Source organism: Mucilaginibacter terrenus (assembly GCF_003432065.1).
In the GTDB taxonomy this organism is placed as follows: domain Bacteria; phylum Bacteroidota; class Bacteroidia; order Sphingobacteriales; family Sphingobacteriaceae; genus Mucilaginibacter; species Mucilaginibacter terrenus.
This window is the reverse complement of sequence record NZ_QWDE01000001.1, coordinates 1,729,616-1,787,286: the sequence shown is the minus strand read 5'-3', so window position 1 is coordinate 1,787,286 and position 57,671 is coordinate 1,729,616. Positions and strand designations below refer to the sequence as shown.

Annotated in this window: 52 protein-coding genes and 1 pseudogene (2 of these 53 running past the window's edge); 26 read left to right on the top strand and 27 right to left on the bottom strand. The window is 45.0% G+C overall.

The window, feature by feature from the left end:
* Nucleotides 1–433, bottom strand: the start of a protein-coding gene (queA, locus tag DYU05_RS07890; RefSeq protein ID WP_117382407.1) for a tRNA preQ1(34) S-adenosylmethionine ribosyltransferase-isomerase QueA. It extends 617 nt beyond the left edge of the window; the window shows 433 of its 1,050 coding nt (coding positions 1–433); the start codon lies at nt 431–433; the stop codon falls past the left edge of the window.
* A 210-nt stretch (nt 434–643) separates the two neighbouring features.
* Here queA and DYU05_RS07885 point away from each other — a divergent pair, with 210 nt between their 5' ends.
* Complete coding sequence (locus DYU05_RS07885) at nt 644–1,891, top strand: ABC transporter permease (RefSeq protein WP_117382406.1); 1,248 nt, start codon at nt 644–646, stop codon at nt 1,889–1,891.
* Between the two features lie 14 nt (nt 1,892–1,905).
* On the opposite strand, the gene DYU05_RS07880 is transcribed toward DYU05_RS07885, so the two are convergent.
* The gene (locus tag DYU05_RS07880; RefSeq protein WP_117382405.1) at nt 1,906–5,154 is read right to left on the bottom strand and encodes a PAS domain S-box protein; all 3,249 of its coding nucleotides are present in this window, start codon (nt 5,152–5,154) and stop codon (nt 1,906–1,908) included.
* 133 nt (nt 5,155–5,287) lie between these two features.
* On the opposite strand from DYU05_RS07880, the gene DYU05_RS07875 reads away from it, so the two are divergent.
* The 3 genes from DYU05_RS07875 to DYU05_RS07865 all read left to right on the top strand — a co-directional run bounded on the left by DYU05_RS07875 (nt 5,288) and on the right by DYU05_RS07865 (nt 9,323).
* A complete protein-coding gene (locus DYU05_RS07875; protein WP_117382404.1) occupies nt 5,288–6,574 on the top strand; it encodes a citrate synthase in 1,287 nt (428 codons plus the stop codon).
* Nucleotides 6,575–6,642: 68 nt separating this feature from the next.
* On the top strand, nt 6,643–8,538 hold the full coding sequence (locus DYU05_RS07870; protein WP_117382403.1) for a RecQ family ATP-dependent DNA helicase: 1,896 nt from the start codon (nt 6,643–6,645) through the stop codon (nt 8,536–8,538).
* Between the two features lie 167 nt (nt 8,539–8,705).
* Nucleotides 8,706–9,323 carry a GIN domain-containing protein gene (locus tag DYU05_RS07865; RefSeq protein WP_117382402.1) on the top strand — a complete coding sequence of 206 codons (618 nt, stop codon included), beginning with the start codon at nt 8,706–8,708 and terminating at the stop codon, nt 9,321–9,323.
* 379 nt (nt 9,324–9,702) lie between these two features.
* On the opposite strand, the gene DYU05_RS07860 is transcribed toward DYU05_RS07865, so the two are convergent.
* Nucleotides 9,703–10,098: a hypothetical protein gene (locus DYU05_RS07860; RefSeq protein WP_117382401.1), complete on the bottom strand. Its 396-nt coding sequence runs from the start codon at nt 10,096–10,098 to the stop codon at nt 9,703–9,705.
* 169 nt (nt 10,099–10,267) lie between these two features.
* A complete protein-coding gene (locus DYU05_RS07855) occupies nt 10,268–11,398 on the bottom strand; it encodes an endonuclease/exonuclease/phosphatase family protein (RefSeq protein WP_117382400.1) in 1,131 nt (376 codons plus the stop codon).
* Nucleotides 11,399–12,153: 755 nt separating this feature from the next.
* On the opposite strand from DYU05_RS07855, the gene DYU05_RS07850 reads away from it, so the two are divergent.
* Entirely contained in the window at nt 12,154–12,759 is a 606-nt protein-coding gene (locus DYU05_RS07850) for a GIN domain-containing protein (RefSeq protein ID WP_117382399.1), read from the top strand.
* A gap of 115 nt (nt 12,760–12,874) precedes the next feature.
* Here DYU05_RS07850 and DYU05_RS07845 read toward each other — a convergent pair whose 3' ends face one another.
* Nucleotides 12,875–13,975, bottom strand: a complete 1,101-nt coding sequence (locus DYU05_RS07845) for a carboxypeptidase-like regulatory domain-containing protein (RefSeq protein WP_117382398.1) — start codon at nt 13,973–13,975, stop codon at nt 12,875–12,877.
* Nucleotides 13,976–14,128: 153 nt separating this feature from the next.
* Here DYU05_RS07845 and DYU05_RS07840 point away from each other — a divergent pair, with 153 nt between their 5' ends.
* The 6 genes from DYU05_RS07840 (at nt 14,129) to DYU05_RS07815 (ending at nt 20,665) form a co-directional block, all read left to right on the top strand.
* On the top strand, nt 14,129–14,854 hold the full coding sequence (locus DYU05_RS07840; RefSeq protein ID WP_117382397.1) for a head GIN domain-containing protein: 726 nt from the start codon (nt 14,129–14,131) through the stop codon (nt 14,852–14,854).
* A gap of 81 nt (nt 14,855–14,935) precedes the next feature.
* Nucleotides 14,936–15,928: a c-type cytochrome gene (locus tag DYU05_RS07835; protein WP_117382396.1), complete on the top strand. Its 993-nt coding sequence runs from the start codon at nt 14,936–14,938 to the stop codon at nt 15,926–15,928.
* A gap of 84 nt (nt 15,929–16,012) precedes the next feature.
* Nucleotides 16,013–17,365: a trigger factor gene (tig, locus tag DYU05_RS07830; protein WP_117382395.1), complete on the top strand. Its 1,353-nt coding sequence runs from the start codon at nt 16,013–16,015 to the stop codon at nt 17,363–17,365.
* A 268-nt stretch (nt 17,366–17,633) separates the two neighbouring features.
* Nucleotides 17,634–18,338: an ATP-dependent Clp endopeptidase proteolytic subunit ClpP gene (clpP, locus tag DYU05_RS07825; RefSeq protein WP_117382394.1), complete on the top strand. Its 705-nt coding sequence runs from the start codon at nt 17,634–17,636 to the stop codon at nt 18,336–18,338.
* A 90-nt stretch (nt 18,339–18,428) separates the two neighbouring features.
* On the top strand, nt 18,429–19,667 hold the full coding sequence (gene clpX / locus DYU05_RS07820; RefSeq protein WP_117382393.1) for an ATP-dependent Clp protease ATP-binding subunit ClpX: 1,239 nt from the start codon (nt 18,429–18,431) through the stop codon (nt 19,665–19,667).
* A gap of 140 nt (nt 19,668–19,807) precedes the next feature.
* Nucleotides 19,808–20,665, top strand: coding sequence for an AMP nucleosidase (locus DYU05_RS07815; protein ID WP_117382392.1), 858 nt, complete (start codon nt 19,808–19,810; stop codon nt 20,663–20,665).
* Nucleotides 20,666–20,857: 192 nt separating this feature from the next.
* On the opposite strand, the gene DYU05_RS07810 is transcribed toward DYU05_RS07815, so the two are convergent.
* A complete protein-coding gene (locus tag DYU05_RS07810) occupies nt 20,858–26,698 on the bottom strand; it encodes an alpha-2-macroglobulin family protein (RefSeq protein ID WP_117382391.1) in 5,841 nt (1,946 codons plus the stop codon).
* 171 nt (nt 26,699–26,869) lie between these two features.
* Here DYU05_RS07810 and DYU05_RS07805 point away from each other — a divergent pair, with 171 nt between their 5' ends.
* Nucleotides 26,870–28,231 (top strand): pyridoxal-phosphate dependent enzyme, encoded by a 1,362-nt coding sequence (locus tag DYU05_RS07805; RefSeq protein ID WP_117382390.1) that lies wholly within the window; start codon nt 26,870–26,872, stop codon nt 28,229–28,231.
* Between the two features lie 150 nt (nt 28,232–28,381).
* Here DYU05_RS07805 and DYU05_RS07800 read toward each other — a convergent pair whose 3' ends face one another.
* The 4 genes from DYU05_RS07800 to DYU05_RS07785 form a co-directional block, all read right to left on the bottom strand.
* Nucleotides 28,382–28,753, bottom strand: a complete 372-nt coding sequence (locus DYU05_RS07800; protein WP_117382389.1) for a DMT family protein — start codon at nt 28,751–28,753, stop codon at nt 28,382–28,384.
* 56 nt (nt 28,754–28,809) lie between these two features.
* Nucleotides 28,810–30,366, bottom strand: a complete 1,557-nt coding sequence (locus DYU05_RS07795) for an ArnT family glycosyltransferase (RefSeq protein WP_117382388.1) — start codon at nt 30,364–30,366, stop codon at nt 28,810–28,812.
* Nucleotides 30,367–30,511: 145 nt separating this feature from the next.
* Nucleotides 30,512–31,819, bottom strand: a complete 1,308-nt coding sequence (gene murA / locus DYU05_RS07790; protein WP_117382387.1) for a UDP-N-acetylglucosamine 1-carboxyvinyltransferase — start codon at nt 31,817–31,819, stop codon at nt 30,512–30,514.
* A 142-nt stretch (nt 31,820–31,961) separates the two neighbouring features.
* The gene (locus tag DYU05_RS07785) at nt 31,962–32,714 is read right to left on the bottom strand and encodes a DUF4290 domain-containing protein (protein WP_117382386.1); all 753 of its coding nucleotides are present in this window, start codon (nt 32,712–32,714) and stop codon (nt 31,962–31,964) included.
* A 195-nt stretch (nt 32,715–32,909) separates the two neighbouring features.
* Here DYU05_RS07785 and DYU05_RS07780 point away from each other — a divergent pair, with 195 nt between their 5' ends.
* The gene (locus tag DYU05_RS07780) at nt 32,910–34,007 is read left to right on the top strand and encodes a mandelate racemase/muconate lactonizing enzyme family protein (protein ID WP_117382385.1); all 1,098 of its coding nucleotides are present in this window, start codon (nt 32,910–32,912) and stop codon (nt 34,005–34,007) included.
* Nucleotides 34,008–34,138: 131 nt separating this feature from the next.
* Here DYU05_RS07780 and DYU05_RS07775 read toward each other — a convergent pair whose 3' ends face one another.
* The 3 genes from DYU05_RS07775 to DYU05_RS07765 all read right to left on the bottom strand — a co-directional run bounded on the left by DYU05_RS07775 (nt 34,139) and on the right by DYU05_RS07765 (nt 36,907).
* Complete coding sequence (locus DYU05_RS07775; protein WP_117382384.1) at nt 34,139–35,509, bottom strand: dipeptidase; 1,371 nt, start codon at nt 35,507–35,509, stop codon at nt 34,139–34,141.
* Between the two features lie 119 nt (nt 35,510–35,628).
* Nucleotides 35,629–35,958 (bottom strand): YbjQ family protein, encoded by a 330-nt coding sequence (locus tag DYU05_RS07770; RefSeq protein ID WP_117382383.1) that lies wholly within the window; start codon nt 35,956–35,958, stop codon nt 35,629–35,631.
* A gap of 28 nt (nt 35,959–35,986) precedes the next feature.
* Entirely contained in the window at nt 35,987–36,907 is a 921-nt protein-coding gene (locus DYU05_RS07765) for an alpha/beta fold hydrolase (protein ID WP_117382382.1), read from the bottom strand.
* A gap of 75 nt (nt 36,908–36,982) precedes the next feature.
* Here DYU05_RS07765 and DYU05_RS07760 point away from each other — a divergent pair, with 75 nt between their 5' ends.
* Genes DYU05_RS07760 through DYU05_RS07740 form a run of 5 tightly spaced genes read left to right on the top strand, consistent with a single transcriptional unit; the run spans nt 36,983 to nt 39,542 of the window.
* The gene (locus DYU05_RS07760) at nt 36,983–37,765 is read left to right on the top strand and encodes a Rossmann-like and DUF2520 domain-containing protein (RefSeq protein ID WP_117382381.1); all 783 of its coding nucleotides are present in this window, start codon (nt 36,983–36,985) and stop codon (nt 37,763–37,765) included.
* A 19-nt stretch (nt 37,766–37,784) separates the two neighbouring features.
* Nucleotides 37,785–38,117, top strand: coding sequence for a 2Fe-2S iron-sulfur cluster-binding protein (locus DYU05_RS07755; protein ID WP_117382380.1), 333 nt, complete (start codon nt 37,785–37,787; stop codon nt 38,115–38,117).
* Between the two features lie 42 nt (nt 38,118–38,159).
* Nucleotides 38,160–38,402 carry a Fe-S cluster assembly protein IscX gene (gene iscX, locus DYU05_RS07750; RefSeq protein WP_117382379.1) on the top strand — a complete coding sequence of 81 codons (243 nt, stop codon included), beginning with the start codon at nt 38,160–38,162 and terminating at the stop codon, nt 38,400–38,402.
* 2 nt (nt 38,403–38,404) lie between these two features.
* The gene (locus DYU05_RS07745; protein WP_117382378.1) at nt 38,405–38,926 is read left to right on the top strand and encodes a KdsC family phosphatase; all 522 of its coding nucleotides are present in this window, start codon (nt 38,405–38,407) and stop codon (nt 38,924–38,926) included.
* 43 nt (nt 38,927–38,969) lie between these two features.
* Complete coding sequence (locus DYU05_RS07740; protein ID WP_117382377.1) at nt 38,970–39,542, top strand: Maf family protein; 573 nt, start codon at nt 38,970–38,972, stop codon at nt 39,540–39,542.
* Nucleotides 39,543–39,625: 83 nt separating this feature from the next.
* Here the strand turns inward: DYU05_RS07740 and DYU05_RS07735 are convergent, their stop codons facing one another.
* Nucleotides 39,626–41,605 carry a M1 family metallopeptidase gene (locus tag DYU05_RS07735; protein WP_117382376.1) on the bottom strand — a complete coding sequence of 660 codons (1,980 nt, stop codon included), beginning with the start codon at nt 41,603–41,605 and terminating at the stop codon, nt 39,626–39,628.
* Nucleotides 41,606–41,709: 104 nt separating this feature from the next.
* Here DYU05_RS07735 and DYU05_RS07730 point away from each other — a divergent pair, with 104 nt between their 5' ends.
* The 5 genes from DYU05_RS07730 (at nt 41,710) to DYU05_RS07710 (ending at nt 45,186) form a co-directional block, all read left to right on the top strand.
* On the top strand, nt 41,710–42,459 hold the full coding sequence (locus DYU05_RS07730; RefSeq protein WP_117382375.1) for a prolipoprotein diacylglyceryl transferase: 750 nt from the start codon (nt 41,710–41,712) through the stop codon (nt 42,457–42,459).
* Complete coding sequence (locus DYU05_RS07725; protein WP_117382374.1) at nt 42,452–43,849, top strand: radical SAM protein; 1,398 nt, start codon at nt 42,452–42,454, stop codon at nt 43,847–43,849. Before DYU05_RS07730 ends, DYU05_RS07725 begins: the two co-directional genes overlap by 8 nt.
* Before the next feature lie 2 nt (nt 43,850–43,851).
* Nucleotides 43,852–44,133 carry a hypothetical protein gene (locus DYU05_RS07720; RefSeq protein WP_117382373.1) on the top strand — a complete coding sequence of 94 codons (282 nt, stop codon included), beginning with the start codon at nt 43,852–43,854 and terminating at the stop codon, nt 44,131–44,133.
* 3 nt (nt 44,134–44,136) lie between these two features.
* Nucleotides 44,137–44,409: a hypothetical protein gene (locus DYU05_RS07715; protein ID WP_117382372.1), complete on the top strand. Its 273-nt coding sequence runs from the start codon at nt 44,137–44,139 to the stop codon at nt 44,407–44,409.
* A gap of 66 nt (nt 44,410–44,475) precedes the next feature.
* Nucleotides 44,476–45,186, top strand: a complete 711-nt coding sequence (locus tag DYU05_RS07710; RefSeq protein WP_117382371.1) for a carboxypeptidase-like regulatory domain-containing protein — start codon at nt 44,476–44,478, stop codon at nt 45,184–45,186.
* Here DYU05_RS07710 and DYU05_RS07705 read toward each other — a convergent pair.
* The 3 genes from DYU05_RS07705 to DYU05_RS07695 form a co-directional block, all read right to left on the bottom strand.
* Nucleotides 45,183–46,136, bottom strand: coding sequence for a Ppx/GppA phosphatase family protein (locus DYU05_RS07705; protein WP_117382370.1), 954 nt, complete (start codon nt 46,134–46,136; stop codon nt 45,183–45,185). The genes DYU05_RS07710 and DYU05_RS07705 overlap by 4 nt on opposite strands.
* Before the next feature lie 69 nt (nt 46,137–46,205).
* On the bottom strand, nt 46,206–47,462 hold the full coding sequence (locus DYU05_RS07700; RefSeq protein ID WP_117382369.1) for an ABC transporter permease: 1,257 nt from the start codon (nt 47,460–47,462) through the stop codon (nt 46,206–46,208).
* 3 nt (nt 47,463–47,465) lie between these two features.
* The gene (locus DYU05_RS07695; protein ID WP_117382368.1) at nt 47,466–48,368 is read right to left on the bottom strand and encodes an ABC transporter ATP-binding protein; all 903 of its coding nucleotides are present in this window, start codon (nt 48,366–48,368) and stop codon (nt 47,466–47,468) included.
* Between the two features lie 240 nt (nt 48,369–48,608).
* On the opposite strand from DYU05_RS07695, the gene DYU05_RS07690 reads away from it, so the two are divergent.
* Nucleotides 48,609–49,064: a hypothetical protein gene (locus DYU05_RS07690; protein WP_117382367.1), complete on the top strand. Its 456-nt coding sequence runs from the start codon at nt 48,609–48,611 to the stop codon at nt 49,062–49,064.
* A 69-nt stretch (nt 49,065–49,133) separates the two neighbouring features.
* On the opposite strand, the gene dnaJ is transcribed toward DYU05_RS07690, so the two are convergent.
* From dnaJ to DYU05_RS07665, 5 genes are all read right to left on the bottom strand, one after another.
* Nucleotides 49,134–50,300, bottom strand: coding sequence for a molecular chaperone DnaJ (gene dnaJ / locus DYU05_RS07685; RefSeq protein ID WP_117382366.1), 1,167 nt, complete (start codon nt 50,298–50,300; stop codon nt 49,134–49,136).
* A gap of 161 nt (nt 50,301–50,461) precedes the next feature.
* A complete protein-coding gene (locus DYU05_RS07680; protein WP_235853971.1) occupies nt 50,462–51,049 on the bottom strand; it encodes a nucleotide exchange factor GrpE in 588 nt (195 codons plus the stop codon).
* Between the two features lie 156 nt (nt 51,050–51,205).
* Nucleotides 51,206–51,889 (bottom strand): cell division ATP-binding protein FtsE, encoded by a 684-nt coding sequence (locus DYU05_RS07675; RefSeq protein WP_117382365.1) that lies wholly within the window; start codon nt 51,887–51,889, stop codon nt 51,206–51,208.
* 7 nt (nt 51,890–51,896) lie between these two features.
* Nucleotides 51,897–52,100 (bottom strand): fructose-6-phosphate aldolase, encoded by a 204-nt coding sequence (locus DYU05_RS07670; RefSeq protein ID WP_117382364.1) that lies wholly within the window; start codon nt 52,098–52,100, stop codon nt 51,897–51,899.
* A gap of 100 nt (nt 52,101–52,200) precedes the next feature.
* Nucleotides 52,201–53,226 (bottom strand): acyl-CoA reductase, encoded by a 1,026-nt coding sequence (locus DYU05_RS07665; RefSeq protein WP_117382363.1) that lies wholly within the window; start codon nt 53,224–53,226, stop codon nt 52,201–52,203.
* A 101-nt stretch (nt 53,227–53,327) separates the two neighbouring features.
* Between DYU05_RS07665 and DYU05_RS07660 the strand changes: the two genes are divergently transcribed.
* Complete coding sequence (locus DYU05_RS07660) at nt 53,328–53,681, top strand: 4Fe-4S dicluster domain-containing protein (RefSeq protein ID WP_117382362.1); 354 nt, start codon at nt 53,328–53,330, stop codon at nt 53,679–53,681.
* 106 nt (nt 53,682–53,787) lie between these two features.
* Nucleotides 53,788–54,549, top strand: a complete 762-nt coding sequence (locus DYU05_RS07655) for a C40 family peptidase (RefSeq protein WP_117382361.1) — start codon at nt 53,788–53,790, stop codon at nt 54,547–54,549.
* Here the strand turns inward: DYU05_RS07655 and DYU05_RS07650 are convergent.
* The 5 genes and pseudogenes from DYU05_RS07650 to DYU05_RS07635 all read right to left on the bottom strand — a co-directional run.
* On the bottom strand, nt 54,546–55,448 hold the full coding sequence (locus DYU05_RS07650; RefSeq protein ID WP_117382360.1) for a WD40 repeat domain-containing protein: 903 nt from the start codon (nt 55,446–55,448) through the stop codon (nt 54,546–54,548). The genes DYU05_RS07655 and DYU05_RS07650 overlap by 4 nt on opposite strands.
* A 5-nt stretch (nt 55,449–55,453) precedes the next feature.
* A complete protein-coding gene (hisIE, locus tag DYU05_RS07645; RefSeq protein WP_262511252.1) occupies nt 55,454–56,080 on the bottom strand; it encodes a bifunctional phosphoribosyl-AMP cyclohydrolase/phosphoribosyl-ATP diphosphatase HisIE in 627 nt (208 codons plus the stop codon).
* 16 nt (nt 56,081–56,096) lie between these two features.
* The gene (hisF, locus tag DYU05_RS07640) at nt 56,097–56,891 is read right to left on the bottom strand and encodes an imidazole glycerol phosphate synthase subunit HisF (RefSeq protein WP_235853999.1); all 795 of its coding nucleotides are present in this window, start codon (nt 56,889–56,891) and stop codon (nt 56,097–56,099) included.
* A pseudogene (locus DYU05_RS21320) lies at nt 56,889–57,233 on the bottom strand (endonuclease domain-containing protein); the annotation flags it as partial. The pseudogene DYU05_RS21320 and the gene hisF, both read right to left, overlap by 3 nt.
* Nucleotides 57,234–57,293: 60 nt before the next feature.
* A protein-coding gene (locus tag DYU05_RS07635; RefSeq protein WP_117382357.1) for a 1-(5-phosphoribosyl)-5-[(5-phosphoribosylamino)methylideneamino]imidazole-4-carboxamide isomerase crosses the window boundary here: on the bottom strand, nt 57,294–57,671 show its 3' portion. The gene runs 372 nt beyond the window's last position; 378 of the gene's 750 nt are visible here — the last part of the coding sequence; its start codon lies beyond the right edge, outside the window — the gene reads right to left on this strand; it ends in the stop codon at nt 57,294–57,296.

The following is a 57,671-nucleotide window of genomic DNA, read 5'->3' as shown; positions in this document are numbered from 1 at the left end:
GGAACTCTTCGTCGGTACCATCAAAAAGGAAACGGATGGTACGGCCACGTGATGTTGTGTTGTCAACAACCTCAGCAATCAGCAAGTCGTCGTCACCAAAATATAGTTTATTGCCTACGCGTATTTTACGTGCCGGATCAACCAATACGTCCCAAAGGCGCAGTTCTTTGTTCAATTCGCGCAGCAGGAATACCTCGATGGTTGCACCGGTCTTTTCCTTATTGCCGTACATACGGGCCGGAAATACCTTTGTGTTGTTCAGGATCATAACGTCCTTATCATCAAAGTAGTCCAGTATATCCTTAAATATTTTATGCTCAATCTTACCAGAATCGCGGTGTAAGACCATCAGGCGCGACTCATCACGCGTGTCAGATGGCGTATGCGCAATAAGTGATTCGGGTAAATTGAATTTAAATTGGGATAATTTCATGTTTTATATACGAATTTTCAGGGCGCAAATGTACGGATATTTTGTTAAATTAACCGATTTTTTAACGTTTCGTTTTGAGATAAGGAAAAATCTTTTAAGAAGATAGCAGGACAAGTAATTTATAAAAGAAGAAAACCTTCATCAACTGTAACTTAATTTAGTGCACGCAGTCTAACCCAAAGCAGGCTGCAAACAACAGCACCAACCGCCATGATTATTTTAAAACTTATTCGCGAAAGTTTCCTGTTTGCTTATGATGCACTTATACAAAATAAGCTGCGTACGTTGCTCTCGCTGCTGGGTGTAACCATAGGTATTTTCACCATTATAGCGGTGTTTTCGGCTGTGGATACGCTGCGTAACAACCTGCAAAAGAGTGTTAACAAACTGGGCAGCAATAGCATTTACATACAAAAATGGCCATGGGTAGGCGAGGATAACTTTCCCTGGTGGAAATACATGCAGCGCCCGGTACCAAAACTGCGCGATTTTGAGCAGCTACAGCGGCGCAGCCAAACCGCTAAAGCAATATCTTACGAGATTGGTATTGATAACCGCACGGTTAAATACCTAAGCAACACGGTAGACGGTGCACAGATTGATGCCGCATCTCAGGATCATGATAAAACATGGAACTTTGATTTTTCTGATGGAAGGTATTTTACCGATATAGAATCGCGCACGGGGGCGCCGGTTTGCATTATAGGTGCAGATATTGCCAGTAACCTTTTCCCTGACGGAACCGGTGTAGGCAAGCAGATAAAGATTATGGGCCGCAAGGTGACCATTATAGGCGTGTTCACCAAAGAAGGCAAAGATATGCTTGGCATTACCAACGATAGCCGCATACTGCTTCCGCTTAACTTCGCAAAGAACATTATTGATATACAAAACGAAAAGTATAACCCCGAAATTGATGTAAGGGGTAAGGATGGACTAAGCGACCTTGAGGTTGAAAGCGAGGTACGCGGATTGATGCGGTCTATACGCAGCATACGCCCGGGGGCAGAGGATAATTTCTCGTTAAACAAATCAACCATACTATCTAACCAACTGGACGAGTTGTTTGGGATCGTGAATATTGCAGGTCTTATTATCGGCGGATTCTCCATCCTGGTAGGTGGTTTTGGCATAGCCAACATCATGTTCGTGTCGGTAAAGGAGCGTACCAACATTATTGGTATACAAAAATCCCTTGGCGCTAAAAATTACTTTATCCTGCTACAGTTCCTGATTGAGTCTGTTGTTCTTTGCCTGCTCGGTGGGCTTATAGGCCTGTTGCTGGTTTACCTGGGCACATTTGCTGTAACGGCTATTGCTGATATTACCGTAGTGCTGGACATTGGTAACATCATCTTTGGCCTGAGTATCTCGGTAGCAATTGGTATCATTTCCGGTATCGTTCCGGCATGGTTTGCGTCGCGGTTAGATCCTGTAGAGGCTATCCGTACCAATTAATAATCCTCCGGTACTTACACCAGGTTAAAGTGCCTGGATACCTTCTGGAACAAAACGTCGGGAACGAACGGTTTGGTCAGGAAGTCGCACATACCGTGTTCTAATGCCTTGGCGTTGGTTTCGGGCATTGCATCAGCAGTAAACGCAATTATCGGCAGGGCAGGGTATAATTCTTTGATGATGGAACTCGCCTCAAAGCCGTCCATTACAGGCATCTGCAGGTCCATTATCACCAGGTCATAGCTTTTGTTCTTAACGCGCTCTACAGCTAACGCGCCATTTAGCGCGTCGTCTACGTTGGCCTTCCATTTCTTAAGGAACTTGGCCGCGATCATAATGTTCATCTTATTATCGTCAACAACCAATATGTTCATCCCGGATAAATCTGCAGGCAAAGCAGGGTCTTTCACGATAAGTGGTTGCGGGGATGCAACAGGTGCAACCTCAAACAGTATCTGGAAACTGAACTGCGTGCCCTTACCCAGGTCGCTGATTACACGGATGCTGCTGTTATAAAGTTCTACCAGGCGTTTAGTTATTGCCAGGCCAAGGCCGGTGCCTCCGTATTCGTTATTAATTACCTGCTGCTCCTGTATAAAAGGATCAAATATAACCGTAAGATTTTCTGCGGCAATGCCAATGCCGGTATCACTCACCTTAAATTTGATCAGTACCTCTTTATCATTCACCTGCTCATTTTCAAGGGCTATAGTTACTTTGCCCTTTTTAGTAAACTTAACGGCATTATTTACCAGGTTTAATAGTATCTGGCCCAACCGTACCTGGTCGCCCATAATGTATTCCGGTATGTTACTGTCCACCAGCAGCTCAATTTCCAGGTGCTTTTCTACAGCTTTAGCATAAAACGTTTGCCTTATGTTTTGCGCCAGGTGATGAATGTTAAAGGGCGCTTTGTTAAGCACCAGCTTGCCGGCCTCTATCTTGTTATAGTCGAGAATGTCGTTGATAATGGCCAGCAGGTTTTCGCCGGAGAACTTCAATGTGTTAAGGTACTCTAACTGTTCAGGGCGTGGGTTTTCAGAAAGCAACAGGTTGGTGGTGCCTATAACAGCATTCATCGGTGTGCGTATCTCATGGCTCATGATGCTCAGGAACTCCGATTTGAAATGCGAGGACCGTTCTGCCTGCTCTTTTGCAATAATAAGCTCCTGCCGTGCCTTTTGCTGAAGGGTAATATCCTCGCCTATGCTGGTGGTACCTGTAAGGTTTCCGTCTTCATCGTAGGTGATGGTGTTTTGCCAACTTATTGTACGTGTTTCGCCGTTACGGCAAATAACCGGGTTTACATGGTGTGCTTTTACCGTGTTTTTGGCAAACCACCCCTTCATCGAGTCGCGCAAGCCTTCCGGTACAAAGTTTTCCATCCAGTTCATACCCAGGATGTCGTTTTGGTGATAACCCAGCAGGTTAGCCAGGTACTTATTACAAGAGATGATGTTGCCCTGGGCGTCAAGCGACACGGCTGCCAGCTTAATGGTCTCGAGTACCAGCCGGTACTTGTTCTCGGTAGTCTTGTGGTTTATTTCGGCCTGTTTACGCTGGGTAATATCCTGTAAGGTGCCAATGATCTTGCGAACAGATCCATCCTCGCGATAGAGCAATTTGCCCGAGATAACGCTGATGTGCTTAACGTTGCCTTTTGGCGTTATAATGCGGTATTCGTAAGAGGTGCCTACCGTTTCCGGATTGTGGAAAAGGTATTTGATAATGTACTTATCATCAGGATGAACATACTTCAGCAGCATTTTGCCAAAGCGTGAGGCAGGCATGGTGTTCATTTCCACTTCATAAATGGAGTTCACTTCATCGCTCCAGCTGAGCATGTTTGATGTACTATCCCATTTCCAGTTGCCTATTTTAGCAATAGCCTGTGCTTCCAGCAATTCCTTCTGACTTAGTTTAACGGCTTTGTCGGCCAGGCGGGCTTCAGTTACATCCTGTATAATACCTACAACTCGCTCCATCAAGCCATCTTCGCCACGTTGTATGTCACCTCTTATAACCTTTAAATATTTAAGCTTGCCGTTAGGCGACAAGAATTTGTGTTGTACGTTATCCTCCGTCCCAACGTTTATGTTCTGCAGCCAATGCTTAACCCGGTCTTTATCGTCGGGGTGAACGAGTGTGAGATAGTATTCAAACTTGGTCATTCCCTCCGGAATTTCCTCAATCTCCAGAATTTTGAACAGATTGTCAGACCAGTGATTTTCCCTGGTAGCACTATCGTACCACCAGTTGCCCATCTTAGCAATGGTTTGTGCCTGCTGCAATAGTCTTTCGCTTTCCAGCAGGGCGTCGGCACGCTGCTTTTGCGCAGTAATGTCCGTAACAGACACTGATATACGGTGGAGGTATTCGCCGTTTACATCAAACACCGGAGACGCCTTGCCCGTGAACCATTTTCCCTGGCCATATACAGACGGAAAATCAATCGATTGTGCTATCCTGTTTTCTTTAACAGCATTGAAAACAGCTATTAATGGTTTTGCCTGTTCGGCACCCATCTGCTCGAACAGTGGCTTATTCAGAAATTGTTCGCGCGTGATGTATGCCGGGCTGTTGGCCCCAAACCAGGCGTTTAAACAAATGCTATCCTCGTCAAGCTCAAAAATCGTGTCGTTAACAGAGCTTATAACAGCATGTAGCTGAGTACGGCTGCGCCGGAGTTTCTCGTCATTTTGCAGTAACGATTTGTTGAGTTCCACAACTTCATTAACAGCTTTCTTAAACTGCATCTGATAATTTATCATTACGAAGAAGGAAATGTATGCGATAACCGTAAATACCAACAGTAGCACCACCAGCACGCTGCCAGAGATATAAAGCGTTGGGGCGGTAAAGTATGCTGTTAAAACAGCCCCCAGGTTAAGCGTGCTGAGCGTTATAAATTCCCATCGTTTCTTACAGAAAATGGTAAGCGATATAAAAATAGTTATGGAACTAAAAAGATACACATGCTCAAACCCGTTTACCCCCAGTAATATGCAGTTGTTAATAGCAAGGTAGGACAGGATGGTAGCATAAGTTAAGTATCTATATACCTGCTTATAGCCGGTAAAAGAAACAGCAAAGGCAATGGCGCTTAAACAGCTGTTTACTGCGCGTAGCCAGATTGGGTCATAAGAGTTGTAATAACATAGGTAATGCAGCGACGGGCTTGCGATAAGCAAGCCTAACAGCAATAGCCTGTCAATAGTATGATCGTTTTCAATAAGGAGAAGGGGCCTATCCTTAAAGGACATATCTTTTTTGTTTTAGCGAAACAATATCGGGCAATTTACGCTTTATTAGCGCAAGAATTTTACAAACCGTACAATATCTTAAAGCCGATTTATACGCATATTTACTACATTTGTTGCAAATACTATCTTTTCTATGTCCAATACTGCACAACTAACAATTGGTGATAAAACATACGAACTGCCTGTAATAGAAGGCACTGAAGGCGAGAAGGCGCTGGATATTTCCAAGCTGCGCGATCAAAGCGGGTATGTAACCCTTGATATTGGTTACAAGAACACCGGCGCCACAAAAAGTGCTATCACCTTTCTGGACGGAGAGGTAGGTGTACTAAAATACAGGGGTTACTCTATAGAGCAGCTTGCCGAAAACTCCACCTTTACAGAAGTAGCTTACCTGCTTATATACGGTGAATTGCCTACGGCCGACCAGCTGAAGAGCTTTGAACACCAGATAAGCTGCCATACCCTTGTGCACGAGGATATGAAGAAGTTTTTTGATGGATTCCCTTCAGGCTCGCACCCGATGGGTCAGCTTTCATCATTGATAGGGGCACTTGCAGCCTTCAACCCGGATTCGCTTAAACAGGGCCTTACGGCAGATGAAGTGAACTTGGAAATTATTAAGCTGATCGCTAAAATGAGCACAATTGTTTCCTGGATATACAAGAAATCCCTTGGCCACCCGGTGATCTATCCGCGGAATAAATATGATTACGTTACCAATTTCCTGCACATGACCTTTGGTCAGCGTACGGAAGATATAGAGATTGACCCGGTAGTTGTTGATGCGATGAATAAGCTGCTTATCCTGCATGCCGATCATGAGCAGAACTGTTCTACGTCAACTGTGCGCATTGTTGGCTCGTCAGATGCTAATCTTTACGCTTCAATATCAGCAGGTATTTCTGCATTATGGGGTCCGCTGCATGGCGGTGCAAACCAGGCTGTAGTAGAAATGCTGCAGAAAATAAAGGCTGACGGCGGCGACGTAGATAAGTGGGTTGCAAAAGCTAAAGACAAGAACGACCCGTTTCGTTTGATGGGTTTTGGGCACCGCGTTTACAAGAACTTCGACCCGCGTGCTAAGATCATTAAAAAAGCATGTGACGATATCCTGGATAAACTGCACATTAAGGACGAAACGCTGGATATAGCTAAAAAGCTGGAAGAAGTGGCCCTTAGCGATCCATATTTTGTAGAGCGCAAGCTTTACCCTAACGTTGATTTTTACTCAGGTATCATTTATACAGCTTTAGGTTTCCCTACCGAAATGTTCACCGTGCTGTTTGCCCTTGGCCGTTTGCCGGGATGGATAGCCCAGTGGAAAGAAATGAAAACCAACAAGGAGCCCATCGGTCGTCCGCGCCAGATATACGTAGGCGCTGTTGACCGGGAATATACCGACATTAGCACCAGGTAAGCTTTACCTTTTTAAACGAATGGAACGAATATAAAAGCCCGCATGCCGGGCTTTTTCTATGCAAGCCAATGACGCCACGCGAACTGTTAAAGCAATTTTGGGGACACGATAACTTCCGGCCAATGCAGGAGGAAATTATCACCTCCGTGCTGAACGGTAAAGATGTGCTCGCGCTGCTGCCAACTGGTGGTGGAAAGTCGGTTTGTTTCCAGATACCCGCATTGGCTAAGGAGGGTATCTGCATTGTAGTATCGCCCCTCATTGCATTGATGAAAGACCAGGTAGAAAACCTGAAGGCAAAAGGCATCGATGCCATATCCATTGTATCCGGCATGAGCAGGCGGGAGGTAGATCTTGCACTGGATAATTGCGTTTACGGTTATACTAAGTTCCTGTACCTGTCGCCGGAGCGGTTAATGTCTGAGCTGGTCCGCGAACGCATCAGGTACATGAAGGTGAATTTGTTTGCGATAGATGAGGCACATTGTATCTCGCAATGGGGTTATGATTTTCGCCCGCCGTACCTGCATATTGCAGATATGCGTGAGCTGCACCCCAATGTGCCGGTACTTGCGCTTACAGCTACTGCTACGGCCACTGTAAAGGAAGATATAAGAGAGAAGCTCCTGTTTAAGCCCGGTAGTGAACTTTACCAGCAGAGCTTTGCGCGCCGCAACATCAGCTATGTGGTGCAGGATACCGAGAACAAGCAGCGCAAGCTGCTTGATGTTGCCCATGGGGTAAAAGGCAGCGGCATTGTATACGTTCGTACCCGCCGCGAAACTGCAGAGATAGCAAAGTTTTACAACGATAATAACATAAAAGCTGATTACTACCACGCCGGCCTGAGTGCCGACGAGCGCGCCGAAAAACAGGAGGCATGGAAGAATAACCGCAACCGCATTATAGTTGCCACAAACGCTTTCGGTATGGGGATAGACAAACCCGACGTGCGGTTTGTGATCCACAACGAAATGCCCGACAGCCTCGAAGCATATTACCAGGAAGCGGGCAGGGGAGGCCGTGATGAGCAAAAAGCTTATGCTGTACTGCTGTACAACAACACCGACCGTATAAAGCACCAGCACAGGTACGAGCAGAACTTCCCGGCGGTAGAAGAGATAAAGCAGGTTTACCATCAATTGGGCAATTATTGCCAGGTGGCCTATGATGCTGGTGAAGGCGCCAGCTTTGACCTGGATTTGGCCGACTTTTGTGCCCGCTTTAAACTGGATGCGCTGAGGACACTTAACGCGCTGAAGGTGTTGGAGCAGGACGAATACGTAAGCTTTAACGAAAGCGTGTACCTGCCATCGCGGTTCAGGTTTGAGGTGCTGAACGAGGAACTGTACAACTTTCAAATACAAAATCCTGCCTGGGATCCCTTTATCAAAACCCTTTTGAGATCCTACGGCGGCGCGTTCGAAAACTACGTGCCCATGAAAGAGTTTGATGTTGCCCGCCGTAGTGGCACCAGCACACAGCAGGTGATAGAGGCGTTAAAGCAACTGCACGGTGTCGGCCTGTTAAGCTATCTGCCGCAAACGGATAAACCACAGCTTACTTGGTTAAAGCCCCGTCAGCAGATTAAAAACCTGTACATAAACAAAGTGGACATTGACAATCGCAAGGCAGCCTATCGCGAAAAGATGGAAGCCGTGTTTGCGTATGCCGGTCACCGCCGGTGCCGCAGCCAAATGCTGCTTACTTACTTTGATGAGCAAAACCCACCCAAATGCGGAGTGTGTGACGTTTGCCTGGATGAAAAGCGCCGCAAGAATGCCGACGAAATAGGAGAGAACATTACCTCCGAAATTGTGCAGGCACTCTCCGTAGAAGCTGTAACCCTTGATGAGTTAATAGGTCACCTTAAACTAGGTACCGAAAAAGAAAAGATCGAGACCATTCGCGGTTTGCTGGATGCCGGCAAGATCAAAACCGACGGAGAACGGTACTATCTTTAAAAATATCCTCCCTTTTCGCCGATCATTACACCCCGTTCGCCGACATTATTGGGGTGTACGTCTATTCCACGATATTTTGCTGTAACGTTTCCCAAGTGGGGGCGTCATATTGGTGTATTTAAAAACGAGAAAATAATAAATCACTAACAATCAAAATATTAGGAATCATGAAAGCGAAATTCTTAACCATAGCAACCATCATCACATTAGCAACTGCAACCTTCACAACCAGCTTTGCAGCCGACAAAAACATTAAAGCACAGGAAGAAGTAAGTACCGTACTTTCTGTAGCACAGATCAACAAGATCGAGATCCGCGGTAACGTTGAACTCTTCGTGTCTGACGGCAGCGCCGACCAGGTGAAAGTTTACAACCGTTACTATGCCGAAAGCGCAATGGTACAAAACGAGAATGGCGTACTGCGCATTGCATCATACACCGACAAAAAACTAGTGGTTTGGGTAACTGCTGCCGACCTGCGTGCCATCAGCGCTTATGATAATGCCGAAGTGAAATCTTTTGGTAACCTGTCTAAGATTGACCTGGATGTTACCCTTAACAACAACGCTTCTGCACAGCTTAACCTGGATGCCTTTAAAGCAAGCATTACGGTTAACGACCGCGCTAAAGCAAATATCAGCGGTAACGTTAACGATTGTGCCATCATCCGCGACCAAAGCGCTACCCTAAACCAAACCGGCCTGGTTGCTGTGAACAAAATGGAAAAAACCACCAACCTGTTCGTTCAGCCTAAGGCTGATGTAGCCAACGTTGCTACCCTGTAAGCACTACTTTTGCAAAAGTTCAACATATATTCATGAGAGGCCACCGCGCAAGCGGTGGTTTTTTTTTGTTAAAGAATCAATAGCAAAAGTGTCCCGCTTGTAAAGCGGGACACCCGGGACACCCAACCTGCGCAATTTGTTATTTTACAGGTATTTAAGTCAAATAGGCGGGACACCTCGGGACAGTACAAAAACTTCAGGTGAAAATTGTAAATATTTTTAAATGAAATAGTTAAGCTAAATATCACCACTTTGATTTTTTGCGGTGGGACACCTTGGAAATGCGAAAAGTGGGACACCTGTTTATGTAACGGGTAAAAAGATGTCAGTCTTAAAATGAGTAAAGTAAGTTAATACGGAGCTTTTGTGCAAGCCAACCTTAACGAATCTGCCGATAGGTTAGCTTTAGTAAGCATACCAAAGCTAACGCTGTCTCTGACTGTCCTATAATTAGAAACTTTAAAGTTCTGTTAAATATTATATTAATCGTTTTTATTTGTAAAAATAAAGTGTCGTTTTGTTCATAAGCTGTCCATTTTCCTTGGTCATAGTTCTTTACTTCAGATTTTTCATAAGGAATTGGTAATAAGCAAGTGTGATTGTTGTATAGTTTGATGCTATTTGTTAATAAGTTCCAGGTAACCGCCTTATTATTATAATAAGCTTTATCAACTACCCAGCCGCCGGATAATTTATTATCCGAGCTATTGCAGGAGAATACTGCAAGGGGTAATAAAAGGAGATGACCAACTTTGATTTTGATATTTGCTTTCATGTAAAAGGGTTATTGTGTCAACGTCTTCGCTGGCGCAAGTACCCTCTGGTTGCTAACGCATGGCGGTCTTGTGCGTCTAAATATCATCATTCTTACTTATCAACACAAAAATGCAGCCTACGATACCAGCAGCCTGATTGCACCAGCAAAGTCGAGCCGCTCTGTAAACCTATTCTACAGGTAACCGGCAACTTTCCAGATATTTCATACTGTTGTTGATATTCAGGCGTGTCCATAAAAGGTTATGATCAGATAGCTGCCACGTTTTCCAGGTATGGTAATATTCCAGCAAATCATCATTTCCTTTTTCCGCAGCTTTCTTTCCTTCAGTTGTCTTTAGGAGTTCTGCACGATAGGTCTCAAGATCATCCCCGTTAAAGCAATTGTCAAATATCCGGAACACCCCAGCATTCTGTTTTTTAGGATCATTACTTGTTGTCTCTATATACTCGAGCTGTTCGGGCGTGGTTTTGAAAGCTATCTGGTCATAATATTTATTAAAGTCGCGATTGGTTTTTTGGCGGAGTTTTTTCGGCACCTCAAAGCCGGAGGCGAGCAGCGCCTTCATGGTTTCATGTTCCGGGCTTACAATGTTAAAATCGCCCAGCAAAATCAGGCTTTTTTCTTTCAAGAATGCCTCATCAGCCCTGTTAGATAAGTAAGCCGCTACCTCGCGGATCTCCTCAATACGTTCCTGCAGTTTTTCTCCCTGGTCTTCCCCATAATATAAGTGGACGGTACAAAGGTCAAACTTGAACCACCCGCACTGGAACGATACAATATACGGCGTCCTTCTAAATTGTTTGCCTGCAACTACTTTGTCGCCTGCAATTTCCAATTCGGCTTTGGAGATGAGCAGGTTTGGCGGCAGCACAATTTCCCCGGCCACATTTTTGAACCATATCTTGCGCTTGTCATAAACAAAGGTCAACCGCTCTCCGTTTCCGCCCCCTTTAGGATCAGCCACATCCGTTGCAATGTAGCTGTAGTTATTCCCCATTATAGCTAGCACTGCCTCCAGCGGAGCAAGGTCATTTACTTCCTGTACGGCTATAAGGTCAAAGCCGGACAGTATCTCCGCTATGTAAAAGTAACTTTCGGGCAAACGATCGGCCGGATTAAAGCCGCCCTTTTTTCCGAAATCTCTTATATTCCAGGTAGCCAACAGCAGGTTTTGCTCAAGGTCCTTATCCGGAACAGTTTCGTCAATTTGCTTTTTTAGGGAGATAATCTTGTCGATGACATGGTTGCGGCGCTCTGCCGGTATGTATCCTGTCTTCAATTTAGGGTAGTAAGCCATAAGGTTTTGGTTTTTATTAACGATACAGAGGAGGGATCGACTATTCCAAGTAAATTCAATAAAAATCTTTCATAAATAGCTGTATATTAATCTATTGTTATGCCGGTGTTTACTTTCGGCCTTAGTGGTGTAGTCACCGTTGTTGGTGTTGTCAGCGACTAGTTAATGAGTTTCTTATGTGCGCTTGTTGGTGTCGTCACCAACAAAGGCGGAAAAGCATTATTCCCCTAAAATTAGAATTAGCCTTCTGAACAGTAGGACAACTATTATCGCGAGCACTATACATAGTATTACAAAGGATGTATTTTTTAAAAAACCCGTTCCCAATTCCAAGATATATAAATAGGTCATCAAAGCTAAAACGATAAGCACAGTTATAATCAAGAGTGATATTTTTACGATTTTATTAAATTGCATGTTCTTTATTTGGCTCCCTTGTTAGTGTTGTCACCAACAAGTTAATGATCTATTTATGCATTTTGCTATCTGTCACCGATTTATTGGTAACAACACCAACAAAGGCACAAGCTAAATATACCTACATTTTGGCAGGATAAAATTGTAGCTGTAGCTTTCCTTCACATCCTAAAATTCCACTCCTTCTTTCGCCGATTGTATCCCGCCATTCACCGATATAAACCCGCTGTGTGTCTATTTCACACTATTTGCCTGTAACGTTTAGGGCGGGGCATCGTCTTATTAGTGTATTTAGAAACACAAACAATTAAGTTACTCAAAATCAAAATATTAATACCATGAAAACAAAATTTTTAACCATCGTAGCTACAGTAATTTTAGCAGTGGTTAGCACAACAGCAACAAGTTTCGCTAGCGAAAAAAATAACGATAAAGAAGTAAGCACCGTTTTAACAAACGTGAGCCACATTAACAAAATAGAGGTGCGCGGCAACGTAGAGCTTTACGTAAGCGACGGCACTGCCGACCAGGTGAAGGTTTACAATAAGTACTACGCCGAAAGCGCTTTGGTACAGGGCCAAAACGGTGTATTGCGCATAGCATCTTACAAAGCAGAAAAATTGGTGGTTTGGGTTACCGCTGCTGATCTGCGCGAGATAAATGCTTATGACGATGTTGAAGTTAAATCTTTCGGCAGCCTTTCAAAAATCGACTTTGATGTTAACCTGCACAACAATGCAACTGCTGCCTTAAACCTTGATGCTTACCGCACCAGTTTAACCGTAAATGATAATGCTAAAGTAACCTTAACCGGCAGCGTTAACGAGTACAATGTTAGCTACTCCGAGTCAGCAAAAATTGTAAACGATAATTTCATCAGTGTAAACGAAACCAAAACACAAATACCATCACGTTCAGCAAAAAGAGAGCTGGCCGTATTGTAAAAGCACTTTCATAGTTCTCGATATATACATTGTAAAGGGGCTATCTCCAACCAGGAGAGCAGCCCTTTTTCTATTAATTAATTTCGGTAAGCCTAACATCGACGTACCTATGCCGCTACTTTGCAGGCGGCAGGTAATCTACGGGCAACATTTCTGCCACGCGGCTTTTGCCCCAGTTACCTTCAAAGCCAACGCTTGATGGGTTGAGTATTACGCCGTTGGAATCAAAAAGGGTATATGGCGGGGTGAGGGTTAATATACTGGTGAGGTAATTAGGCATAGAAAGGGATTGTATGGGATTGTTGTCGGGGCTGTTATCACGTATTTTAGTGTACATGAGGTAAAGGCAATCGGTGTATCGCAGTGCAAATATGCCTTTCACATCTGTAAGGCTGGCGTAATCTGTAACCGGCAGGGGTTTATTAATCAAGGTTTGTATGTACTTGTCGCCGATACCATGATAGTCGGGGTTAAGCTTCCTGATCAGCCTGAGCGCCTCGAAACCTGTAGCCTGCACATCATTCCGTACTATCGACCGTAAAAAGTGCATAGATGAGCCTTCAAAAGCTATCCACCGGTTTTTAAGCCAGCGTTTTTTCTGTTTCTCCGATCCCTTCATTTCCTCAAACAGAGCCGATCCTTCAAAATACAGCGAACCGGCCTTGTAGTCTTTCACAAAAGTGCTGAGCAGGTATTTTATCTTGTAACCAAGAGCTTTGTTCTCTATCTCGATAAATTCTGATGAGGAGCCCGTCAGTTTTCGTGTTGTTTTATCAAAGTCCAGGTCAACAACATCGGGGTTTAATATTTTACACTCCTTTGCTAACTTAGACATGCCGAGAAACTCCTCTTTAAATATCCGGTAGTTGTTTGCGCGGTCGGGATCGGGCCTTACCACCACCTCTTTAAGCTCATTGGTTTTCGGCGTTAGTTTTATATCGGCTAACGCTATGCTTTCAGCAGCAGCCATAACCGTTTGCCGGTGTGTTTCGTAGCCAACTACGGTAACAACCAGTTCGTATTGCCCGGGCCGTACGTTGCGCAGTATAAATGTGCCATCCGCTGCAGATTTACCGCCTACCGTGGCATTACTCAAAAAAACGCTAGCATCCGCAACAGGGGAGTTGTTTGTAGCATTTACCAGCTTGCCGGAAATAGTTATTTGCCCCAGGCATACAAGCGGCAATAGAAATAGCAGCGTTAAAAAACCTTTCATTGTTTAAAGTTAACTAATTTATTAGTTGATTAAGCTGTTTACTGTTAATTTGTTTTACCGTAACACAACTGGCGTTGTAGTCTTTTTTATTTTAAATTTGTTGTAACTTCAATTTGGCCCATGTAGTCCAAAAGGCAAATACACATCCTTATCATGAAAAAAGCAGTCCGCATACTTACCATATCAGCAGCAGTAATTAGCTTAATAAGTTTCTCGTCGTGCAAAAGGTTCCGGCCTGTGCGGGGTTCTGGCGTATCTGCTACCGAGAAACGCACTGTTGTAGATTTTGAAAAGATTGATATCTCGGGCGGCTTTAATGTACATATAAGGCAGGATAGCTCGTCGGCCGTTACCATTACTGCTGATGATAATCTGTTAAAATACATCAAGACCAGTGTAGAAGGGGGTAAGCTGCGCATATACAGCACGCGTAATTTCTTTGGCGGCAGCAACGTGAGCGTAAGTGTTGGTTTTAAACATCTGCGCGCGCTTGAAGCATCAGGCGGGGTAGAGGTAGTTGGCGATGGCCACATCAATACCGGCGACTTTGATCTGGACCTGTCCGGCTCTACCAACGTAAAGCTGGATATTACCGCTGCCCGTGTACATACCGAAGGCAGCGGAAGTACCGAAATTTCGCTGAAAGGGCAGGCTACCTCACATGATATTGATATGAGCGGCAGCGGCACTGTAGATGCGCTGGACTTTGTAGTAGGCAAGTATAATATAGAAACATCGGGAGCGAGCCATTGCCGCATTAACGTACTTACCGATTTAAGCGTACACACCAGTGGCTCGTCAGAAATTGAGTACCGTGGTAATCCGTCAAACGTGAACAGCGATAAGTCAGGTTCATCTTCTATCACCAAAATTAACTAAAGGATTTTTGCGGAGATTGTAACGTTCTGGTGATATAAGCCGTCTTAGTGTAATAATAACACCTAACACTTATATCATAACATGAAAAAGTTCAAAAAATGGGCGGCGTACTTTGTCGTCCTCATACTGCTGGTAATTGTATCGGCAGTAGCTTACGTAACGCTCGCGCTGCCGAATGTTGGCAAGCCACAAAATCTCAAAATAGCTTACACACCTCAACGGATACAACGGGGCAAGTACCTGGCCAACCATGTGGCTGTTTGTATAGATTGCCACAGCAGCCGTAAATGGAACGTGTTTGCCGGCCCGATAGATACCACTGTTATAGGTGCCGGCGGCGAACGGTTTGACAGCCGCGTAAGCTTTCCCGGCGTGGTTTATGTACCCAATATCACGCCTGCCCATCTAAAGGATTGGACGGATGGCGAAATTTACCGCGCCATAACTACCGGCGTTAAAAAGGATGGTTCGGCTATATTCCCTATTATGCCGTATGGTTCCTTCGGTAAAATGGATCCCGAAGATATTTACAGCATAATAGCTTACATACGCATGCTTAAACCTGTCAAAACCCAATTCCCGGACCGTAAGCTTGATTTTCCGCTTAACCTGCTGGTGAATACCATGCCGCAGAAAGCACAGCCGTCTGCAATACCTGCAGAAAGTGATACATTAAAATATGGCGAGTACCTGGTAAAGGCGGCGGCTTGTACAGATTGCCATACTAAAGCAGTACAAGGCAAACCTGTCCCCGGGATGGATTATGCCGGCGGTAATGAGTACGGACTAGGCAACGGGCGTTTGCTGCGCTCCGCCAACATCACCCCGGATAAGTTAACCGGCATTGGCAGCTGGAGCAAAGAAGCTTTTATAAACAGGTTTAAACAGTATGGCAACGGCGGGATAAAACCTGCAGCGGTGAATAACACCGATTTTCAAACCATCATGCCCTGGTGGCGCTACGGCGGCATGAAAGAAACCGACCTTGCAGCCATCTTCACTTACCTTAAAACACTTAAGCCGGTAAATAACAAAGTAGTGAAATTTCAGTTGGTTACGGCTGTAAATAAATAAAATATATTCGTACTTTTGCAGCCCCAAAGCTGCCATGCAAACACATGGCAGCTTAGTTTATTTTTAAAATATCCGGTAAAAAAGATGAATATATCACAGGAAAAAATTGACAACCTGAACGCGGTTGTAAAAATCAACCTTGCCCCGGCAGATTATACGCCAAGGGTAGAGAAAGCTATTAAAGAACAAGCTAAAAAAGCAAAGATCCCAGGTTTCCGCCCGGGTATGGTTCCGCCTGCACATATCAAAAGAATGTACGGCAAGAGCATTTTGGTTGATGAAGTAAACCACCTGTTGAGCGACTCGATGAACAATTACCTGGAGCAGGAAAAGCTTGAAGTACTTGGCCAGCCATTGCCTAAACGCGGTGAGGAAGACAAAGAGTACAACTGGGATTTTAACGACGATTTTGAGTTTAGCTACGAAGTTGGTTTAGCTCCAGAGTTTAATGTTGATTTTGATTCAAAAGATAAAATAACCCAGTACGTTATTAAAGTTGATGACGAAACGCTGGAGTCGCGTATCAAAAGCATCCGTCGTGCTTATGGCAAAATGACAAATCCTGACGTATCGGCAGATGGTGACGTGCTTTATTCTGAATTAGTGCAGCTTTCTCCGGATGGTAGTGTTTTTGAGGACGGTATAAGCAACACATCATCTGTTCGTTTAGACCAGGTACAGGACGAAGCCATTAAAGCTTCCCTGATCGGTCTGAAAAAAGGTGACGAGGTTACACTGGACATCCAGAAAGCATTTGGTAATGACGCAGCTAAAGTTGCAGGTTTACTGAAAATTGAAGAGGATGCTGCTGCTGACCTTAAATCAAACTTCAAATTAACGGTTAAGAACGTTAACCGTTTAGATGAAAGCGATTTGAACCAGGAGTTCTTTGATAAATTATTTGGTGAAGGTACCGTAACTACCGAAGAAGGTTTCCGTGAGAAAATCACTGAGGAGCTGGAGACCATGATGAAGCAGGACAGCGAACGCAAGTTGCAGAACGACATCTACAACTACGCGCTGAACAAAGTGCAGTTTGAACTGCCTGATGAGTTCCTGAAACGCTGGTTAAAAGCTACTAACGAGAAGCTTTCTGAAGATGAGTTACAAGGCGGGTACGAAGATTTCGCTAAAAACCTTAAATGGACGCTGATTGCAAACAAGATAGTAACACAAAACAACATCGATATTAAGTACGATGAAGTATTTGCTTACGCTAAGGCAAGTATAGATCAGCAGTTCAGGGCTTACAGCCAGCAGGCTATCCCTGAGGATCAGTTGGCACAGTACACCGTGCAGTACCTGCAGAACAAAGAAAATGCTAACAAGATATTTGAAGAAGTAAAAGCAGTTAAGGTTTTCGATCACGTTAAGAGTGTTATCACACTTGATCAGAAAGAAATCCTGTTTACCGACTTTAACAAGCTGGAAGACTAAGCACTTTTTCTATATAACCTTTACCAAAAGCATTTGCCACAAGCAGATGCTTTTGTGTTTTTGGTCCTTGCCGCATGGTTTGCAATAATAACCTGAATTAACCGGGTGATATATTGCCGGCATTACACACTGGTATATAAAGGAGGGATGGCGAACAAGCCAATTGTATTTTTACTTTTTACAAACTTTATACTTAAAAATGTATTCAACTAAAAACTATATTTATCGCAATTACCTAACAAGCACTATTTAAATCATACAACATATCATGAGTAGTAACATCGATAAAAATGAATTCCGTAAGTATGCTGTAAAGCATCACCGCCTAAACAGTATATATGTAGATAAATTTATTGCCGGGGTTGACAGGGCCAAACTGCCAACCGGCATGACTCCGTATATTATTGAAGAGCGCCCGATGAACATCGCGCAGATGGACGTATTCTCGCGTTTAATGATGGACCGCATTATCTTCCTTGGAGATGCAATTTATGATAATATCGCAAACATTATACAGGCTCAATTGCTGTTCTTACAATCGGCAGATGCCAAACGCGATATCCAGATCTATATTAATTCGCCGGGTGGTTCGGTATACGCTGGCTTAGGTATTTACGATACCATGCAGTTTATATCAAATGACGTAGCCACTATCTGTACCGGTATGGCAGCATCAATGGGTGCGGTATTGCTGGTGGCAGGGGCAAAGGGTAAACGTGCAGCGCTGCCACACTCAAGGGTTATGATACACCAGCCATCAGGCGGTGCGCAAGGCCAGCAAAGCGATATCGAGATCACGTATCACGAGATCACCAAGCTGAAAAAAGAGCTGTACCAGATCATTGCTGATCACAGCGGCCAAACGTACGAGCGTGTTTGGGAAGCATCAGACCGAGATTACTGGATGATCTCTGAAGAAGCCAAGGAATTTGGTATGGTAGATGAGATCCTGAGAAGCAGTGCTAATAAATAATAATAATGGGTTCCGCCCCTGGTAACCAAAGGAGCGGAACCCACTATTACTAATGATACGATTAGTTATTTTTGATAAACCAATTTAGAGATGAACAAAAACAGCAAGGAGATCAGGTGCTCATTTTGTGGGGCCGGTAAACAGGACTCCCTGATGCTGATAGCAGGCCTTGATGCACACATTTGTGATAAATGCGTGAACCAGGCTAATGAGATACTTGCCGAAGAGCTTAAAGTGCGAAAAGTTAAGTCGTCGCCGGCTTCACCTGCGGTATTGAAGCCTTCTGAGATAAAAACGCATCTCGACCAATACATTATTGGGCAGGATGATGCCAAGAAAGTACTTGCTGTATCGGTATACAATCACTACAAGCGCCTTAACCAGCGTGTAGACAAGGATGAGGTAGAGATAGAGAAATCAAACATCATTATGGTGGGTGAGACAGGTACCGGTAAAACTTTGCTGGCCAAAACCCTTGCCAAGATACTGAACGTACCCTTTTGCATTTGCGACGCGACAGTACTAACCGAAGCTGGCTATGTAGGCGAGGACGTAGAAAGCATCCTGACCCGTTTGCTGCAGAGTGCGGATTACGATGTTAATCTTGCCGAGCGTGGTATTGTTTACATTGACGAGGTGGATAAAATTGCCCGCAAAAGCGACAACGCTTCCATCACCCGTGACGTAAGTGGCGAAGGCGTGCAGCAGGCTTTACTTAAGATACTTGAAGGTACCATGGTGAACGTACCGCCTCAGGGTGGCCGCAAGCACCCGGATCAGAAAATGATAACGGTTAACACCAGCAATATTCTATTCATCTGTGGTGGCGCTTTTGATGGTATTGATAAGAAGATAGCAAGCAGGTTGCGTACCCAAACGGTGGGTTACAAATTTAAACGCGACGACGCTGAAATTGACTTAAAAAACTTGTACAAGTACATTACACCGCAGGACCTTAAATCTTTCGGGCTGATACCTGAACTTATTGGCCGCTTGCCAGTACTTACGTATCTTAATCCGCTTGACAGGGAAGCGTTGCACAACATCCTTACCGAACCGAAGAACTCGTTACTTAAACAGTACAAAAAACTGTTTGATTACGAAGGCGTAAAGCTTGAGTTTGATGCTGAGGTGCTGGACTTTGTAGTTGACAAAGCAATGGAGTTTAAATTAGGTGCACGTGGTCTGCGATCTATTTGCGAGGCTATAATGATAGATGCCATGTTCGAGTTCCCGTCGCAAAAGGATGTGAAGAAACTGAATGTTACGCTTGACTATGCACGCGAGAAGTTTGAGAAGAGTGACCTTAAAAAGTTAAAGGTGGCTTAACACAAATCTCGATCTAAAAAGCTATATTTGTAATAATACGACGCGGCCCTGGTGATAATATCACCGGGGTTTGCTGTATAAAAACGTTACTGAACGCCCCTAAAGGAATTCGCCGATAGGATAAAAACAGGAGAAAAAAGATGAACGAAGAATTAGATGTAAAAAAAGAGGAAACAACAGACGCCAAGAAAGTTAAAGAAGTACAATCCCCTGTAAAATCTGGCTTAAAAACCAAAGATGCCATAGTAGCCAACTGGCTGCCCCGCTACACCGGCCGGCCGCTAAATGCTTTTGGAAAATATATTATCCTCACAAACTTTTCTAAATACCTGCAGCTGTTTTCGCAATGGCATGACAACGCACCAATTATGGGGCTGGACAAGCCGATGCAAAGCGTTACCGCCAACGGTATAACTATAATAAACTTTGGTATGGGCAGCTCTGTAGCTGCTACAGTAATGGACCTGCTTACCGCTATACACCCCGAAGCCGTAATATTTCTCGGCAAATGCGGGGGCTTAAAAAAGAAGAACAACGTAGGTGACCTTATCCTGCCCATAGCGGCAATAAGAGGAGAGGGCACATCAAACGATTACCTGCCTGCAGAAGTGCCTGCACTGCCTTCTTTCGCGCTTCAGAAGGCTATATCTACTACTATACGCGAGCATTCACGCGATTACTGGACAGGTACCTGCTACACCACTAACCGCCGTGTTTGGGAACATGATAAAGACTTTAAGAAATACCTTAAAGATCTTCGTGCAATGGCGATAGACATGGAAACTGCGACCATCTTTACAACCGGCTTTGCCAACAAGATACCAACCGGTGCATTGCTGCTGGTTTCTGACCAACCGATGATACCTGAAGGCGTTAAAACTGCCGAAAGCGACTCTAATGTTACCGAGCAATATGTAGAAACACACCTGCGCGTAGGTATCGAATCGCTCAAACAACTTATTAACGGCGGGTTAACGGTTAAGCACTTAAAGTTTTAACCATAGTTCATTGCCGATGCGAAGCAATTGTCGGCAAACAAGTGCCCGCAAGCATGTGATGATTGCCACGCCATCGCTCGCAATGATTCTTTACCACGCGTCATTGCGAGATACGCAGCAATCATCGACTGACAGGTAGGCAACGAGCATCGATGATTACCAGCCGCCGCTGGCAATCATCGATTTATACCATTAATCCCCAATAACCAGTTTCTTGATCCCTTCCCTGCCGTAAAACACGGGGAAGTACATTTGCTCTGCCTTGGCAGGGTTTAATGTATACCTGCCACTGTAACGAGGCATCAGATCTACTGTAAAGGTGTAAGTGCCTTGTATTAGTTTTCTGCAGAAGATACTCACCCTGTCTTTAAAGTACTCACGGTGCGCCTCGTTATTGCTCCATTGCTGGTCTTTCTTTTCGTATGAACAACCGGCAGGGATCGGGATTTCTATCATTACGTACTCTGCATCAGCTCTAATAGTAACCTCTGCTTTAAGTTGTACGCTCTCGCCGCCTTTTAGCCTGGTTAGCGTATTTTGATTACGTTCAAAGTGGGTATCTACCCTGAAGTCTTTACTTACTTTCTCAGGCTTGCTGTCCCAAAACTGCTGGTAACCGGTAATATATACAGGTAAGCTGCCTGTTTTGCTAACTGTGAGCGGCGCTGCCGGCAACGTAGCTGTATATGGGAACCTGGTTACGGTTTCCGCTGAAGAACCCTTGAGCGTTATTACCGCTGGTTTTATCTGCCTATCTACCTTTAATAGATCGGGTAATATAGTTTCCAGTATAGTGGAAGCTTCGTAGGTGTTTCGCCAATCACCGCCCTTTCGTTGTTCCAGAAAGTAGCCGCGTATCTTCGCAAGCACGTTTTGGTGCTTACCTTCAGCTTTTATAATCTGGTAAATTATAGCACTAATCTGTATTGAATTGTCGAAAAAGCGGTAATTTTCTTCGCCCCAGTACAGATTACCAAACAGGGTGGATCGGCTTGTTCTCAGCAGGCTGTCGGTATTCACCTTTAAACCGGTCTGTTGCCTTAGGAGCATTAGTTTCAACTTGTCATAAGTGGAAACCTCTCGCGCCAGCTTATTTTCTTTAGCAATACTGCCGAGGTATTTCACATAATCTACTTTGGCCTTTAAGTTATACAGGAGTTGCAGGCAGGTGAGTTTATCCTGGCCGTGGTAGCTTTCCAGCTGATAAACCAGGTAATCGGTTAATTTCTGGGTGTCCATAACAAAGCTATAGCCCATGTTCTTTGCCTCTGTTAATGCCTCCAGTGCGTGCAGGCTTATCCAAAGTTCTTCGTTGCTGTCCTTCCACCAGCCCCAGGCACCGGTAGTCCTGCGGTTCTCCAACAGTTTTTTAATCACATCGGCAACGTTGCGCTCGTATTTAAAAGGTTCTCCCAGGAACGTTCTGATGCGTTTTTCTGCGAGAAGGCCTTTCAGCTTAGATGCCAGTTGTTCGTTGCACAGGTACTTGTACTCGCGCAGTTTACGGGCCTCCTCTGCCAGTGCCGGAAGGGCAGAAGCCTCTGCTCTAAAAGTCACCGGTCCTAAGGTCGGGTCAAATTTAAGTGTAACGGTTGTATCTGCATTAAGTGCCTCAAACGTGCCTTTGGTTTCAGTTACACCCTGTCTAAATACCGGTACCTTGCGCCGCTCGCCGTCAGTATAGCCATTGTCGCGTTTGATGCTGTACTCAAATTCCAGGCTGTCGGTAGCAGTGGCAGTAATGTTCAGCGTGTCTATCTTAGCGTTTTTAACGCTAAATACATCCTGCTTTAACATTTTCCCGTTGTAATTAAAAGTCCGGCTTACCTGTGCAGCTGCAGAATTATAGTTCATTACCTTGCCTATCAGGTTCATTTCGTCGCCTTCCACAGCAAACTGCGGAGCGATAAAATTGGCGCTAAGCGGTTTGAAAGACTTTATCTCTTTTTGCAGGAAGCCGGTTTGCTTTTTATCATTTATACCTACAACAAAGGTTTTCCAATTGGTGATATCATCCGGAAACACCGTTGTAAAGCTTGCCTTACCATTTTCGTCGGTAGTAAGTTTTGGTTGCCAGTAGGCGTAGTCGCTAAAGTTTTTACGGACCGCCGGCGGCAGCTGCTCTTCGCTGTTCTGTCCGGCTGCTTTAAGCGGCTCACCGTTGATGCCCGACTTTTGTTTACGGGTAATAACAATAACACCGTTAGCCGCACGGGCACCGTAAATGGCAGTAGCAGCGGCATCTTTCAATACGTTTATCTCGGCAATATCAGAGGGAGCGATGCCTTTAAGATCCTCTGCAATTTCGCCATCAATAATGTATAAAGGTTTCTTTGTGCCGACAGATGCGTTGCCCCTTAATAACAAACGAAATCCCGAGCCAGGTGCTCCTGTAGAATCCATCACCACCTGTATACCTGCTACCTTGCCTTGTAATGCCATTTCCATGCTATTAATGGTAGTAACAGATCCGGCAAGATCTTTTTTACGCACAGAACCGTAACCAACTACCACAACCTCATTCAATTGATTGCTTGATGCGGTCAGCACAATATTCAGCTTTACGCCTGAGGCGAAAGTAACCTCCTGCGTGTGGTATCCCAAAAAGCTCACCACCAATTTACCGGATGAAGGCCCTGTAAGGTGAAACATGCCATTAACATCGCACGTGGTAGCTACATTGGTACCTTTTATCTTAACGGTTGCGCCCACTACAGGTAGCTTATCATCAGCAGCGGTTACCTTGCCGTGTATTCCACTTGTGAACTCTTTCGTATTATAATATTGCTCGTTAAAGGCTTCCTTCAAGCGTAAAGCGTCGTTCTCTATGCCGTGATCATCATTGCGGTAAATGATGCTGTTGCGTTTATTAATGATGGCTGCTATCTTAATACTTACCGAATCTTTGGCGTGAACGGGCAGTACTGCGAAGCTGTAGTAGTTACGGCCTCCCTTCCTGATTTCTATGCATTCTTTAATGTCGTAGCTGTCATTTTTTAAAAGATAAAAGATCCTGTAAACTCCTGTTGCAATGTCAGCGAAGTTGGTGGAGTTACCCGGGTACACCCTGATAAAGTCCGGATCATTATACCTGTAAAAGATTATGTTTTTGATCAGTACCGGATGCTCATTCTTGCCCACAACTCTTTGTAGTTCCAATTTCCCGCGTTCGTTATAGGGTACATGAGAATTTTCAAACAATTGCTGAGTGTTGCTACGTTTATCGAGGTAATCCTGCCAGAGGTCATCGGCAGCAGCATTGGTAAGTACGTAGTCCCGGTAATTGGCAGTACCTGCTGCTACGCGCAGGTACCGTGAAAAGGCAAATTCGGTCGGGATGCTTTTCTGCTTTATTAAGCCCGGCTCAAACAGGTAAGTATAGCTCGGTTCGGCCACGAACAGTTGTTTTTTATCCTGCTGATCAAACAAAGTGTAGCTATTGCTGAGCGGACCCACCAGGATGCTACGCGGTGCGGCATTATAGGGATTAAGGAAAAACAGGCGGTCGTGCTGGACAATCATGGACCGCTTACCATCAAAGTTATTGGCTATAGTAACCATGTATTTGTTAATAAGGGCTGCCTCGTATGTGTCCAGCGTGTCCTTCTTTTTAGTTACAGGGTAAGCATCTGCGTTTACGCTAAGAATGAGTTTCTTCGATTTTCTAACCAGAACGCTGTCGATCTCTATCTCTTCCTCTGCCGTACGCAGTTTCAGGTGATGATAGCCGGCCTCAACCTTAAAACTATAGGGTTGCAGTTGTTGTGCCTGGCTAAAATACACCGGCAAATGGTCGATATATAAAGCATGTACTGGTGCAAGGCCTGCTTTGCCAGTTATAAATGGTGCTATTTGGGTTATGGTGTCCACTCCCGGTTCTTCGATGCGGTATATTTTATTGGGATGCGTAAACCGGAAGTATTCAATACTATCGAGTCCTAGAGCATTTTTCCACCTAAGCCAGTCCAACTGTGTAGTTCCATTCGTTTCTGCATCTTGTAACCTGTAAGTTGGTTTACGTTTTGCTCCAGGGTAGTTTTTGCCCAGGTAAGGTACATAAGGCATACCGCTGTTAAACTTGCGGGTAATGGCCCAGGCGGTAACGTCGGTATTAGGAACGGGCTTGCCCTGCGCGTCGGTAACTACAATATCGGTTTTTACTTTTTGACCAGGGTAAACCGACACCGGTTGTCTTACGTTGATGGTCAGCAACCTTTCCTGGTATATGGAGTTTTCTTGTGCGCTTTTCATTTTCCCGCCCCAGATGTAATTTACAATGAACGTAACTCTGACCCTTGAGCTTACCGCTGTTTTGTAATTCAACTGATCTGCCTGACCATCGCCGGTGAGTTTTCCGTTCTCAAAAACTGAGTAAAAGAAATGCAGCTTACGGGGGTTAGCCACGTTCACAAAAACCGAATCGGCAGTACGTTCAGATGAGAGCGTGATATCGCCTGTAAAATCTTTTAACTCTACATCGGTATCCGTGCTGTCAGTTGCTATATTGTATTCAGCGGCATTAGGGTTTATCAGTGCGAAGCCGGGCAGCATAAGCTTTACTTTCGATAGAGTATCGCCTTCAACATTGAGGGCGCTTACCATAGCTGAAGAACTAACTGATTTGCCATTTACAAGATGGCTGATTTTCAACGAGTCATTTACCACCTCTGTTTTCACGCGGTACTTTTCGTAGTAAAAAGTGGCTTCCTTTTGTTGTTCCTGACCTTCGTTATTGGAGTTCATGAATTTTGCTTCCAGTTGATAGCTCACTGTCGCCTTTGGGAAGATAGAGTCAGGTATGGTTAATTTAGTTTCGCCAACCGGATCCAGGTTGAATTTGTGCTGCCACAAGGTGTCCGGCACAAAAACGTGATTAACTTTATAGTTACTTGCACTGCTGGTCAGCAACGTAAGCACCACACGTCCGTCGGCAACCGGTAAGTCATTCTCGTCGCTCGCTTTAAAATAAGCCACTAAAGGATCGCCCGGGTAGTGATCTTCTTTATCTGTACGCATTGCAAAATGAATGGACTTCAATTCGTATTCCTGATATTTAAAATTGCCAGACATTAAAACTGCAGCGGGACCATCGCGTTCATTATCATCGTCTTCATTAGCTTTAGCCCTTCTGGTTTTAGCCGGATCTACAAGATCAATTTTATAAGTGTCATCCAGGTCAAGGTCTAAGCTGTCGGTTAAAACAAAGCTGTACTCAAATCCGCCTGCGCGATAGCTATCTACCTTGCCCAGCAATTTTGTATTGCCATCATCATTGAGTTTAACCAATAGCTTTTTCTGCGTAACAGGTTTACCGTTCTGCTGAAGTATAAAGGCCTTAAACTTTACCGTGTCTCCCGGCTTGTACATAGGCTTGTTAAATATCATAAAGCCTCCGCGCTGGTTGTAGCTGCTACGCCGATGTTTTGTAAAAGGTGCTTTAATTTTGTTCCAGAATCTGAGCAGGCGGTACTTAAAGCTGCTGTAATTGCTTGAATAATATTCCTCCTTTTCCAGATTGAAAAAGTTTGTTACGCCGGCATAATCTACCCGCAATGTAGCTCGTTTACCGGTGCGTTTAAAGTGCCAGGTATTGCTGGCCTCGTCATGTGCTACTTGATTGCCGTTTATAGTTACGGCCGCGCCATTAATATATGCACCCTGTTTATTGGTGAGCGTAAAGCGGTATTCATAAGGTGTAAGAAACAGCTGCAGAAACGCTGAGTGGTTTTCCAATAGCGAATATTTAAGCTGATTTTGCAAAGCAAACACCTTAAGATAATTGCCATTTGGCAGCCGGGGTAAGTTGCCCTTATCTGTTAGAAACGAGTCTGCAGCGTTGCGCAGCAAGGCTTGGTTTAGCGGCTTACCAGGCGAAGTATAGAACTTCTCTACCTCTGCAGGAGACAGACTATAAATGTAGGTGTAGTAGCTGCTCTGCCGGCTATTGGTGAGCGGGCGTTGTGCAAAGGCGGCAGTAATGCTGCCAAGCAGGATGATTACAGTTACAAAGGCTGGGCGTAAAATGGTAGACATGTGCAGGCGGTTTGTGTTGTTATTTTACTCATGGATGCAGATGTATTTGTTATTCCATAAAAAAATATCAGATGAGAAGATTAATTTTGATGCATATCCCGTTTGTATACAGGATTAGTAGATTTTCTGCTATCGGTGGTTTTAGCTGCCGATCTAAGACCAATTTAAATTATGTGGTATAATAACATACTGGAGACCATAGGCCACACGCCAATGGTAAAGCTTAATAAAATAGTAAAAGACATACCAGCAACCGTTCTGGCCAAAATAGAGACCACCAACCCGGGTAACTCTATTAAGGACCGTATGGCGTTGAAAATGATTGAGGACGCTGAAGCCAGTGGTAAACTGAAACCCGGCGGTACTATTATCGAAGGTACATCCGGCAATACCGGTATGGGGCTGGCCATTGCGGCAGTTATAAAAGGCTACAAATGTATCTTCACCAGTACGGATAAGCAATCAAAAGAAAAGTTTGATGCTCTACGCGCTTTTGGTGCGGAAGTAATTGTTTGCCCAACTAACGTAGACCCGGAAGACCCACGGTCATACTATTCTGTATCGTCACGATTAGAGCGTGAGGTTCCTAACTCGTGGAAGCCCAACCAGTACGATAACCTGAGCAACTCACAGGCACACTATGAGCAAACCGGTCCCGAAATTTGGGAACAAACAGAAGGTAAAATAACCCACCTGGTGGTAGGCGTGGGCACCGGCGGCACCATATCTGGCACAGCGCGGTACCTGAAAGAGAAGAACCCTAACATACAGGTACTCGGAATTGACACTTACGGTTCGGTATTTAAAAAGTACAAGGAAACAGGTGAGTTTGACAAGAATGAGATATATCCATATATCACTGAAGGTATAGGAGAGGACTTCTTGCCGCAGAACGTTGATTTCAGCCTCATAGACTATTTTGAAAAGGTAAGCGATAAGGATGCTGCCCTGATGACCCGCGAGATAGCCCGTAAAGAAGGCATCTTTGCAGGTAACTCAACTGGGTCTGCCATTGCTGGCGTACTGCAGATGAAGGATCGCTTTAAAGAAGGCGACGTCGTGGTTGTGATCTTCCCTGACCATGGTACCCGCTATTTGGGCAAGATGTACAACGACGACTGGTTGCGAGATCGTGGTTTCCTGAAAGACGAGAAACTTACAGCGCGCCATATCATCGACAAAAAGGAGAACCAGGAAATCATTACTATCGACTGTGAGAAAACCGTACTGGAAGCGATTAATACCATCAAGTCGTTAAATATTTCACAGATACCTGTGACTCAAAAAGGTATGGTGATCGGCAAAATTACAGAAAGCGATATTTTAAACTCTCTGATTGAAAACCCAGGAATAAAATCTCAGCCGGTTAAGAATATCAGCACATCACCGTTCCCGTTTGTCGATTTGAATACCTCAATTGACAAAATATCCGGCATGATCAATAAAGATAACATTGCCGTTCTTGTTGAGGATGAGCGCGGTAACATCGAGATCATTACGCAGTATGATATTATAAACGCGATATCGGCTTAGTAAGATATAAGCTATTAAAGCGTCATTGCGAGGTACGAAGCAATCTCCGAATAGTTCAGTCTAAAATGCTTTAAATACTTACAGTTCTGAGATTGCTTCGTACCTCGCAATGACGAAAACAACGCTGTATTGGCTTAGCTTAATTTTCAATCACCATTTTTTAAATATCACAAACACTGCCAGTACAATAAGCGCAAAACCAACCAGGTGGTTCCAGCCGAGTTTTTCGGTTTTAAAAAACACCACGGTGAATACCATAAATAATGTTAGGGTGATAGCTTCCTGAATGGTTTTGAGTTGTACCAGCGTAAACGGGCCGCCATCATCTTTAAAGCCTAGCCTGTTTGCCGGTACTTGAAACAGGTATTCAAAAAAGGCAAGTCCCCAGCTGATCAGGATAATGGAGATCAGGCCCAGGTTCTTGCCCCATTCGTACTCTTTAAACTTGAGGTGCCCGTACCAGGCAAAGGTCATGAAGGTATTAGAGATGGCAAGAAATAATATCGTTTTAAAACCACGCATAGTATCTAAATAGGAATTTACAAAATGAATAATTAATCAAGTTGTTTCCAACTAACTTACTTTAATCTTTTCTCAGCCAGTTCCTTCTGGTAAACCTCGTTAAGCCTGGGTGATGGGTTAACCAGGATGTATACCTTAGTGCCTTTTTCCCTGGCGAGAGGTTCCAGTACTTCGCCGGTTTGCCGGTAGCTTTCAAGAATAGGTGCGAGCCGCTCTTTTACGTTAGCATCATCATCCACATAAATAATGTACCGCGCATTCAGGCTGTCAGGCGCCCACAGCGCAAAGCTGCTGTTTAAACTTACCACATCGGGCATGTTATATTTTTTGTGGAAGAGATGCAAAGCACCAGCCTCCCCGTAATTGTCAGCAAAAATCTGCGCTTGTTTTTGTTGTTCGCGCGTTAGGCTGTGGTAGGCTTGTGAAGCTTTTTGCGCCATTTCCTCCCAACCAAGCATATCGGCATAGTCTTGTGTGGTAGGGTGCTGCTGCTGATCCTCCCATTTGGTTATAAAGCTTAGGAAAGGCAAATGTTCTTTTGTGTACCTGAAAAAGCCCAGCGTTTTATCTAACGACAACACCGGTAACACCATTGGAAGCAGTAACAGATTCGGTAAAACAAAAGCAAGCACAACTGCCACTCTTACAACTATCCATGACCTTTTAATGATGCGCTCCCAGGCAAAACCGCCTGCTGCAAACAGCATAGGATAAGCGCCAAAAAGGTAGTAGTTCTTGCCGTTCATCTCCAATAAGAACAGAAAGATAAGTACATAAGCGATCGCCATATACCGGAACCGCCTCAGCTTGAATGCGAAAAGCAGGAAGAAAAAACCTGTTAGCCAAACAAATAAGGCAGGGCCATTTACCAGCAGTTGCTGCATTAGAAACTCTATCGGTTTTACGTAGTCCAACTGTTCCTCCCTAAGTTCCTTCATATGGGTGAAAAACGGGAAATGGTGGACGAACTGCCAAATTACATTTGGCAGAAATATCAGGAAAGCAATTACTGCCGATATGAGTACATGCTTGTTAAAAAGCAACTTGCGCTCTTTGCTGATGAGGATGCCAATAATGAGCGAACCTGTAAAAAACGCCATGCTATACTTTGTGAGCATGCCTAACCCGACAGCAGCGCCAAGCCAGTATAGGTATCTTACATCGGCCGTGTTGAGGTATTTGGTAAAGAGCCATACGGTAACTACCCACCATAACTGATCGAAGACGACGGGTTGGAACAGGTAGCCGCTGGCTGCAAATGCCGGAGAAAAGATCAACGCCAAACAAGCGAGTGTAATAGCAAAGCGCCTGCCGCCAAGCTCTACCGTAATGCGGCCGGTAAGCCATATAATTAACCCGCTTGCTATGGTAGAAAATATGCGTGCAGCGAAAACCGAATCGCCAAACACCGACAGCGTTATCCTGGCTAGCACGGCTATAAAAGGTGGCACCTCTTTATAGCCCCAGTCCAAATGATCGGCAAGAACCAGGTGAAGGAACTCGTCCCGGTGAAAGCCAAAGCGGCTGATGGCCATAAGGTTGAGCAATACCTTTATAGCAACAAATATCAATATGAATTTAGAATAGCCGGGACGCCGGTTCTTATAGGACATTTATTGGTTTATTAAGCCTAGCTAAAGGCTGAAAGTGTAAAGCTATAAAAAAATGGAAATTTGCAAAGCAAAGCAGTAAAAGCCAAAAAGCGGAAAGTTGTCGTAGTACGATCACTTTCCGCTTTTAACTTCTGCTTTGAACTTTTTAAACGCGGGTTATATCAGCACCCAAAGCGCGGAGGCGGGTATCAATATTTTGATAACCGCGCTCTATTTGCTCAATGTTGTAGATAGTTGATTGACCTTGTGCAGATAAAGCCGCTATAAGTAATGATACACCGGCACGAATGTCAGGCGACGTCATTGAAATGCCGCGTAATTGTATTTGTTTGTCCAGGCCGATAACAGTAGCCCTATGCGGATCACAAAGAATAATATTGGCACCCATATCCAGCAGTTTGTCAACAAAGAACAAACGGCTTTCAAACATTTTCTGGTGTATTAGTACAGATCCTTTTGCCTGGGTAGCTACCACCAGCACAATGCTTAACAGGTCGGGAGTGAAGCCTGGCCAAGGTGCATCGGCAACAGTAAGAAGCGATCCGTCTATAAAGGTATCTATTTCGTAATGATCCTGTGAGGGGATGTAGATATCGTCTCCACGGCGTTCGAGTTTAATACCCAAACGTTTAAAAACGTCAGGTATCATGCCCAGTTCGTCATAATGCACATCTTTAATGGTGATCTCGGAACCGGTCATAGCAGCCAGGCCAATGAACGAGCCAATCTCAATCATATCCGGCAGCATGGTGTGTTCGGTGCCGGTAAGTTCGGTTACGCCTTCAATGGTCAACAAATTTGATCCAATACCACTAATTTTCGCACCCATTCGGTTCAGCATCTTGCAGAGCTGCTGCAGGTATGGTTCGCAAGCTGCATTATAAATGGTGGTGGTGCCTTTAGCAAGTACCGCTGCCATAACAATGTTCGCGGTGCCAGTTACCGAAGCTTCGTCAAGCAGCATGTAACAGCCCTGGAGGTTGGTTGCATCTACATTGTAAAAGCCGGTCTCGGCGTTATAGTCAAAGCGGGCGCCCAGTTTTTCAAATCCCAGGAAGTGGGTATCCAAACGTCGGCGGCCAATTTTATCGCCACCCGGTTTAGGGATAGATGCTGTACCAAAACGGGCCAATAGCGGGCCAACAATCATGATAGAGCCACGTAAGCCACCGCCTTTTGCTTTAAAAGCTTCTGAGTTGAAGAAGTCCTGGTGTATCTCTTTGGCTTCAAAGGTGCAAACGTCGCGGGAAATGCGGTTCACCTCAACACCCATGTCGCCTAGTAGTTCAATTAATTTATTTACATCCTGAATGTCCGGGATGTTCTTGATCGTCATTTTATCTTTGGTGAGTAAAACGGCCGAAATGATCTGCAGCGCCTCGTTCTTAGCCCCCTGCGGAATGATCTCGCCCTTTAGTTTTTTACCACCCTGTATCTCGAATGCGTTTCTCATAATTGGTTCGTAGTTGATGGTCCATCGTTCATAGCTGATGACTTAGCTAAACAGATAACACGCGACAAAGATTGGATTTTAATTTAAAATACAAAGCCTCGCCGTGCGCACCCACAACTATCAGCCATGAACCATAAACAACTTAGTACTTCTTGGCGCCGCCGTTATTACGGTTACGATTGTTCTGGTTGTTGTTATTGTTGTTGCGGTTATTTTGGTTGTTGGTACGCCCCCCATTGTTGTTGTTGCGGCCGCCATTGTTCTGGTTTTGATTGCTGCCGCGGCGCTGATTGTTGTTGCTTTGTGCGTTGTAGGGGTTAGCCCTAAACTCTACCTTATTCAGGTTGATGTTCTCTTCGAGGCGCAACTCTCCGTTAGAAAGGTATTGCAGATCGGCGAGGATGATCTCATCGGCAACAGAATCTTTGTTCCACTGTACGTAAGCCATTTTCATGAAGTTGGCTATCGCCTGTACCATGTGGCGTTTGCGCTCCGGCTCTTCAATGGCCTTTGCTTTTTCAATCATCAGCTCTATGGTTTTGCCATAGTGCTTGTATTTGATACGCTGATTGGGGTACTTCAACGGCTCGGGTTTAATGTGGATAGCCTCTTCGGTAGGTTTTGGGTAAGGCGAGTCTACATCCAGCTGGAAACCGCTAATAATATGTAAGTGGTCCCAAAGCTTATGTTTAAAGTCGGCCACATCGCGCAGGTGAGGGTTCAGGAAGCCCATCAGATCTATAACAACCTGTGCATAGCGGTTGCGTTCTTCCTTGGTAGGCAGCGCAACAATGTACTTCACCATGTTTTGTACGTTGCGGCCGTACTCCGTTAATAATAGTTTATTCCTGGTCGAGTTATAATCGAACGGACCAGGCAAATTTGTCAATGCCATGTATAATGTCTTTATTAAGAATGCTAGTTAAATGTTTTCGGCTCATGATCAGTGCCCTGCGAAGGATTAGGGACCGGAGAACCAAAATGGAAGTACTTATAGAAGTAACGCAAATATAGGCTATTTGTGTCAATGTGCAACTAATGTGAATGCTACATTTAATTTCTGCTATTTTAGCGCAACATCGTCAAAACTATGCTAATTACCTCAGTTGATATTTATCGTTTCAGCATCCCTATGGAGCCATTCACCATTGCTACAGGCACTATGGACCACGCCATGAACACTTTAATACGCGTGCATACCGACGCCGGTTTTTATGGGGTTGGAGAATGCTCGGCCTTCCCCATGATCGTAGGCGAAACGCAGGATACCTGTTTGATAATGGCCAAAGAGTTTGCCAAGCTTTGGAAAGGACAAGATCCGCTGGACATCACCGCACGGTTGCAGCAACTGGATAGTTTCACCGCAGGTAACACCACCATCAAAAGCGCCTTTGATATGGCCCTTTATGACATCGTTGCAAAAAATGCAGGGTTGCCGCTTTACAAGTTTTTAGGAGGTGAAAAGAGGTCTGTAGAGAGCGATATCACCATCGGCATTGGCTCACCGGAGGTAATGGCGAAAAAGGCGGTCGATTTTAAGAACTTGGGTGCTCATATCTTAAAAGTGAAGTTGGGCAAAGGTGCCGAAGCGGATGTGGAACGTATAAAGCAGATTCGCGCTGCTGTGGGTAATGAGATGAAGATACGCATTGATGCCAACCAGGGCTGGAGCTTTGACGAGGCGGTGTTTGCACTGCAGGCCCTTGGGCAATATAACATAGAGTTTTGCGAGCAACCTATGCGCACCTGGTTCGATGATCGCTTGCCGGAGCTAATGAAGCTAACACCGGTAAAAATCATGGCGGATGAAAGCGTCTACAATCACCATGATGCGCGTATGCAGATAGAAAGCGGCAGCTGCCATTACGTGAACATAAAGATGGCTAAAGCGGGTGGCATTTCCGAAGCTAAAAGTATACATGATACTTGCGCAGAGCGCAGTATACCCTGCATGATGGGCGGAATGCTGGAAAGCCGTATTGCCTTGAGCAGCAAACTACATTTTGTATATGCCAGTCCCAATATTCACTTCTATGACATGGACACCTGCAAGCTGGGCCACCTGGTAGACCCATGCGTAGGCGGCGCACAATACGACGGCTACCATCTTACCATTAATGATGCCCCCGGCATAGGTGCAGATGCTGATGAAGCGTTTTTGGAAGGTTGCGAGAAGTGGAGTGTCTGAATCAGAACTTTCAGAATTTAAGAATGAACAGAATACTTGTTTTCGGCAACACGTAAAAAAAGAGGCGCAATATTTGCGCCTCGATTATTGATTTTGAAAATTTTAAAATTCTGTAGCTCCTGATTCAGGAATTATTTACTTAACTCCGCAAAGTACTTGTGGAACAATGGTATGGTCTCAATACCCTTATAGTAGTTGAAAATATCATACTTCTCATTAGGAGAATGCAGTGCATCGCTGTCCAGGCCAAATCCCATCAACACCGTCTTTAAACCCAGTTCAGCCTCAAACAACGCTACAATAGGTATGCTGCCCCCGCCGCGTGTAGGTATCGGGTCTTTGCCAAATGCTTCGGCTACTGCTTTTTGTGCTGCTTTGTAAGCAACACTGTCAGTAGGGGTAACTACTGGTTCGCCCCCATGGTGCGGGGTTACCTTTACCTTTATGTAGGGAGGAGCAATGCTTAAGAAATGATCTGTAAATAGCTGGGTGATCTTTTCGCTGGTTTGGTTAGGCACCAGCCGCATAGATATTTTAGCGCTTGCTTTTGATGGTAACACGGTTTTAGCGCCTTCGCCAATGTAACCGCCCCAAATGCCGTTCACCTCGAGTGTTGGGCGTGTGCCGGTGCGCTCGAAAGTGCTGTAGCCTTTTTCGCCCCAAAGCTCATTCACATCGAGGTCCTTTTTATATTCTTCCTCATCGTAAGGTGCCGCGTTCAGTTCATCCTTCTCGGTTTGGGTAAGTTCTATTACATCGTCATAAAAGCCCGGGATGGCAATGTGGTTGTTTTCGTCGTGCAGCGAGGCGATCATCTTCGCCAAAATAGTAGCCGGGTTGGCCACGGCGCCACCATAAACACCCGAGTGTAGGTCGCGGTTAGGACCGGTAACTTCTACCTCGAGGTACGACAGTCCGCGCAAACCTGTTTCAAGCGAAGGGTGCTCCATGCTGATCATTGAGGTGTCTGAGATCAGCACCACATCTGCTTTCAGGCGTTCTTTATTTTGCTTAACAAATATGCCCAGGTTGTTAGAGCCGACTTCTTCTTCGCCCTCTATCATAAACTTGATGTTGCAGGGAAGTGTATCTGTCTGCATCATCAGCTCAAAAGCTTTAACATGCATATAAAACTGGCCTTTATCATCACAAGCGCCACGGGCGTATATTTTACCATCGCGAACGGTAGGCTCGAAAGGAGGGGTAAGCCATAGTTCCAGCGGATCTGGCGGTTGCACATCATAATGGCCGTAAACTAATACAGTTGGTTTAGCGGGGTCGATGATCTTCTCGCCGTAAACAATCGGGTAACCCGCAGTTTGGCAAACTTCAACGTTATCGGCACCTGCCTCAGTTAGTTTTTGCGCTACCAGATCGGCAGTTTTTAGTACATCGGCTTTGTATTTAGGGTCGGCACTAACAGACGGAAGGCGCAGAAGCTCGAAAAGTTCGTCGAGCATGCGTTGCTTGTTGGTTTCAATATATTGTTTTATTTGCTGCATAATTCACAAGTATTTGCAGCAAATATAACACATTAATAAAACACACGTTTTTGCGAACGAAGCAATCTTCAGAGCTTAAAAACAATCCGTTACACTCAATTAAACAAGGGTCTAAAAACTTAGGCCTTCTCTACAACTACGGCTGTGCCATAGGCCAGCACCTCCGTAATACCCTGCATCACCTCATTTGCATCGTACCGCATGCTGATGATGGCATTGGCACCCATAGCTTGCGCATGTTGTATCAGCAAATGATAAGCTTCTTCGCGGGCGTTTTCGCAAAGTTCTACATAAACCGAAAGTCTGCCGCCAAATAGCGACTGTAAACCGCCCGCAAAGTTACCAACAACACTGCGGCTGCGCACAGTAATGCCGCGTACTACCCCTAAGTGTTTTACAATTTTATAGCCTTCCAGGTTGTTGCTGGTGGTGATGAGTGAAGTATCCATTGTTTTTCGTTTGGTTTAAAGTTAGATGTTATTTCTTTAAAAATGTTACTATGGCAGGGTTCACAATGTCTGGTTGTTCTAAAAAGGGCAGGTGAGCTGCATCATCAACAGGTAAAAATATGGTCTTTAAAACACTTCGGATCGAGTCGCTATACGTGAAAGGGACGGTTTTATCGTCCTTACCCCATATAAGCAGCACCTGTTTATTCTTTGTATTGAGGCTTATATTTACCGCACGACTGTTAAAAGGGTAGTTGTACATTGTAGATACCAGTGAATGGCGAAAGCCTTTGTACTCCATTTGAGGGGTATATTCTTCCACCCAGTTGGGATGCCTGTCCGGATATTTAAGATCTTCAGTCTGACCGAAGGCGCGTTTGTCAGGGTTAATAGCTTCCATCAAATTGGTAATAAATGCCGGAGCAGACGGCTTTAAATCAGCGTAAGCCGGATCAATCAATATAACTTTATCAACTATCTCCGGGTTAGCGTTGGTAAAGTCAATAGCCAATTTGCCTCCAAAAGATATACCTGCAATACTGAAAGGGGTTTTCAACTGAAGCTTACTTATCAGTTCTTTTAGCTGATTGAAGTAGAGTTCCTGGTTATACGTTACGGCGGGCCGGTCTGAATAACCGCGGCCGTACATGTCATAACGCAGTACCCGGTATCCATGTTCGGTAAGATACTCGTAAGTGCCATTCCATATATAATAAGGTACGCTGAAGCCATGCAACAGCACAACTACTTTGCCGGAATCGGGACCGTCCAGTTCATAGTGGGTGATGCCCTGGCTTAGCTCGGCGTAGCTGCCGTTGGTGTTTTTACGAATGTTGTAAGTAAGTTCTTTAGTCTCCTTATCACTAGCAAAATACAACACGGCAAGGATTATACCGCCTAACACAACAAGTGCTAAAAGCACCAGAAGCAGATTTCTAACAAATTTCATTTAAAGAGGGAGGGTGGTTTATACGTGTTAAAAGTAGTGGATTTATTTAGTTTTGCATTTTATACACTACAACTCATGCGAATAACGCTGATAGGCTCCGGGAACGTGTCCACCCATCTGGCCGCTGCTTTTAAAAATGCCGGGCACCGCATTATACAGGTTTACAGCAGGCAAATGCAGCATGCCGCCCTGCTGGCATACCATGTAGGCGCTTCAGCAATAGACAGCCTGGCTGATATTTCCGCAGATACAGATCTGTTTGTCATTTCTGTAAAAGACGATGCCATTAAGGATATTGCTCCGCATCTGACAGGCCAGGGTAAACTGGTTGTACATACTTCGGGCGCGGTAAGCTTGCAGGAACTACAAAACTTTACCAAAAATGCAGGAGTGTTTTATCTCCTGCAAACATTTAGTAAAACTAAGGAAGTAAACTTTTGGGATGTACCCCTTTGCGTAGAAGGTTCTGACGACAACATTACCAAAATGCTGGAAGAGCTTGCGCGTACCATCAGCAATAACGTTTACCGGGTAGATTCTGCACAACGTAAGGTGCTGCACCTTTCAGCCGTGTTTGCGTGTAACTTCACCAATCACTTGTACGATATATCCCAGCAGCTACTGGCAGAACACAACATGAGCTTTGATATGCTGCGACCGTTGATAACAGAAACAGCTGACAAAGTTCGGGAGCATTCGCCTGCAGATGTACAAACAGGGCCAGCAGTACGCCATGACCTGCAGACCATGACTGCGCACCTGCAAATGCTTGAAGGGAAAGACGAACTCAAACAGATATATCATCTGCTCAGTCAGGATATTATCAAAAACCATAAGGCACCTAACTCCGATAAGTAATTTTGTTACTTTTGCCAAAATGAATATTTTTAAAGTAAGGATAAACTTCGAAGAACAGGACCACGAAACTGTGGAGCTGCCTATTGCCGAAGGTGAATCGGTGCTGGACGTCTGCCTGGAGAACGGCATCGAACTGCAGCACAACTGTGGCGGTGTTTGCGGATGCAGTACCTGCCATATCTACGTGAACCGCGGAATGGATAACCTGCAGGAGATATCTGATAAAGAAGAAGACTTTATAGACCGCGCCGTTAATCCCCGTATAAACTCGCGTTTAGGCTGCCAGTGTGTAGTGATAGACGGAGATATAGAAGTAACATTGCCTGATCAGTCGGGCTTTATGGGGCACTAATATTTAAGAACTTAACACGTATAACCATACGTAGCTATACAAATGACAGAAGACAAATTTGCCCTCCCGATCCATTGGAACGACTATGAGGATATTGCCATGAGCCTTTACGAAAAGTTTGGCGACGAATTTGGCGAGACAAGGATATACCGCATCCGCTTTACCGACCTGCTGGAGTGGGTACTTACTTTGCCAAACTTTGCCGGCACCCGCGAGGAAGCAAACGAAGGCCACCTGGAGCAGATACAATCTGCCTGGGTATACGAGTGGCGCGATAACCAATAATAATGGAAAACTTTCTTAACAGGCTTAAGGATATCACAACGTTCATTTTTGATGTGGACGGCGTACTCACCGACGGGTCAGTTTTCGTGACCGAAGCGGGTGTGCAAAGCCGTGCTTTTAACATTAAAGATGGTTATGCCTTGCAGCTGGCTATAAAGAGCGGGTATACGGTTGCTGCAATATCCGGCAGCCGCTCCAAAAGTGCGTTATATCGTCTAAATAGCCTGGGGATTAATGATGTATACCTGGGTACACACACCAAAGCCGAACGCCTTAAACTTTTTATGGAAGAAAAAAGCGTACATCCTTCCAAGATATTGTACATGGCCGATGACATACCAGACCTTGCTGCTATGAACTTAGTAGGATTGCCGGTTTGCCCGGCAGACGCTGCAGAAGAGGTTAAAGCCATTTGCGCGTATGTATCTCACGTGCCAGGCGGCAGAGGCTGTGCCCGCGACGTGATTGAAAAGGTGATGAAGGTACAGGGCACCTGGATGAACGACCAGGCGTACAGCTGGTAGGTCGAGTTTAAAGTCGAAAGTTAAAAGTCAAAAGACTGTTCGGATGAATAATTTCCCCAAAGTAATTCTCGCATCTAAATCGCCGCGCAGGCAGGAACTGCTCAGGCTGATGGATATAGACTTCCGGATTGTGCTGAAGGAGGTAGATGAATCTTATCCGGATGGATTGTCTCCTGAGGAAATAGCTGTTTACATCGCAACGAAAAAAGCTGAAGCCTTTGACGAGGATGTTACCAATGAGGTGGTACTTACTGCCGACACCATAGTGTCCATAGATGGCGAGATATTGGGTAAGCCCGAAACGCCGGAACACGCTGTAGAGATGCTGCACAAGCTAAGCGGTAAGGTACACAAGGTTTACACAGGGGTATGTTTGTTTTACAAAGGCGAGTACAACAAGTTCTACGATGTATCTGAGGTGTTCTTCCGTCAGCTTACTGATGAAGAGATCCGAAGCTACGTGGCAGACAAAAGCCCGATGGATAAAGCCGGCTCATACGGCATCCAGGAGCGAATAGGCTTGATAGGTATCGAGCGCATCAACGGTTCTTACACCAACGTAGTAGGATTGCCTACCGAAAAAGTGTATCAGCAGCTGAAGAGACTGGCTGTCTGAATCAGAAAGGACGTCATTGCGGGCGATAGCATGGCAATCCGACACGCTACTTGTTTCTCGCAATGACGCTGCAGTTTTAAGCCCTACAACTTCCTCATATTATTCTTCCTGTTTATATCCGGTAGCGCATTATCCGGATCAATGATTACGCTTTCTGCATCTTTTGTTGTTGGCAGCGTAAAATTAAACGCCTTCAACTGTAACCAGCTCTCAACCGGGAAGTAGGTGCGCTCTTTGGTGCCATCCTTAAACTTTACTTCTACGGTAAATGGGATGGCCATCGCTTCCTTGTTGGCTACTGTTATCTGGATGCCTTTAGTATGGTCCTTACTTGTATACCTCGCGTCAACCAGTGCAATATCCAGCTTGTAGTTGTTATAGTACCAGCCTTTCCAAAACCAGCCCAGGTCCTCACCGGCGGCGTTCTCCATTGAGCGGAAGAAATCATCGGGCTGCGGGTGCTTGTAAGCCCATTTATGTATGTAATTGCGGAAAGCGTAATCAAACCTGTCCTTGCCCAGTATTTGTTCGCGCAGCAATACCATACCAAATGCCGGTTTAAAATAAGTAAGCGGGTGGCGGAACTTTTCCGGTATTGCATCCGGCTGTGTCATAATGGTAGGCGACTCAGGGTCTAGGATTGATGGAATGATCTCGTCGGCAGGATTGCCGCCGCCTGGCGCGTATTCGCCGTCGCGCTTTGGTGCATATTCTCCTTTATTAAAGTTGTCTGATGCGTAGATGTCTATAAAGGTGTTAAAGCCTTCGTCCATCCAGGCAAAGCGGCGCTCGTTGCTGCCCACTATCATCGGGAACCAGTTATGGCCAATTTCGTGCGCAGTAACCCAGTAGAGCTCTTTACCCTTATCGTTAATACCGTCGAACACGATGCCCGGGTACTCCATTCCGCCTGCTATACCAGCCTCGTTGATAGCAGTAGGATAAGGATAAACAAACCACTTCTCAGAAAAGTATTCTATCGATTTTTTCAGGTACTCGGTTGCGCGGCCCCAGGCTTCGTTGCCTTGGCTTTCTACAGGGTAAACCGACATCGCCAGGGATTTCTTTCCGCCCGGCAGGTTCACTCTGGCTGCATCCCAAATGTATGCTTTGGATGCGCCAAAGGCAACATCGCGCGTATTCAGCATCCTGAAACGCCAGGTGAGCGTGCCTTTACTTACCGGCCTGGATGCCGGGCTGTTCACCTCCGCAGCGGTGCGAATCATTACCGTATTGTCGCTGTTGCGTGCCGTCGAAAGTCGGTTTACCTGTGTGGCGGTCAGTACTTCAGTAGGGTTGAGCAATTCGCCTGCACCGGCTACTATAATGTCATACGGCACGGTTACTTTATAATCAAAATCGCCATACTCCAGGTAAAACTCGCCGCTGCCCAGGAAAGGCGCCGTGTCCCATCCGAGCGAATCATCATAAACGCACATTTGCGGATAAAACTGAGCTATCTCGTATATCTTGCCGTTTTTGGTGTCGGTGTAATCTGTACGGCCGCCAAACGCCCCGGGAATGGTATAATGATATTTGATGACGAACGTGATCTTACCGCCTTTTGCAGTTACTGCTGCCGGCAGCCTCACCTGCATGCGGGTATCGGTTACTACATAGGGCAGGCTAATGCTTTTTCCATTCTGCATCATCGATACCGATTCTATTACATAACCCTCGGTATGTTCGGCCGCTGCGGCGCCGGTAACGTAGTTAGACCGCGCGTTGCGTTTATAAGTGTTTTGCTCTACATGCAGCCACAAGTATCGCAAAGCATCGGGGCTGTTGTTGGTATAGGTGATAGCAGCGTTTCCGCTGATGGTTTTACTTGCGGTATCCAGCTTAACGTTCAGCTGGTAATCGGCACGGTTCTGCCAGTATTTTGGTCCGGGATCCCCATTTGTAGAATGGAACTCATTACCTTTCTCGGTAAACGGCGTAGTGGAAAACAAAGCCGATGGCACGTAGTTGCTGGTGATGGTATCCAGCGGGCTTTTCTTTTGGGCATTAGCGATCAGCGCCGCCGACAGCAAGAGCGCGGTGCAGGTAAGTTTGTTCTTCATAAGATCAGTTAAAGCGAAGCAAGATACAAAAGGGGAGGGAACATTTTTAGGCCGGAACCAACAAAATCAGCAAACAATAGATACTTTAGTGCAAAAAAGCGCACGTGCATTTTCCTGTAAATATTCCTTTAGGACATTCTTTTGTTCCCGTGCACTTTGTTTGCGAAACGCTGGCATATTTCCTGGGTTACCGTTATTATGCTTACCTGCGCAGGCACACGCACGACAGTATTGACGATAACAAGCGCATGCTCATTTTTATTGGTGCGGCGTTCGGCGCTTTCCTGGGTTCGCACCTGGTGGGCGTACTGGAGAACCCCGAAGCATTAAGTAAAATGAACCTTATTTACTTTATGGGGAATAAGACCATTGTAGGCGGCATGCTGGGCGGATTGATAGGAGTAGAGCTTGTTAAAAAACGCATCGGCGTTACGGTATCGTCCGGCGACCTAATGGTTTACCCGCTTATACTGGCCATGATCATCGGCCGTACAGGATGTTTTTTTGCCGGGTTGGAAGATGGTACCTACGGCGTAGCAAGCAGCCTGCCGTGGGCCATTAACTTTGGCGACGGTATACGCAGGCACCCTACCAATTTATATGAAATACTATTTTGGCTGCTGATGTGGGTTAGTTTGCAACTATTAGAACGCCGCTATACACTGGCTAATGGCGCCAGGTTCAAGCTGTTTATGGCCGGGTACCTGCTGTTTCGCCTCGGTATCGAATTTATTAAGCCTGCGTTCTTTTTTAGTTTCGGACTGTCGGTAATTCAATTGGTTTGTATCGCAGGCATTTTGTATTATTATAAAGTTTTTATCTACCCATCAAAACTCGTAACCAAACATGCCTGAGCGCCCATATATCTACTACGATTTTACACAAAGCATTTGCTCTACCTGTTTAAGGCGTGTCGACGCCAAGATTGTGTTTGAGGATGGCAAGGTGTATATGCTTAAGAACTGCCGTCAGCACGGTTTCGAGCGGGTGCTGATTGCTACGGATATTGAATATTATAAAAACTGCCGCAACTACGCAAAGCGCAGCGAAATGCCGCTGAAGTTTAACGCCGAAACGCACTATGGCTGCCCGTACGATTGCGGCCTGTGCCGCGACCACGAGCAGCATTCCTGCCTTACTGTTGTTGAGGTTACTGACCGTTGCAACCTCACCTGCCCAACCTGCTACGCAATGTCCTCGCCACATTATGGAAGGCACCGTACGCTGGAAGAAATAGAAAAAATGCTGGATGTTATTGTTGAGAATGAAGGTGAGCCAGACGTGGTGCAACTAAGCGGCGGCGAGCCAACCGTTCACCCCCAGTTTTTTGAGATACTGGATATTGCTAAAACCAAGCCCATCCGCCACCTGATGTTGAATACTAATGGCATCCGCATTGCGAAAGACGAGAACTTTGTAAAGCGTTTGGCAACTTACCAGCCAGACTTTGAGGTGTACCTACAGTTTGATTCTTTTAAAGCAGAAGCATTAATGGAATTAAGGGGAGAGGACCTGCGCGATGTAAGGGCAAAAGCGATTGAGCACCTTAACAAGCACAACGTAAGCACTACGCTGGTAGTAACGTTGCAAAAAGGCCTTAATACCGACGAAATAGGTGAAATAATAGAGTATGCCCTAAAGCAGCCCTGTGTACGTGGCGTAACCTTTCAGCCTACGCAGCAAGCCGGCCGGCTGGAAAATTTTAATGAGCAAACCGACCGTTATACGCTTACTGAAGTGCGCAGTGCTATACTGGAGCAAACCAACATATTTAACGCTAACGATCTGCTACCTGTGCCCTGCAACCCTGATGCACTGGTGATGGGCTACGCGCTTAAACTTGGTGGCGAGGTTTTCCCGCTTACGCGGATGATCAACCCGGATGATTTGCTCGACAATTCTAAGAACACCATTGTTTACGAACAGGATGAACGGTTGAAAGGACACCTGCTTAACATGTTCAGCACTGGCAATTCGGTGGATAAGGCGAAAGAGCACCTGAAATCTATCATGTGCTGCCTGCCCGAGATAGATGCGCCAGAGTTGGGTTACGACAATTTATTCAGGGTGATTATCATGCAATTTATAGATGCGCAGAACTTTGATGTGCGTGCTATTAAAAAATCATGCGTACACATTGTGAACAAAGACATGCAGATTATTCCTTTTGAAACAATGAACATATTTTACCGGGACGACAAACGGCCGTACCTTGAACAATTAAGGGCCGAAATGGCTATATAGATATGGAACAGCCACACATTACACCGGGCATGATTCCGCCCAAAAAGAGTTCAGGAGGCGGGATGAAAATAGTAGGTTATAATCTTTTAGCCTTCGCTGTTTATTGTGGCTTGTCTGCCTTAATAGCAGGTAATATATTTTCTGCACTCCCTGTATTTATACTACATATTATCGCATGCCTTATACTGGCGATAGTTCAAAAGAAAGCAGCCTGGGCACTGGCAGCCGGTTTGTTACTGGTAGTTGGCTTTTCTACCTGCGTGGCTTCGCTGGCCGGGATGTGATGTATGGAAGAGACACCAAAAACACCATCTAAGGTTGTACCTACGGTCATCGCTGTCAACCTGATTATCCTGGTTGTTTATACTTTAACTTTCAGAATAATCTATGGGGCAGATTATAATCACCAGTACGGTTTTCTTCTTTTCGACGCGTTTTTTATAGCCGCTCATGTTTTCGTCTGCCTTGTCATTGCTATTTTCTCCCGACCAAAAGAGTACCTGCTCAGCGCTGTGCTAGTGCTTGTTATCGGCTTCGGTACTTGCGTTATCGGGTTGTAATACAAAAATGTTTAAATATTTTATGGAATTGTTGCGCTGCCTGCATCTTGTAATAAAACGAACATTATGCAGCCTTTTCAACACATTAGCATTCCCAATCCTTGTTCCGCTTCCTGGCAGGAAATGACACCGACAGACAATGGTCGCCATTGCCTGCAATGCAATAAAAACGTAGTTGATTTCACGACCATGACCGATACCGAGGTTGTTCAATACATCCAAACACCCGGCAAGGCTTGCGGCAGGTTCAGCCCGCATCAACTCAAAAGGATCAACACCCTGGTTGAAGACACGCCACGTTCTTTTTCATGGAAAGGGTTAGTAGCTGCGGCTTCGTTGATCTCAATTATACCTTCGGCCAAGGCGGAAGCAAAAACGATTTTAGCTATAGAACAAAGTGCAGCACCAAAAAGTGGGGGCAAAGAGATCGCTTTAGCAGATTCTATAACCACGCGAATCACTATAAAAGGCAAAGTTATCGATGGTAACGATAAGACCGCCATACCTGGTGTTGCTATTAGGATAAAAGGCACCTCTACCGGCACGCTTACCAACGCAGATGGTTCATTTGTTCTGTCATCATCAGTTAACAACGGCACACTTGTAGTAAGCTTTATTGGTTATCAGACTATTGAAGTGCCCTTGATCAACGCTGTCCAACCCGACTATACCATTATCTTACAGCCAGACACGCGCATGATGCTCGGAGAAGTTGTTGTTGTTAAACGAGCGCCCTTGTACAAACGTTTATTGCACAAAGTTAAGAGGATATTTTAAGCCAGCATCTCGGCCATAACGCCTTCTTTAAGCGACCAGGTAGACATGCTTACATCTACCAACCCAAGCTTTTGCATGATAAAGATGGTGAGCAAACTGGAGGAGACAATCATATCTACACGCACCGGGATAATGCCTCTTTTACCAGCACGCCAAACGTGGTTTGATTTTGCAATGCGCTCTATCAGGCCGAGCAGGTCGTCGGTATCAAAGTCGTAAGTTTTGGTTTGTCGCGGATTAAATGGCCTGCCTTGTTCAGTTTCGATCACTTCCGCAAAACTTTCAAACGCACCTGACGAGCCTACCAGTATAGTAGGTTTAAATTCAATGGCCGCCATAAAAAGGCCGGTGAGCGTTCCCGTAAGATAACGCGACATTTCCTTAATGGACTGCACCGGGATAGGATCTTTCTGATGGAACATGGCCATCAACCTAGCTGCGCCTATTTCGAAGCTTTGCTTCCACAATATTTCGTTACGGTTGCCAAAAATAAACTCTACACTGCCTCCACCGATGTCTACTATGAGGGCATTCTCATCAGTCAAACAGCCGCTGGCTGCAATGCCTTTATAAATGTACGCGGCCTCCTGTTCTCCGGTTATCAGTTCTATTTGTATGCCGGTTTTTTGCAGTACCTTGTCAATAAAGTCCTGGCTATTGGCGGCGTTGCGTAATGCCGACGTACCTATTGCGCGTACAGTGTTTGCGCCGCTATCACTTATCTGCTGCCTAAACTGCTCCATACACTTTACTCCCCGCGCAAAAGCTGCAGGTTGTATAATGCCTTTGGTAATGCCGCCTTCGCCAATTTTCACGGCTTCTGTTTGGTGCCATACCGCTTTTATATTGTCGGGGGTGCCCTCGGCAATAAGTAGATGAAAAGTATTGGTACCGAGGTCCATTACGGCTACACGGTGGGGGATGTTGTTGGGTGTGTTTTCCTGTGGCATTGCCTAAAAATAAAGAATCCCCGCAACAGTTTTGCAGGGATCTTGAATTATGAATGGTTAAGGTGGTTGCTACTCTTTGTAAAAGAACCATTTAGACAGTTCTTTAAAGCTTGCTTTTTTGCCATACATCAGCACGCCAACTCTGTAAATACGCGCTGCTACATACGTGGTGAACAGAAATCCGGCCACCATAAGAGCCATAGATAGGCCAAGCTGCCAGTCGGGCACACCGCCAAAGGGTATGCGTACCATCATAGCTATAGGTGCGGTAAACGGGATTATGGATAGCCAAACTGCCAGCGTGCTATCCGGCGCCTGAAACAATACCGAAACTGACAAAAGGTAGGTGAACAGCAACGGCAAAGTAATTGGGAACATGAACTGCTGCGTTTCCGTCTCGCTGTCTACAGCAGAACCAACTGCCGCAAATAATGCACTGTACAGCAGGTAGCCTGTGATAAAGTAAAATAGGAAGCAACCCAGTATGTAGCCGAATGGTATTGTAGCTATTGTACTAAGAAAGCCTACCATGCCCGTGCCAGGACCGGAAAGCGTGTGCCCGGCTATTTTAGTTGCAACTATCGACAACACTATCCAGGCACCAAACTGTGTTAAACCAACCAAGCCTACACCTATGATCTTGCCAAGCATCAATTGGAACGGTTTTACTGACGAGATGATCACCTCTATAATGCGGCTTGTTTTTTCTTCAATAACACCGCGCATTACCTGTGCACCATAGATGAACAGCGACATGTAAATGATAATAGCGCAAGCAATACCCACACCCATACTGGCGCCAACGTTGGCATCTTTAGTACCGGCATCAGTAACCTCCTTGGCAGAAATGGTAACCTTGTTGCTGTTGATGGTTTTAAGCAGGGCAGGGTCTATATTGTGCTCTATCATGCTTTTCGTAGCAGCAATGGTGTTCATCTGGTTCTCTATTTCGCTGGTGAGCATCATAGAGGGTTTCTTTTTTGAAAAAATCTGAATGTTGTTCTTCTCCAGATAATCAGCAGGAATGTAAAGTACCGAGAGATTTTCATTGTCTTTTAAGGATGCTTTTTCCTGAGCAAGCGTTTGCGCCGATGGTTTAAACTTGATGTTCTTGCCATCAGTAAGCTTGGTCTCAAAATTGTGGCTTTCATCGATTATATCAACAATCTGTTGGTCTTGCAGTTCCTGACTGTTTTTAGCTACCATTCCAATTACTGCACTCATGCCAATTATAAGGCCAGGCACAACAAAAATCATGATAATAAAAGCCTTTTTGCGTACACGGGTAACGTATTCGCGCTGGATGATAAGTAATACTTTATTCATGGCTTAGGCTATTTGATTTACTTTTTCAATAAAGATCTCGTTCATGCTCGGGATAACCTCCTGCAGCATGTTAATGCGGGTTTTAGGCAGCAGGTATTGCAGTGCCTCATTGGCGGTGCTGTTCTCCAGCTTTATTTTCACAATGTAGCTGTCGTCGCCGGCAGTTTCGTTTATAATGCTAAAAGGTTGTGAGCCGTCAAAACTTAATTTTTCACCGGTGTACTCTACCAGGTAAGTATCATTACGGTAAGAGTGGCGGATGTTCTTTACCCGGCCGTCCAAGATCTTATGCGATTTGTGGATAAGGGCAATAGAATCGCAAAGTTCTTCAACCGACTCCATCCTATGGGTGGAGAATAATATGGTTGCGCCTTTTTTATTTAGTTCAAGTATCTCGTTCTTGATGAGTTCAGCGTTTACCGGGTCAAAACCACTAAAAGGTTCATCCAGGATGATCAGGTCCGGCTCGTGAAGTACCGTAGCCACAAACTGCGCCTTTTGTGACATACCTTTAGATAGTTCTTCTATCTTCTTTTTCCACCAGCTTTCCATATCCAGTTTCTGGAACCAGTATTTAAGCTTTGCAGTTGCGTCGGTACGGCTTAATCCTTTAAGGCGCGCCAGGTAGATCATCTGTTCGCCTATCTCCATTTTTTTGTACAGGCCGCGTTCTTCGGGCAAATAACCAATACGTTCTATATGCGATTGATTGAGCTTCTCGCCGTTGAAATAAACCTCACCTGAATCCGGAGCGGTAATTTGGTTAATAATGCGGATGAGAGACGTTTTACCTGCACCGTTTGGGCCAAGCAAGCCGAAGATCTTGCCGCTCTCAACTTCCAGGCTTACATCATCTAAAGCGCGATGACCGGCATACTGCTTAACAATGTTTTTAATGCTTAGCATGTGTGTGTGATTTGTGGAATTAGATAGTTGTGAATGCTTAATGTTACAACTTTTAAGAGGAATAATGATGAATAAAATTGCTCATCCCAATAGATATTTAATAAGCAGAAGATGTTCAATTTAACTCTAATTATGGCGAAATAAGTGCGTAGATGCAGATTAATGTAAAAAAATAAAAAACATATATCATGAAAGTTGTTTAAAGTTTGACTGTTTATTTATACATCAATCTATTAATTTATGAAAAAAGTATTTTTATTATTAGCAGTAGGATTCCTGTATTTTGGCAACGTTGCTAAAGCACAAACTGGCGCAACGTCAGCAGGTTTAACAGTTGATTTTGGCGACGGATCAACTTTGGTTGGTCCGGCTATAAGGCACAATTTTACCCGAAACGGTATTGGCCAGGCCGAGTTAACCTTTGGTGGCGACCAAACTTTTCTTGGAGCTTACTATCAGTACCAGGACAAGATTCGTAATGCTGCAGGCTTAAACTGGTATTTGGGTATTGGTCCGCAATTAGGGTTTGGCAGTGGTAGTACCGATTTCTATATCCGCCCGATGGCCGGTTTAGATTACAAATTGGGTAGCGCACCTATCGACTTATCATTTGACTGGCGCCCGGCTTTTTATGTTGGCGACAACTCAGACTTCAATGCGGCAAGATTTGGCCTTGGTTTCAGGTTTATATTTTAGTAACTACTTATAAAATAAAAAGGGCCACTGTAAGTACAGCGGCCCTTTTTATTTACCTTCTTCTATTTTTTACTCAAAGTACTCTTTCATCCGTTCGAAAAAGCTCTTCTCGTTTTTGCCCGGGTTGGGTTTAAAGTTAGGCGAGTTCTGTAATTTTTCCAGCATCTCGCGTTCCTCACGGCTCAGGGCTTTCGGTGTCCAGATGTTAATGTGTATCAGCTGATCGCCTCTGTGGTAAGAGTTCACCTCCGGTACGCCTTTACCTTTTAGACGGAGAATCTTACCGCCCTGGGTGCCTGGTTCAATCTTTATTTTTGCTTTACCATCAATGGTTGGCACTTCAACGCTGGTACCTATCGCAGCGTCAACAAAGTTCACGTGCAGGTCGTATATTACATTATTGCCATCACGTTTAAGGGTCTCGTGTGGTACTTCCTCAATTAGGATGATAAGGTCGCCCGGTACACCGCCACGTGGGGCAGCATTACCCTTGCCGCTCATGCTCAGTTGCATGCCTTCGCTTACACCGGCTGGTACGTTTATGGTAATGGTCTCTTCACCGCGTACAACACCGTCGCCATGGCAAACATTACATTTGTTGGTAATGGTGCTTCCTTCGCCGTTACAGGTAGGGCAGGTGCTGGTGGTTTGCATCTGGCCCAGTATAGTATTGGTAACCCGGCGTACAGAACCCTGTCCGCCACAGGTTTTACAAGTTGAGAAAGATGATTTATCTTTTGCGCCGCTGCCATCGCAGGTTTTACAAACTACCTGCTTGTTTACCTTTATTTTCTTTTCGGCACCGTTGGCTATTTCTTCCAATGTCAGGCGCACTTTAATGCGTAAGTTACTGCCACGTGCTACGCGACGGCCACCGCCTCCCTGACGGCCGCCACCGCCACCAAAGAAACCTTCAAACGGGCTGCCGCCACCGAATATATCGCCAAACTGGCTGAATATGTCGTCCATATTCATGTTGCCGCCGCCGTAACCTCCACCGTTAGCTGATGATGCGTTGGCTGCATGGCCAAACTGATCGTACCGCTGGCGCTTCTCAGGCGAGCTTAGTACCTCATAAGCCTCGGCTGCCTCTTTAAATTTTTCTTCGGCAGCTTTGTCACCCTCATTCTTATCCGGGTGATATTTTATAGCCATCTTACGATATGCCTTCTTTATTTCATCGGCATCTGCGCCTTTGCTTACACCCAGCACATCGTAATAATCTCTCTTAGCCATTTTTTAAATTAATGATTGTGAATAGGTGAATCAGTAAATAATCCCTTGTCACTTGTTTAATATATCGTTTAGTGAATTTAATGAGCTTAACGGTTTAATGATTGAGCCTTTCAGTTGCCTGGCTTAACCATTAATTCCAGCTTAGTGACTCACCAATTGTATTATGCTCCTACAACTACTTTTGCAAAACGGATAACCTTATCATTGAGCTGATAACCTTTTTCCATCTCGTCAACTACTTTATCCTTCAGGTCATCTGTTGGTGCAGGTATGCTGGTGATAGCCTCGTGTAAATCAGCGTCAAATGGCTGGCCTACCGAGCTCATCTCTTTTAAGCCTTTTGCAGCAAGTATGTTCTTTAATTTATGCTGTATCAATGCAACACCTTCTTTTACCGAAGTCACTTCTGTTGCATTTTCCATAGCACGAAGAGCACGCTCAAAATCGTCAAGTACAGGTAACAGAGCAACAATTACGTCCTTACCTTCTGTTTTGCGGGCTTCTTCGCGTTCTTTTATTGTACGGCGGCGGAAGTTGTCAAACTCAGCGTATAGGCGCAAATATTTGTCATTCGCTTCGCCCAACTGCTGTTTAAATTTATCTTCTGCAGAAGGGGTTTCTTCGGTGTTCTCCGCTTGCTGGTTTTCGTCCTGCTCATCTGTCTGAGGGGTTGTGTTTTCCATGTCCACAGTATTTTCCGCTTCTGAATTTTCCTTCTTTTTTTTCTTCAACATGTCGTTAAAATTCATGTATAGTGCTAATCAAGTTTCATTCCATCAGGTTAAACCCGACAGCGTGTCAGTAGATTTTTAAAGTTGTATGTTATGTTTGCAGGTGTGCAATGCGCAGTTGTCAGTTTGCTCTACTCCATGTGTCATTAAGACTGGAGGTTAGCACTACAACTGTTAAGCTATCTGCACATCCTCAAGTACTTTCCCGCTCTCGCATTTAATTATACGTGACGGGAAGGTACGGATGATGTGATAATCGTGTGTGGCTACTACAACAGCTGTCCCCATCTGGCTGATCTGTTTCAGCAGTAAAACTATTTCTTCTGATGTATCCGGGTCCAGGTTACCTGTTGGTTCATCTGCCAGTATAATCTCAGGGTTGTTAAGCAGGGCACGGGCAATTACCACGCGCTGCTGCTCGCCGCCCGAAAGCTCATGTGGCATCTTTTTTAGTTTAGAACGCAGTCCTACTTTTTCCAGTACGTCCAGTATGCGGTCACCAATAAGTTTTTTATCATCCCAGCCTGTGGCACGCAGTACAAATTGCAGGTTCTGCTCTACAGACCTATCAGTAAGCAACTGGAAATCCTGAAAAACGATGCCTAGCTTGCGGCGGAGGTAAGGGATGTCTTTATTGGCTAGTTTACTTAGTTCGTAACCGCAGGCGTGGCCTGTGCCATTTGCAACAAGCAGGTCGCCATAGATAACTTTAAGCAAACTGCTCTTGCCAGATCCGGTTTGGCCTATGAGCCAAACAAAGTCGCCTTTATCTATATGCAGGTTTACGTTTGATAACACCAGGTGCTTTTGCTGAAAGATATCAACGTTGTTCAGTTTTATTATAGAGTTACCGATCATCTTATTTTTATAGCTCCAGTTTTAAAATTTGCCCAAAGGGAAGGTCCCTTACAATTTCCATTATGTAATCGTGTTTGTCCCCAAGGCCAACCTTATCTAATGATTTTTCGGGCCTGTCTACCCTAAAGTACGCCAGCAAGGTAAACTTATCGTCTCTTAACTGCACGTAATCAGGTATTTTGGCGACGCCTTTTACTTTTATAATGTACATGTTTGCTTGTGTAAAGCTTCAACCCAAAGGTGAAAAAGCCTTCAGGCAAATTTATCTTTTTTAACCGACATTGCGGTCATTCGCTTTTCGCTTTCTGCTTTTACCTCAAGCCGGTTAAGAATTCCATAGTATCTACACCATCAGCGTAGTCCCACAGTTTGGGGTGTTGACTTTCGCCAAAATCAACTATTTGATTACTGGTGTTAAGCGGTGTACTTGTAACAATGCATTGTAATTGATCGCTAAGGCCGGAAAGTTTATCGTTCAGCGCTTTAACATCACTGTAGGTTTCATAAAAAACTACTGCCAAAGGCGAAGTAAGTCGATCGTCCTGCTTAAGCATCAGGAATCCATTATCCAGGTGCTCATCCCTGTTCACCAAAAAAATCGATTTGTTGTAATCGTAATTGTTGTTGTATTTATGATGATGGATGATGGTGTTATATACTTCAATAGATTCAAAAAAGTGATTGAAATTATATCCTTCAGGCACAAACAGCTTTGATACGTTGCGGCAGCCCAGGCCAAAGTAGTCAAATATGTCGCGGCCTAGTGCGTGCAGTTGTTCGGTGGACTCATTGCCGGTAAGCACGGCTACGCTGTTGCGGTTTTTGCGGATGATGTTGGGTACTTTGCCAAAATAGTAATCAAAGTATCGGGAACTGTTATTGCTGCCGGTGGCAATAATAGCATCGAAATCTGTGAGACGTTCCACAAAACTGTACTGTTGTTGGTAGTGTGTTGCTATTTGTACAAGCAGGTCCAGCACGTACTTAATCAGACGAGCATCCTGAGATGAGGCTTTGATAAGGGTGTTGTTCCCGCTGAGCAGCACGCAAAGCACATCGTGAAAGCCAACAAGCGGTATATTGCCAGCCAGTATAAGGCCGATGTTTTTAGGCTGATGGTTTTGAACAGGATAACGCTGAAGCCATGTTTCCAAATCTGCGCGGTTCAGCATCTCGCCATTCGCCTGTACGGCAGAAAGTACACTTTCGGGTGTAAACCAGGCATTATGGTACCTTTCGGAGTTGATAATGTCCATCAGTTCATCGTCAGGAGTTGCAAGCCGTCTGCCTAATTCAGAGAACGTATCTATTACACTATCGGTGCTTATTTTTGACATATATATGTGTTGTAGCTAAACCCTTAAATGGTTTTTTTGTTATATTTGCGAGCCCATTACAGTTGGGGCAAAGTTATTGAGATAATAAGAATAAAAAGAATATGGCGATCATAATCACCGATGAATGCATTAACTGCGGGGCCTGCGAACCAGAGTGCCCTAACAATGCTATTTACGATGCCGGTGCCGCCTGGCGTTTTTCTGACGGTACGGACCTGCGTGGCGTTATAGATTTTGGCGACGGCAATACATTGAATGCAGAAGAAGCTCAGGCAGCTTTGTCAGACGATATATATTACATTGTACCTGATAAGTGCACCGAGTGTGTTGGTTTCCACGACGAGCCACAGTGCGCTGCTGTTTGCCCTGTTGATTGCTGCGTTGATGACGAAGACGTACGTGAAACTGAAGAAGAACTGCTTGCCAAAAAAGATTGGCTGCACATGAACGGCTAATAGTAAAACGAATAACCTTTACAAGGGAGGGCAAAATATGTCTTCCCTTTTTTGTTAAATTGCACTATATAACGCTGAATAACAACATTGTTTCTTAATAACCCTAATGGAATACGGCATTTGTAATATTGCTATTGTGCCGCTGCGCGCCGAACCCAGCGACCGTGCAGAACTGGTATCGCAACTTTTATTTGGCGAGACCTTCGAGATTTTAGAATGGACAAACAAGTGGGCGAGGATTAAAACGGCGTTTGATAGCTACACGGGCTGGGTTGACAGGTTGCAGTTTGTAATGCTGGGCCATTTGGCTTACCAAAACCTGCAGCGTAAGCCTGCACCCTTAACTCACAAGCCTATTACACAGGCCTGGAAGATAGAGGATAATACGGTAATATACCTGGCAGCAGGCAGCTCACTTGCATTTTTAGAAGGCACTACCTGTTTTATAGGAAATGAAAAATTCGAAATTATAGGCGAGATAGGAGAGCGGGACCATATAGCTAATGTTGCGAAATCGTTTATGAATGCACCTTACCTGTGGGGCGGGCGTACACATTTTGGTATAGACTGTTCGGGCTTTACCCAGGTGGTATATCGCTTGTGCGGCACCAACATCAAACGGGATGCTTCTTTACAGGCGCAACAAGGAGAAACTGTAGAAACCTTGTCGAACGGTAAATTGGGCGACCTGGCTTTCTTCAATAATCCGGAAGGTAAAATAACACACGTTGGTATATTGCTGAACAACGGTCAGATTATTCATGCTTCGGGAAAGGTAAAAATAGACTCGATAGATAATGAGGGGATATACTCGAAGGATTTAAAACGTCACACCCATCAACTGCACAGTATTCGCCGTTTTTTCTAGAACTCTATATTCCAGGTGATGATCTTCTTGTCGTCACTCGCGGACAGCAGCTTATCGCCATCCCAAACAAGCTTGTTAACTGATAAAGCGTGGCTCTCGTAGCCTTTTTCGCGACTAATGATCTTGCGCAGTTTAAATTCGACTGCATCCCATATCTTAATGCTTTTATCCATACTGGCCGTTGCGAAGTACGGCCGGGTAGGGTGAAAAACAATGTGATTTACCGCGAACATGTGTGCTGCAACGCTGGTGATCAGCGATGAATTATCGGTATCCCATATCTTCAACTGTGCATCTCTGCTACCAGAAATAAGGTAATTACCGCTGGGTGAATATTGTAGAGTGAAAACTGCCATTGTGTGGCCAATAAGTGCCTTAACAGGTGCGTAATCGATCGCGTCGTAGGTCATGACACGGCCGTCGCGGCAGCCTAGTGCTACCTGCTCTTTATCCGGGCTTATGGCTATGCATCGCACGGTATCGTTAGAAACCTTAATGGTGTGCAGAAGCTCCAAATTGTCCATGTTCCATACCGAAACCGACCCGTCTTCTGAAGCCACAAGTAATTCTTTTTTCTGAGAGATCGATTTTATATCAAATATTGGCTTTAGATGATGCCGCAGCCTGTGTGTTATCTTCTGCTCAACAAAGTTGAACACCAGCACCTCACCGTTGCGTAATCCTGCAAACATCAGCGGAAAGCCAACCGGGCAGTGTATGGCGTAGATTGATGCCGGCACTGGAAACATCACTTTAATAAATGCATTGTCGCTAAGGCTCCATTCCACCAGCCCCTTATCATTGCCACCGCTGAACAATATTCCGGGCTTCTGGGACATTTCAATGCTGAAGATAGGATTGCCGTGGCCGGTAAGTTCCGATAGTTTCTGAGCGTTCATAGGCTTTATTTGTGCCTTCCTTCTAAGTTTTTGGCAATGGTTGCCAGGCTAAGATTCTTCTCTTTTAATAGTACCAGCAAATGGAAAACCAGGTCTGAAGCTTCGTTGATCAGATCGGTTTCTGTTTCTGCAAGGGCTGCTATTACTGTCTCTACACCTTCTTCGCCAACCTTCTGAGCGATCTTATTTAAGCCCTTGCCACGCAACTTATTGATGTAGGATCCTTCCTGTGGGTTTTCATACCGGTCGGCAATGATACTTTCCAGTTGATTTATAAAGTTTTGATTATACTCTGTTTTAAAGCAGCTGCGCGAACCTGTGTGACAGGTTGGCCCATCCGCTTTTACTTTTATCAGCAGTGTATCGTCGTCACAGTCAATATCTATGCTTTTAACGTGCAGGTAATTTTGGCTCGTCTCGCCTTTGGTCCACAAGCGGTTCTTTGAGCGTGAGAAGAACGTAACGACATTTTCCTCAACGGTTTTATCATACGCTTCCTGGTTCATGTAGCCCAGCATTAGCACCTCAAGGGTTTGCTCGTCCTGTATTACAACAGGCACAAGGCCGTCAGATTTATTGAAATTGATATTCATTTTTGTTTTCAGTTTCTGTCTTTGCGCGGTACGATGCAATGACGGGCAGGTGCGTTTAAATCCGCACCTCGATGTTATTTTGTTTCAGGGTCGCTTTTAAATCCGGTATCAGTATCTCACCGTAATGGAAGACAGATGCTGCCAAAGCAGCGTCTACACCCGTCTGATGGAACACGTCCACAAAATGCTGTACTGAACCCGCACCACCCGACGCGATCACGGGTATATTTACAACTTGGTTCACCTGTTTTAAAAGGCCGTTATCAAATCCGCCTTTTGTGCCGTCATGGTCCATAGAGGTAAGCAGTATTTCACCAGCACCACGGCTTTCAGCCTCTAATATCCAGTCCAGTGTTTCCTTTTCAGTTGGCAAGCGTCCTCCATTAAGGTGTACAATATTTTTGCCATCCATTACACGGGTATCTACTGCAACGATCACGAACTGAACACCAAATGCTCTTGCCAGTTCATCTATTAACGCCGGGTTACGTACTGCAGCCGAGTTGATCGATATCTTGTCTGCTCCTGCATTTAGCAGTGCATCTGCATCTGCTATTTCGTTTATACCGCCCCCAATGGTAAAAGGTATGTTGATCTGCCGGGCAACCGACTTTACCAGTTCTACCATGGTTTTACGGCGTTCTACCGTTGCTGTAATGTCCAGGAACACCAGTTCGTCGGCACCTTGCTGCGAATAGTTCCAGGCAAGCTCTACCGGGTCGCCGGCATCGCGCAGGTCAACAAAGTTGACACCTTTTACAGTGCGGCCATCTTTAACGTCGAGGCAGGGGATAAGTCTTTTAGATAACCCCCCCCGCCCCCTGAAGGGGGAGCTTAACTCTTCTTTTATAGTGGTCAAAATTCTTTCTAGTTGACTAAATACTTGGTTGTTTGTAAATCGGATTACCTTAAAGCCATCAGACTCCAGGCTTCGTTGCCTGATAATATCATTGGCTGCAATGTCCTGTCGGTTGTGGATTTTTCCGTCAAGTTCAATTATTAATTTATGCTGATGACAGTAAAAGTCTGCTATGTAAATGCCCAATGGATGCTGCCGCCTAAACCGTACCCCAAGTTGATTTCCTTTCAAATGTCCCCAAAGTACTGTCTCAGCCTGGGTCATGTTGTAACGCAATCCTTTCGCATTTTCAAATATCTCCGGACCTGCACCTAGAAATAAATGTTTACTCATGATTTGTTGAACAACGTGCAAATAATAACTCCCCCTTCAGGGGGCTGGGGGGGTGCTGCTTTATATCGACATCAAGCTTTCCAGATTCCAGTTCTTGATGTCTTCTATGCTGATGCGGTTTTCATATATGGCTTTGCCTACCACGCACGATTCTACCTTTATTTTGCTAAGCTGCTCTATGTCGCTCATTGAGCTTACACCACCCGAGGCGATCAGTTTAATGAATGGTGAATGATCCAACAATTTGCTGTAAAGCTCTACACCTGCACCGCCCAACTTTCCATCTTTATTAATATCCGTACACAGGAAACGGAAGAAACCCAGCGCCAGGCACTTGTCTACGTAGTCCATTAGCTTAATTGGCGAGCTTTCCATCCAGCCGGAATATTTTATCACCTCGTCCAGCACGTCAATAGCAACTACCACCTGGTCGCTGCA

Excerpts from the sequence above, each read along its gene's own strand:
- DYU05_RS07885 (WP_117382406.1), top strand. The coding sequence starts at position 644 with ATGATTATTTTAAAACTTATTCGCGAAAGTTTCCTGTTTGCTTATGAT.
- DYU05_RS07880 (WP_117382405.1), bottom strand. The coding sequence starts at position 5,154 with ATGTCCTTTAAGGATAGGCCCCTTCTCCTTATTGAAAACGATCATACT.
- DYU05_RS07875 (WP_117382404.1), top strand. The coding sequence starts at position 5,288 with ATGTCCAATACTGCACAACTAACAATTGGTGATAAAACATACGAACTG.
- DYU05_RS07870 (WP_117382403.1), top strand. The coding sequence starts at position 6,643 with ATGACGCCACGCGAACTGTTAAAGCAATTTTGGGGACACGATAACTTC.
- DYU05_RS07865 (WP_117382402.1), top strand. The coding sequence starts at position 8,706 with ATGAAAGCGAAATTCTTAACCATAGCAACCATCATCACATTAGCAACT.
- DYU05_RS07860 (WP_117382401.1), bottom strand. The coding sequence starts at position 10,098 with ATGAAAGCAAATATCAAAATCAAAGTTGGTCATCTCCTTTTATTACCC.
- DYU05_RS07855 (WP_117382400.1), bottom strand. The coding sequence starts at position 11,398 with ATGGCTTACTACCCTAAATTGAAGACAGGATACATACCGGCAGAGCGC.
- DYU05_RS07850 (WP_117382399.1), top strand. The coding sequence starts at position 12,154 with ATGAAAACAAAATTTTTAACCATCGTAGCTACAGTAATTTTAGCAGTG.
- DYU05_RS07845 (WP_117382398.1), bottom strand. The coding sequence starts at position 13,975 with ATGAAAGGTTTTTTAACGCTGCTATTTCTATTGCCGCTTGTATGCCTG.
- DYU05_RS07840 (WP_117382397.1), top strand. The coding sequence starts at position 14,129 with ATGAAAAAAGCAGTCCGCATACTTACCATATCAGCAGCAGTAATTAGC.
- DYU05_RS07835 (WP_117382396.1), top strand. The coding sequence starts at position 14,936 with ATGAAAAAGTTCAAAAAATGGGCGGCGTACTTTGTCGTCCTCATACTG.
- tig (WP_117382395.1), top strand. The coding sequence starts at position 16,013 with ATGAATATATCACAGGAAAAAATTGACAACCTGAACGCGGTTGTAAAA.
- clpP (WP_117382394.1), top strand. The coding sequence starts at position 17,634 with ATGAGTAGTAACATCGATAAAAATGAATTCCGTAAGTATGCTGTAAAG.
- clpX (WP_117382393.1), top strand. The coding sequence starts at position 18,429 with ATGAACAAAAACAGCAAGGAGATCAGGTGCTCATTTTGTGGGGCCGGT.
- DYU05_RS07815 (WP_117382392.1), top strand. The coding sequence starts at position 19,808 with ATGAACGAAGAATTAGATGTAAAAAAAGAGGAAACAACAGACGCCAAG.
- DYU05_RS07810 (WP_117382391.1), bottom strand. The coding sequence starts at position 26,698 with ATGTCTACCATTTTACGCCCAGCCTTTGTAACTGTAATCATCCTGCTT.
- DYU05_RS07805 (WP_117382390.1), top strand. The coding sequence starts at position 26,870 with ATGTGGTATAATAACATACTGGAGACCATAGGCCACACGCCAATGGTA.
- DYU05_RS07800 (WP_117382389.1), bottom strand. The coding sequence starts at position 28,753 with ATGCGTGGTTTTAAAACGATATTATTTCTTGCCATCTCTAATACCTTC.
- DYU05_RS07795 (WP_117382388.1), bottom strand. The coding sequence starts at position 30,366 with ATGTCCTATAAGAACCGGCGTCCCGGCTATTCTAAATTCATATTGATA.
- murA (WP_117382387.1), bottom strand. The coding sequence starts at position 31,819 with ATGAGAAACGCATTCGAGATACAGGGTGGTAAAAAACTAAAGGGCGAG.
- DYU05_RS07785 (WP_117382386.1), bottom strand. The coding sequence starts at position 32,714 with ATGGCATTGACAAATTTGCCTGGTCCGTTCGATTATAACTCGACCAGG.
- DYU05_RS07780 (WP_117382385.1), top strand. The coding sequence starts at position 32,910 with ATGCTAATTACCTCAGTTGATATTTATCGTTTCAGCATCCCTATGGAG.
- DYU05_RS07775 (WP_117382384.1), bottom strand. The coding sequence starts at position 35,509 with ATGCAGCAAATAAAACAATATATTGAAACCAACAAGCAACGCATGCTC.
- DYU05_RS07770 (WP_117382383.1), bottom strand. The coding sequence starts at position 35,958 with ATGGATACTTCACTCATCACCACCAGCAACAACCTGGAAGGCTATAAA.
- DYU05_RS07765 (WP_117382382.1), bottom strand. The coding sequence starts at position 36,907 with ATGAAATTTGTTAGAAATCTGCTTCTGGTGCTTTTAGCACTTGTTGTG.
- DYU05_RS07760 (WP_117382381.1), top strand. The coding sequence starts at position 36,983 with ATGCGAATAACGCTGATAGGCTCCGGGAACGTGTCCACCCATCTGGCC.
- DYU05_RS07755 (WP_117382380.1), top strand. The coding sequence starts at position 37,785 with ATGAATATTTTTAAAGTAAGGATAAACTTCGAAGAACAGGACCACGAA.
- iscX (WP_117382379.1), top strand. The coding sequence starts at position 38,160 with ATGACAGAAGACAAATTTGCCCTCCCGATCCATTGGAACGACTATGAG.
- DYU05_RS07745 (WP_117382378.1), top strand. The coding sequence starts at position 38,405 with ATGGAAAACTTTCTTAACAGGCTTAAGGATATCACAACGTTCATTTTT.
- DYU05_RS07740 (WP_117382377.1), top strand. The coding sequence starts at position 38,970 with ATGAATAATTTCCCCAAAGTAATTCTCGCATCTAAATCGCCGCGCAGG.
- DYU05_RS07735 (WP_117382376.1), bottom strand. The coding sequence starts at position 41,605 with ATGAAGAACAAACTTACCTGCACCGCGCTCTTGCTGTCGGCGGCGCTG.
- DYU05_RS07725 (WP_117382374.1), top strand. The coding sequence starts at position 42,452 with ATGCCTGAGCGCCCATATATCTACTACGATTTTACACAAAGCATTTGC.
- DYU05_RS07720 (WP_117382373.1), top strand. The coding sequence starts at position 43,852 with ATGGAACAGCCACACATTACACCGGGCATGATTCCGCCCAAAAAGAGT.
- DYU05_RS07715 (WP_117382372.1), top strand. The coding sequence starts at position 44,137 with ATGGAAGAGACACCAAAAACACCATCTAAGGTTGTACCTACGGTCATC.
- DYU05_RS07710 (WP_117382371.1), top strand. The coding sequence starts at position 44,476 with ATGCAGCCTTTTCAACACATTAGCATTCCCAATCCTTGTTCCGCTTCC.
- DYU05_RS07705 (WP_117382370.1), bottom strand. The coding sequence starts at position 46,136 with ATGCCACAGGAAAACACACCCAACAACATCCCCCACCGTGTAGCCGTA.
- DYU05_RS07700 (WP_117382369.1), bottom strand. The coding sequence starts at position 47,462 with ATGAATAAAGTATTACTTATCATCCAGCGCGAATACGTTACCCGTGTA.
- DYU05_RS07695 (WP_117382368.1), bottom strand. The coding sequence starts at position 48,368 with ATGCTAAGCATTAAAAACATTGTTAAGCAGTATGCCGGTCATCGCGCT.
- DYU05_RS07690 (WP_117382367.1), top strand. The coding sequence starts at position 48,609 with ATGAAAAAAGTATTTTTATTATTAGCAGTAGGATTCCTGTATTTTGGC.
- dnaJ (WP_117382366.1), bottom strand. The coding sequence starts at position 50,300 with ATGGCTAAGAGAGATTATTACGATGTGCTGGGTGTAAGCAAAGGCGCA.
- DYU05_RS07680 (WP_235853971.1), bottom strand. The coding sequence starts at position 51,049 with ATGAATTTTAACGACATGTTGAAGAAAAAAAAGAAGGAAAATTCAGAA.
- DYU05_RS07675 (WP_117382365.1), bottom strand. The coding sequence starts at position 51,889 with ATGATCGGTAACTCTATAATAAAACTGAACAACGTTGATATCTTTCAG.
- DYU05_RS07670 (WP_117382364.1), bottom strand. The coding sequence starts at position 52,100 with ATGTACATTATAAAAGTAAAAGGCGTCGCCAAAATACCTGATTACGTG.
- DYU05_RS07665 (WP_117382363.1), bottom strand. The coding sequence starts at position 53,226 with ATGTCAAAAATAAGCACCGATAGTGTAATAGATACGTTCTCTGAATTA.
- DYU05_RS07660 (WP_117382362.1), top strand. The coding sequence starts at position 53,328 with ATGGCGATCATAATCACCGATGAATGCATTAACTGCGGGGCCTGCGAA.
- DYU05_RS07655 (WP_117382361.1), top strand. The coding sequence starts at position 53,788 with ATGGAATACGGCATTTGTAATATTGCTATTGTGCCGCTGCGCGCCGAA.
- DYU05_RS07650 (WP_117382360.1), bottom strand. The coding sequence starts at position 55,448 with ATGAACGCTCAGAAACTATCGGAACTTACCGGCCACGGCAATCCTATC.